This window comes from Stagnihabitans tardus, from assembly GCF_009925085.1.
Classification (GTDB): Bacteria; Pseudomonadota; Alphaproteobacteria; order Rhodobacterales; family Rhodobacteraceae; genus Stagnihabitans; species Stagnihabitans tardus.
In genome coordinates this window covers 1-54,635 of sequence record NZ_JAABNR010000017.1, presented here as the reverse complement: position 1 = coordinate 54,635, position 54,635 = coordinate 1, and the positions used below count along the sequence as shown (strand labels likewise).

Below are 54,635 nucleotides of genomic sequence, written 5' to 3'. Positions count from 1 at the left end.
GCCATCGGTGATCGTCGCGTTTTCCCCGGCGGCGATCTTGCGGAGGAGGCCCATCATCACCTCGGGCTCGATTCGTTTCAGGTCGAAGCGCTGGCAGCGGGACAGGACCGTCACCGGGACCTTGCGGATTTCCGTGGTGGCGAAGATGAACTTCACATGTTCGGGCGGCTCTTCCAGCGTCTTCAGAAGCGCGTTGAAGGCCGCCGTCGAGAGCATATGCACTTCGTCGATGATATAGACTTTATAGCGGGCCGAGGCCGCGCGGTAGCGCACCGAATCGATGATCTCGCGGATATCGCCCACCCCGGTGCGGGAAGCCGCGTCCATCTCCATCACATCGACATGGCGGCCCTCGGAGATCGCCCGGCAGGGCTCGCAGACGAGGCAGGGCTCGGTCGTGGGGCCCCCTTTCCCATCGGCACCGACGCAATTCAGCCCCTTGGCGATGATCCGCGCGGTCGTGGTTTTCCCCGTCCCCCGGATGCCGGTCATGACAAAGGCATGGGCGATGCGCCCCGCCGCGAAGGCGTTCTTCAAGGTCCGCACCATGGCTTCCTGGCCGACCAGGTCGGCAAAGGTCTCGGGCCGGTATTTGCGGGCAAGGACGCGATAGGCGGGGTCGGTCATCATGAGCCTCGGATTCTTTGCCCCAAGGTAGGGCCATGGGGCGGCAAGGTAAACCTGCGATGGGGGTTGAACTGTCATGATCCACGGGCAAGGTGGCGCCATGACACTCGACAACCGCCCCTATGAGAGCCTGAAGGTCGGAGACCAGGCCGAGACACGCCGCCTGGTGACCTTCGATGACCTTTATGTCTTTGCGGCGGCCACGGGCAATCACAACCCGATGAACCTGCCGGATCAGGACCTGGACGGCGACGGGACGCGCGAGAGCCGGGCTCCGGCGATGTTCGTCGCGGCCATGGTGGCGGCGACCCTGGGCAATCACCTGCCGGGGCCGGGGACGGTTTACCGCAGCCAGAGGCTGGAGTTTCGCGGCGTGGCGCAGGTGGGGGATGAGCTGGTCGCCCGGGTCACGGTCACCGGGCTGCGGGAGGGGGTGGTGACGCTCTCCACCCTGGTCTCTTGCCGCGACAAGGTTATCGCGGAGGGCGAGGCCGAGGTTCTGGCGCCGACCCGCGCCATCTCTTTCGACGACAGCGAGTTGCCCGGGCTGGTGGTGCAAAGCCACCGCCAGTTCGACGCGATCCTCGCCCGGGCCAAGGGCCTGGCGCCCCTGCCCACCGCCGTGGTCTGGCCGAGTGACGCGGCCTCACTGTCGGGCGCGCTTGCGGCGATGGCGGAGGGGCTGATCCTGCCCCTGTTCATCGGCCATGACCTTCCCGCCCTGGCCGCGCGTCTTGGCCTGCCCTTGGGCGGGGCGGAGGTGATCGAGGCCGCAACCGACACCGAGGCCGCCGCCCTGGCCGTGGACCTGGTCCACCAGGGCCGGGCGCGGGCGGTGATGAAGGGCCACCTGCACACCGACACGCTCTTGCGCCCCATGCTGGACCGTCAGACCGGGCTGCGCATCGGCCGCCGCTTTACCCATGTCTTCGTCATGGATGTGCCGGGCGTTTCCCATCCGCTTTTGGTCTCGGATGCCGCCATCAACATCGCCCCGGACCTCGAGACCAAGGTCCAGATCACCCAGAACGCCATCGACCTCGCCCGCCGCCTGGGGATCGAGACCCCCCGCGTGGCCATCCTCTCGGCGGTCGAAGAGCCCATGGCCGAGATGCCGTCCTCGACAGATGCGGCGGCGCTGGCCGCGATGGCGGGCACGCGGATCACCGGGGGGCTGGTTCAGGGCCCGCTCGCCATGGACCTGGCCGTCAACCCCAGGGCCGCCCAGGCCAAGGGCGTCAAGGGGCCGGTGGCGGGGCGGGCCGATGTGCTGATCGTGCCGGGGATCGAGGCGGGGAATATCCTGGTGAAACTCCTGACCCACCTCGCCCATGCCGAGGCCGCGGGCCTCGTCCTGGGCGCCCGTGTCCCCGTGATCCTGACCAGCCGGTCCGATGGGTTGAAGGCCCGCCTGACCTCTTGCGCACTTGCGGTCTTGCAGGCGCAGGGCTGACCGCCGCTCAATCCGCCACGGCATGGAACAAGGCCACTCCGTCGCATGGGCAGGCGGCTAAAAGCGCGCTACAAGAGCCAAAGGCGGCCTGAAGGAGGAACGGGTGCGGCTGGCAGTTCTGACCGATATCCATGGCAACCGCGAGGCGCTCGCGGCGGTTCTCGCCGATGTGACGGCGCGGGGCTGCGATGCCATTGCGGTCCTCGGCGACATCGTGGGCTATGGGCCTGACCCGGGCTGGTGCCTTGACCGCATCCGGGAGCTGAATTGCGTGACGATCAAGGGCAACCATGACGCCGCCATCAAGGGCTCGGGCGCCGATATGTCGACCAATGCGCGGCTGGCCATCGACTGGACCCGCGCGCAGCTTGCCCCTGACCAGGCGGATTGGCTGGATGCCCTGCCCCTGACCGCCGAGATCGAGGGTCTGGCCCTGGTCCATGCCAGCGCCGAGGCCCCTGCGGACTGGATCTATGTGACCTCTGAGCCCACCGCCACCGGCTGCCTGCGCGCCTCCCGCGCCCGGCTGACGCTCTGCGGCCATGTCCATGTGCCCCAGCTCTACTCGCTGGACATGCGCGGCATGGTCGCGGGGATGACGGTGAAGATCGGCCAGGCCATGCCGCTGTTGCGCACCCGCCGTTGGCTGGCCGTCGTGGGCGCGGTGGGCCAGCCCCGCGACCGCTGCCCGCAGGCCGCCTGGGCGCTTGTGGACACGACCCGCGACGAGATCACCTTCCGCCGCACCCCCTATGACTGCGGTGCCACCGCGCTGAAGGTCCGGGCGGCGGGCCTGCCCGAGGCGCTTGCCCTGCGGCTTCTGAGCGGAGACTGACATGCTGAAACCCGAAAAGGGCCTGACGGTCGATGGCTTCACCTTGGGCGATCAGCTCCACGAGGGCGGCTTTGCGACGATCTGGGCGGTGACCCATCCGCTGTACCGCTCGGCGCTGATCATGAAGGTGCCCAAGATCCTCGACGGCGATGATGGCCCGACCATCGTGGGCTTCGAGACCGAGCAGATGATCATGCCCCGCCTTTCCGGCCCCCATGTGCCGCGCATCGTGGCGGAGGGCGGTTTCGACACGATGCCCTATATCGTGCAAGAGGCGATCCCCGGCCAAAGCCTGCAAGCCCGCTTCGACAAGGGGCCCTGGGCGCTCTCCGACCTGATCGAGACCGCGGCCCGCGTGGCCGATGCCCTGGCAGCCCTCCATGCCCAGGGCGTGGCGCATCTGGACATCAAGCCCGCCAACCTTCTGATGCGCGAGACCGGAGAGGTCGTGCTGATCGACTTCGGCCTTTCCCGCCACCGCGACCTGCCCGACCTTCTGGAAGAAGAGTTCCGGATTCCGATGGGCACCTATCCCTATATCGCCCCCGAACAGGTCCTTCAGACGCGCGGCGACCCAAGGTCGGATATCTTCGCCCTCGGCGCGCTTTTGTACGAGATGGCGACGGGCAAGGCGCCCTTCGGCATGCCCTCGAAGATGAAGCAGCTGAAAAAGCGGCTCTGGCTCGACCCCGTTCCGCCGCGTTTTCTGCGCCCCGATCTGCCGGAGTGGTTGCAGGAAATCATCCTGCGGGCCTTGGAGGTCGATCCCGAAAAGCGCTACCAGACCGCCGCCCAACTGCGCTTTGACCTGGCCCACCCGGGCCAGGTCGTCTTGACCGCCAGGGGCCGCAAGCTGCGCCCCGATGGTTGGCTGACGATCTGGCGCCGCCGCCGCAAGATGCGCGGCCTGACGCGGCTGGGGGCGACCTGGGCCAAGGCCGATGTGCCGATCCTTCTCGTCGCCGTCGATCTCTCGCCCGAGGGGGAGGCTTTGCATGACCTGCTTTTGACTTGGGTCCGCCGCATGCTGACCCATCAGCCGGAATCCCGCGTGGCCTTGGTCAACGTCATTCGCACCGCGCTTTTGGGCATCGACACGGGCACCGATGCCCAGGGGCAGAATGTCCATGTCAGCCGTCTGGTGGCCTTGAAGCACTGGGCGGCGGGGCTGGAGCTGCCCGAGGCGCAGCTGACCTTCCAGATCCTGGAGAACTCCGACGCCGCACAGGCCATCCTGGACCATGCGGGCCAAGTGGGGGCCGATCACATCCTGATGGGCGCGCGGGGCCATTCGACCACGCGGCGCTATCTGGGTTCGGTCTCGGCCAAGGTGGTCGCGGAGGCCTCTGCCTCGGTCACGGTGATCCGGGCACCCGGTTGACTTTGCGCCTCCTTTGGTCAGGCTGGCCCTGCGGAGGATCACGATGAAGACAGTCGCGCGGAAATGGGCAAGGCTGCCCGAGGTTTACCAGGTCAGGGCCTCGGGCGACGGGGTCTGGGGGTTCTGGACCGGCAAGGGCGATCACGGCGCGGATGTCTTCTGCGCGCCCGTGGCGGGGGGCCATCCCGAGCAGCTGACCTTCGGTGTCGATCACCACGAGATCCGCGATGTCTCGGGTGACGGGATGCAGCTGATCCTTGGCCAAAGCCGCAATGGGTCGGAGCATGACCACCTTCTGCTCCTGGACCGCCGTCTGGGCAACAAGCTGCGGCTTCTGACGCCCAAGCAGGAGAGCCATTTCCTGTATGGCGGGGCGTTTTTCGACGGCGGGGTCGTCTTCCTCGCCGACCATGATTACGCCACGGGGCATGGGGTTTCCGGCGCGATCCTCTGGTGGCAGGACCTCGAGACCGGGGCGCGGCGCGAGCTTGGCCGCCTGCCGAGGCTCGGGGCGGGGCCCGAGGTCTCGCCCGATGGCAAGCGGCTGTTGCTGAACGTCTCGACCAGGGCGGCGGGCTCGGGGCAGGTCTGGCTTTGGGATGGCGCGCTGCGTGAGGTGCTGTGTCTTGGGGAGCGTGAGAACACCCGTGGCACCTGGATCGACGATGACCAAATCGCGGTGGTCAGCGACCACCAGGGCCGCGACCGGGTCGGGGTCCTGTCGCTGGAGGGCGGCCTCGAGTGGCTGGGCGGAGAGCCAGACTTCTGCCCGCATGAGGTCATCGCGGGGCATGGGCGCTGGGCCGTCGTTTCCCATGACCACGGCCAGGTCCGCGCCCATGAGTGGCGCGGCGCCTGGGAGCCCATCGCCAACCCCTCCTCCCGCCGGTCCTTCCTCCCCTGGGCGGCCTTGCCGGATGGCTGGCTGGGAGAGGCATATGATGCCGATGCCCCGCATGAGGTCTGGGCTGCGCAGCCCGAAAAGCCGCGCCGCCTGGACGTATTCAAGGGCCCCGGAACCCCGACCCCCCGTGACTTCCGCTGGAAAGCCCCGGATGGTGCCGAGGTCCAGGGCTGGCTTTACCTGCCCGAGGCGCCAAGGGGCCTGGTCGTCAAGGTCCATGGCGGCCCGACCTGGCATTCCGAGGACTGGTGCCACCCCTGGATCGGCTTCCTGACCGAGATGGGCTGGGCCGTGCTGGACCCGAATTACCGGGGCTCCACCGGCTTTGGGCGCGACTGGCGCGAGGCGATCAAACTCCAGGGTTGGGGCGCCGAAGAGCAAGCCGACATCCGCGCCGGGATCGAGGCGGCCCTGGCGCTTGGCATCCCGCCAAAGGTCGCGGTGGCGGGGGTCTCTTACGGCGGCTTCTCCAGCTTTTACGCCATCACCCGGATGGCCGACCTCGTGGGCGCCGCCATCCCGGTCTGCGGCATGTGGGAGCTGGCTTTGGACTACCAGGCCACCGGCCAGGATCACCTCCGCGACTATTCCATCGAGATGATGGGCGGCACGCCCGAAGAGGTGCCGGAGCGCTATCTGAACGGTTCTCCGGCCTCCTTCGTGGATCAGGTCAAGGGCCAGGTCCTGGTGGTCCAGGGGCTTTGCGACACCAATGTCTCGCCCGAAAACGCCCATGCCGCGCTGCGCGACCTGAGGGCGGCTGGCCACAAGCCGGAAGAGCTGTTCTTCAAGGACGAGGGCCATGGCATCACCCGCCCCGCCAACCTGGAGACCTTCTTCCTGCGCGCCCAGGCCTTCCTGGAGAAATCCCTGTGCTGAAAGGCTTCTTCATCCCCGGCCCGCAGGATGATGGCGACGCGGTCACCGGGACCTATTACGAGGTCGCCAGCGCCGACCCCGAGGCGAGCCAGGTCTGGGGTTACACCGACCGCCTCTCCTATGCCCCCGGCGAGACCCTTGTCCTGCACGCCATGGGCCGTGGCCCCGCGCGGCTGACCATCCTGCGCGACGGGCTGATCCCCGAGGTGGTGGTCGATCAGGACATCGCGGTCACCTTCGCCGAGACCCCGCGCCAATGTTCCGTGACAGGCTGCGACTGGCCCGAGGTCTTTCGGCTGACCCTGCCCGACTGGCGCTCCGGCGTCTATGTCATCCGCCTGACCGTGCCGGGCCACCAGTCCGAGCATATGTTCGTCCTCCGGGGCGTTTCCGACCTGACCATGATCCTGAGCACGGGAACCTGGTGCGCCTATAACGACTGGGGCGGGTCGAACCATTACCAGGGCATCACCGGCCCGCATGGGGTGGAATTCGCGCCCGAGGTCTCGATCCACCGGCCCTGGGCCAAGGGCTTTGTCCAATGGCCCGAGGATGCGCCGCGCATCCCCCATGCCTCGCCCCTGCTGACCCGGCCGCGCTATCCGCATATGGATTATGCAAGGGCCAAGGGCGTGTCGAAGAAATACGCCTCATCCGGCTGGGCGGCCTTTGAACGGCCCTTTGCGCTCTGGTGCGAAGGGCAGGGGATTTCGCTGAGCTATATCACCCAGCACGACCTCCACCGGGGGGTGACGCCGGGCAAACGCGCGGTGATCGTCGGGCATGACGAATACTGGACCTGGGAGATGCGCGACCATCTCGACGCCTGGGTCGATGACGGCGGAGAGCTTGCACGCTTCGCGGGGAACTTCTTCTGGCAGACCAGGCTGTCCGAGGATCTGGCGGTCCAGACCTGCTACAAATACGACGCGCCCCGGTCGGACCCGACCGAGGACCCGTCTCGGCTGACCTCTTACTGGGATCACCCCGGCGTGGGGCGGCCTGCGGTGGCCTCGATGGGGCTGACGGGGTCGATGGGGGTCTATGCCGGCTGGAGCCGCTGCGCCGCCCATGGGTCGGGGGGCTTTGCGATCTACAGGCCCGAGCATTGGAGCCTGAAGGATTCAGGCCTCGGTTATGGCGATGTTCTGGGGGCGGCCTCGAAAATCTTTGCCTATGAGGTCGATGGGGTCGAGATGACGATGACCCAGGGCCTGCCCTTTCCCGCCGATCCGGGGCTCGTGGGGGAGCTCACGATCATCGCCTGGTCTCCGGCCACGACCTTGGCCCATTCGACCGGCCCGCATGACGAGGACAAGTTCATCGGGCGGCTCGATGCCGAGGAGGTGGCGCAGGTGGTTTACGGAGCGGTCACGCCCGAGACCCTGGGCCGGGCGAGCCGGGGCAATGGCTGCATCGCCGAATATCGCCGGGGCAGGGGAGCGGTCTACAACGCCGGGTCCTGCGAGTGGGTGGCGGGCCTCATCGCCCGCGAGGCGCCGGTCGAAAGGGTGACCCGCCGCGTCCTTACGGGCGCTTGGGGCTAAGCCGGTCCAGGGCGAGGACCGCGAGCCCCGCAAGCAGGCCCCAGAAGGCCGCCCCGACGCCCAGAAGCGAAAGCCCCGAGGCCGTCACGGTCAGCGTGATCGTCGCGGCAAAGCGCTGCGGCGGGGCGGCGGCGAAGGCCCCCGTCAGGGCTCCGGTCAGGGGACCCAGAAGTGCCAGGCCCACCAGCAGCGTCAGGATCTCGGCCGGGAGCTGGCGCAGAAGGGCGATGGCCTCGGGCGAGAGGAGGCCCAGAAGCACCCAGGCCAGAGCATAGAGGAGCCCGACCTTCCAGCGCTGGCTGCGGTCGGGGTGGACATCGTCTCCCATGCAGATCGCCGCCGTGATCGCCGCCATCGAGATCGTATGGGCGCCGAAGAGGGCGCCGAGGGCCGAGAGGCCCCCCGTGGTGATCAGGGCGGGGGCGACCTGGGGCTCATAGCCCGCCGCGCGCTGGGTGGCGAAGCCGGGCAGGTTCTGGCTGGCCATGGTCACGAGGTAAAGCGGCAGGCCAAGGCCGATGAGCGCCTGGGTCGAGAAGGCGGGCGGGATGAAGGTCAGTTCGGGCAGGGAGAAGGAAAGGCTCGGCGGCGCGCCCCAGAAGGCGGCAATGAGGCCCATGGCCAGCGCCGCCAGGACGGCGAGGGCCGGGTTCTTCAGCCGCACCAGGGCGAAGGTGGCGATCATGGCGGCGGCGGCGAGGCCAAGCGGCGGGGCGGCGGCGAAGCCCTTGAGGCAAAAGGGCAAAAGCACCCCCGCCAGCATGGCCGAGGCCAGGGCATCGGGGATGCGGGAGATGAGGGCTCCGAGCGGTTTGATGGCTCCAGAGGCCGCGATGAGGGCGCCGGCAAGGAGGAAGGCGCCCACGGCTTCGGCCATGGTCAGGCCCTGGGTGGCCGCGATGAGCGCGGCGCCGGGGGTGGACCAGGCGAGGACCACGGGCACGCGGGCGCGGGTGGAGAGAAAGGCCGAGCCAAGCGCCTTGACCAGGCAGATCGTTGTGACCCAGGAGGCGGTCTGGGCGGGGGAGGCGCCGACGGCGGCGGCTGCGGCGAGGACGAGGGCGATGGTGGAGCCAAAGCCCACGAGGGCCGCGACCAGCGCCGCCGAGATCATGGAAAGCCGCATCGAAGCCCCTCTGTTGCTGGCGCCTAGCTGGACGAAAGCGGGGGGGCAAGTCAACCGGGGGGGCTCTGCCGACTGTGGGGTTGGGCCCTGCCGACTGCAAGGTCGCGATCTGCCTGATGCCTCGCCCCGCCGACTGCCAAGTTGGGCCCCGCCGACTGCACCGCACCGCAGGACCGGACAGGTCGCCCTGCCGACTGAAAGGCCCGGCTCTTCGCCCTGCCGGCCCTCCCGACGAAGGGCAACGCAGGACCCCAGACCGCCACCCTGCCCTTGCAGTCGGCGGAGCGCGGATGGGCTTGAGGCGGCGCCCCCGCAGTCGGCAGAGCCCCCCGGCGACGCAAGGACCGGGCGCGCAAAGCGCGTCTGGTCCTGCGGCGCAACCCCTCTCGCCGCTGCCTACATATCCACCGTCACCGGGAAGTGGTCCGACCCCGCCAGCACCGCCGCCGAGAGCTCGGCCACCCCCGCCACGCCCGGATCGTTGAACGGATGCCAGATCCGCCAGCGTGCGCCCTTGGTGAAGAGGTCATGGCTGACCATGATGTAATCCAGAAGCGCCTCGAAATAGCACTTGTGGACCGGGTTCCAGAACCGCGCCGTGGTGGGGGTCAGCCCGCCCCTCTGGTTGATCGCCAAAAACGCATGCGGATCAAACAGCCGCTGCGGGCGGGGCAGGCGCAGCCCCATGACCAGCTCGACCCCCGAGACGCCGAAGAGCTGTTCATACTTGTCCAAGCCCGGACCATCGTTGAAATCGCCCATCACCATCAGGCTGTCACCCGCCGCGAGATGACCCTCGACCCTGGCCCGGACCCAGGTGCATTCGGCCAGCTGCTTCCTGCGATTGGCGATCGAGATGCGCCGCGCCTCCTCGGCGCTGTCGGCCCCATGCGGCGCCTTGGACTTGGCATGGACCCCGATCAGCCGCAGCTTGCGATGAGCCGTGGTCACGGCAAGCTCCAGCGGAGGCTTGGAAAACCGGATCAGCTCCTCGTTGCCATCCCCATCCGCATCGTGGCGCAGACCCGTGTCGAAGCGCGGCGCCAGGTGCAGCGGCGCCCCATGACTCGTGGCGGGCTCCCCCTGCGGATCATGACGGGCCTCGATCACATCGGGGTCGTAGAGGAAGGCGATCTCTTGCTCGGTGTCCGAGGCGAAGCCCACGACCGCCCGCCGCGCCCGCAACCCGATGCGCCGGGCCAGGGTCTCCAGCGCCCGGACGCAGGAGCGGCGGGCGGATTGGTCGGGCGCCTCGATCAGCATGATCCCATCGGCATCCAGCGCCGTCAGCACGATGCCGATGGCGGCAAGCTGCCCCGCCCGCGAGACGCCATAGCGCGAGGAGGGCTCATCGTCGTCCAGAAGCCCGCCCTGGTCGTCGAAAAGCGCATTCATCCAGGCGACATTCCAGGTGGCCAGTCGGAGGCTCTGCCGCTTCATGCCGCCCGCTTCTGGATGTCTTCCCAGGCGGCGTTGATGGCGCGCAAACGGTCTTCGGCCAGCTTGACCGCCTCGGGCGGGACACCGCGGGCGATCATGCCGTCGGGATGGCTGTCGCGCACCGCCCTTGCCCAGGCGCGGCGGACCTCTTCCAGCGGCGCGCCGGGATCGACGCCCAGCACCGCATAGGGATCGCCCGGCACATGCCGCGCCCGAAGACCCGCAAAGCAGCGCCCATCGAGGCCAAAGATCGTGGCGACCTCGGCCAGGAATTCCTCCTCGCCCTGGTGGAAGGCGCCATCGGCCATCGAGATGTGGAAGAGCCCCTCCATCAGGTCGATCAGCACCTCGCGCTCGCCGGGGAACATGGCGGCGATCTTGCGGGCATAGGCGTCGAAGCCCGCCACATCCTGCCGCGCCAGGTTGAAGACCCGGGCCGCCGCCTCTTCCTCGCCCTTGGGGATCAGGAAGACCCGGCGAAAGGCCGAGACCTCGTCGCGCGTCACCTGGCCATCGGCCTTGGCCATCTTGGCACCCAGAGCGATGACCGCGATGGTGAAGGCGACCGACCTTTCGGGGCGGGTGCGGAAGCGGTCGAAAACCTCGGTCAGGCCCTGGCCCGAGACCAGGGAGGAGAGGGCTTCGACGATGCGCGACCAGATCGACATGGGCGGCAGACTAAGGCTTGGGCGGCGCCAGGGGAAGGGCGCTTTCGACGAGCCTCAGGCAAAGCGCGAGCCCGTTGCGGCAGGCGGCCTCGTCGCCGCGCCGGATATGGTCCAGCCAGAGCCCGTCCAGTGCCGCCATGATCAGGTCGGCCAGTTCTGTCACCCCCTGCGCGCCGGTGGCATGAAGGAGCGTCTCCAGCTCGGCCCGGTAGCGGGCGTAAAGCTCGGCCTCGGTCGCGGCGATGGCGGGATGCGACAGCGCCGCCGACCAGAGGTCGATGCGCATCCGCAGATGGGAGGGCTCCAGCATCTGCGGCGTGAAGCCCGCGTGCAGGAAGGCCTCCAGCCGCTGCATCGGGCTGGCCTTGCCCGCCATCTCGGCGGCTCCGATGGCATGAAGCCGGGCCGAGGCCAAGCGGTAGGCCTGGGCCAGGACCTCGTCCATCGAGGCGAAGTGATAGGTGATATGGCCGAGGGAGAGCCCCGCCTCGGCGGCGATCTTGCGGGCGGTCAGGCTGGCATAGCCGTCGCGTTGCAGGCAGGTCAGGGCGGCCTCGGCGATCTCGGCACGGCGGTCGGGGCGGGCTTTGGCGGGCTTTCGGCTGTCGGAAGCCGCGTCCGGCGGGGGGGTGGATTTGGGCGGCATATGGCTTCCTCTTGGCTTTTCCATTGGCTCAGGCCAGAAGGGCAAGGTCAAGGAGGCGCAATGGGCGAACGGTTTTCTTATCAGGTGACGGCGAAGGATGGTGCGGCGCGGACCGGGGTGATCTCTACCCCCCGGGGCGAGATCCGGACGCCGGCCTTCATGCCCGTGGGCACGGCGGCGACGGTCAAGGCCATGATGCCGGAATCGGTGCGGGCGACCGGGGCCGATATCCTTCTGGGCAACACCTATCACCTGATGCTGCGCCCCACGGCGGAACGGATCGCGGCCCTGGGGGGGCTGCACAAGTTCATGAACTGGGAGCGGCCGATCCTGACCGATTCGGGCGGGTTCCAGGTCATGTCTCTGGCCAGTTTGCGCAAGCTGACCGAAGAGGGCGTGCGGTTCTCCAGCCATATCGACGGGTCCAAGCACATGCTCTCGCCGGAGCGGTCGATGGAGATCCAGAAGCTCTTGGGCTCTGACATCGTCATGTGTTTCGACGAGTGCCCGGCACTTCCGGCCGATGATGCGACGGTGGCGGCCTCGATGCGGATGTCGATGCGCTGGGCGCAGAGGTCGAAGGATGCTTTTGGCGACCGTCCGGGGCACGCGCTTTTCGGGATCATGCAGGGCGGCGTGACCAAGGATCTGCGCGAGGAAAGCGCCACGGCGCTGAAGGCCATCGGCTTTGACGGCTATGCTGTGGGCGGTCTGGCGGTGGGCGAGGGGCAGGAGGCGATGTTCGGCGTCCTGGATTACGCGCCGGGCTTCCTGCCGGAGGACAAGCCGCGCTATCTGATGGGCGTGGGCAAGCCCGATGACATCGTGGGCGCGGTCGAACGCGGGATCGACATGATGGACTGCGTTCTGCCCTCGCGCTCGGGGCGGACGGGACAGGTCTGGACAAGGCGCGGCCCGGTGACGATCAAGAACGCAAGGCACCAGAACGACCCGAGGCCGGTGGACGAGGCCTGCACCTGCCCGGCCTGCCGCAACTACTCCCGCGCCTATCTGCACCATGTCTTCAAGGCCGACGAGATCATCGCCTCGATGCTGATGACCTGGCACAACCTGCATTACTACCAAGAGCTGATGCAGGGTCTGCGTGATGCCATCGCGGAGGGCAGGCTGAGCGCTTTCGTCGCGGAGTTCCATGCGACCCGCGCGATGGGCGATATCGAACCCTTGTAAAGCGGAGGGCCTTCGGCCCAAGCCTTCCTGTCGGCTGCGGCCTTCGCCTTCGCCTCCTTGGGTTTGGCGGGGCGGTGCCACCAGGGGCGGATCGGTTGCATTGGCGGCTTTCCCCTCATCCCGCCTTTACCCTGACGCTTTGGTCGCCTTGCGCCCGACGCGGGTCAGGTTCATGCTGGGCGAAACGTGATGGGCTTGGGGCATTGAAACCCCCGGGCCGATGCCCCAGATTGGACGAACGGGGAAGGTGAAGTGGGTTGCCGCAGTCGGGACCATCGCCTTCCTGCGAGGACAAGGAACCGAAGATGACGAACAAACTCCCGCAAAGCTACCCGGTCTTGCCGCTGCGCGACATCGTGGTTTTCCCCCACATGATCGTGCCGCTGTTCGTCGGTCGCGAGAAATCGGTGCGCGCCCTGGAAGAGGTGATGCAGGACGACAAGCAGATCCTGCTGTCGTCGCAGATGGACCCTTCGGTCGATGATCCGAGTGTCGAGGGCATCTTCCGCGTGGGCGTCGTGGCCAATGTGCTGCAACTTTTGAAACTGCCCGATGGCACGGTCAAAGTGCTGGTCGAGGGCAAGGCGCGCGTCAAGATCACCGAATTCCTGCCCAATTCCTCGTTCTTCGAGGCCCGGGCCGAGGTCCTGGAAGAGACGCCGGGCGACAAGCTGACCTCGGATGCGCTGCTGCGCTCGGTGGCGGACGAGTTCGAGCGCTATGCCAAGATCAAGAAGAACATCCCCGAAGAGGCGCTTTCGGCCGTGGCCGAGACGCATGAGGCGCCGCGCCTTGCCGACCTCGTCGCGGGGCACCTCGGCGCCGATGTCGCCTTGAAGCAGGAGATCCTGGAGACGCTGGATGTGGCCCAGCGGCTGGAAAAGATCTACGGCCATATGCAGGGCGAAATGTCGGTCCTGCAGGTCGAGAAGAAGATCAAGTCCCGGGTCAAGACCCAGATGGAGAAGACCCAGCGCGAATACTACCTGAATGAGCAGATGAAGGCCATTCAGAAGGAGCTGAACGAGGGCGACGAGGGCCAGAACGAGCTGGACGAGCTGGAAGCGCGCATCAAGGCCACCAAGTTCTCGAAAGAGGCGCGGGAGAAGGCCGAGGGCGAGCTGAAGAAGCTGAAGTCCATGTCTCCGATGAGCGCCGAGGCGACCGTCGTGCGCAACTACCTGGATTGGCTTTTGTCGGTTCCGTGGGGCGTGAAGAGCCGCGTCAAGAAGGACCTGATCGAGGCGCAAAAGGTGCTGGATGCCGACCACCATGGCCTTGAGAAGGTCAAGGAGCGGATCGTCGAATACCTGGCGGTGCAGGCCCGGTCGACCAAGCTCAAGGGGCCGATCCTGTGCCTCGTCGGCCCTCCGGGCGTCGGCAAGACCTCGCTGGGGCGGAGCGTGGCCAAGGCCACGGGGCGCGAGTTCATCCGGATTTCGCTGGGTGGCGTGCGGGACGAGTCGGAAATCCGTGGTCACCGCCGGACCTATATCGGCTCGATGCCGGGCAAGATCATCCAGGCGCTGAAAAAGGCCAAGACGACCAACCCGCTGATCCTCTTGGACGAAATCGACAAGATGGGCCAGGATTTCCGGGGCGATCCGGCCAGCGCCATGCTGGAGGTCCTGGATCCGGAACAGAATGGCACCTTCACGGACCATTACATGGAGGTCGAATATGACCTCTCGAACGTGATGTTCCTGACGACCGCCAACAGCTACAACATGCCCGGGCCGCTTCTGGACCGGATGGAGATCATCTCGCTCGCGGGTTACACCGAGGACGAGAAGCGCGAGATCGCCAAGGGCCACTTGCTTCCGAAGCAGGTTGCGGCCAATGGGCTGAAGAAGGGCGAGTTCGAGGTTTCCGATGCCGCGCTGACCCATGTGATCCGCTATTACACGCGGGAAGCCGGCGTGCGGAACCTGGAGCGCGAGATCGCCAAGCTGGCGCGCAAGGCCGTGACCGATATCCTGAAAGGGACGACCAAGCATGTCTCGGTCGATGAGGCCAAGGTCGAGGACTACCTGGGCGTCCAGCGCCACCGCTATGGCCTGGCCGAGAAAGAAGACCAGGTCGGCGTGGTCACCGGGCTGGCCTGGACCAGCGTGGGCGGCGAGATCCTTCAGATCGAGGCGCTGAAGCTGCCGGGCAAGGGCCGCATGAAGACGACGGGGAAACTCGGCGATGTCATGAAGGAATCGATCGACGCGGCCTCGTCTTATGTCCGCAGCGTTTCCCCGGCCCTGGGCGTCAAGCCGCCCAAGTTCGAGGCCATGGACATCCATGTCCACGTCCCCGAGGGGGCTACGCCCAAGGACGGGCCAAGCGCGGGTCTGGCGATGACCACGGCCATCGTCTCGGTCCTGACCGGCATCCCCGTCCGCAAGGATGTGGCGATGACGGGCGAGGTGACCTTGCGCGGCAATGCCCTGCCCATCGGCGGGCTCAAGGAAAAGCTGCTGGCCGCCCTGCGCGCAGGCATCAAGATCGTGCTGATCCCGCAGGAAAACGCCAAGGACCTGGCGGAAATCCCGCAGAATGTGAAGGACGGGCTGGAGATCATCCCCGTCACCCATGTCCGCGAGGTGCTGAAGATCGCGCTGGTCGGCGAGCCCGTGGCCGTCGAATGGGACGAGGCGGCCGAAGAGGCCGCACAGGCGGCACGGACGGCCCGCCTCGACGAGGCGCCCTCGAAAACCGCGCATTGAGGACTGGACGCCCGCCATTTTGGCGGGCGTTTCCTTCTCCGAAATGCCGGGGCGTTAACCTTTTGGCCCGCCCTGCCTAGGCAAGCCGAGAAAATCCGGCTAGCCTGTTTCCAAATCCTCAACAATGGACATCAAGATGGCCGCCAAACCCGCTTCTTCCCGTTCCAAAGCCACGCCCGCTCCCGCAGCGGTGCCCGAGGCTGCGCCCCAGGCCGAGAAGGGGGCAACGCTGAAGATCAAGGGGCTGATCGAGCGCATCGCGGAAAAGTCCTCGGTCAAGCGCAAGGATTTGCGCGACGTCGTCGACGTGACCTTGGCGGAACTGGGGGCAGCGCTGGCCAAGGGCGAGTCGGTCAACCTGCCGGGCCTTGGCAACCTGCGCGTGGCGCGCAAGGCCGATAATGGCATGATCATCCTGAAGCTGCGCCAGCCCGACCCCAATGCGGTGAAAGAAAAGCCCTCCAAGGGCGAGGATGCGGGCAAAGAGGCTCTTGCGGAGGCCGGGGAAGCTGGCTAAAAGCCGCGCCATCGGGTCGCTAGCTCAGCGGTAGAGCACTACCTTCACACGGTAGGGGTCATAGGTTCGATCCCTATGCGACCCACCATCATACGAAAGGCGCGTCCCACGGGGCGCGTCTTTTGCTTTGGGGCCAGGAGGTCCCGGGTCAAGCCCGGGACGGCGCATCGCCGGGGGCAGGCGGCTTTTTCGATTTGCAGGCGGCGCCCCGGGGCGGTAAACCCGCATCGGGGGTGGTTAGCTCAGTTGGTAGAGCGTCTCGCTTACACCGAGAATGTCGGCGGTTCGAACCCGTCACCACCCACCAATGCTGGACCTTTGCGCCGCTTCCCGCCATGCTGGACCGCAGGGAGGACCTGACATGGCACGGATTTTCGGCAGCAATACCCCCGATACCCTTTATGGCGGCCTGCTCGGCGACCGGATGCGCGGCTGGGATGCCGCCAATCCCCCGGGCGATACGGGGCCCGACACCGACCATGACGAGCTCTGGGGCGGGCTGGGCGATGACACGCTGTGGGGCGGGGCGGGGGATGACTATCTCTCGGGCGCCGAAGGCAACGACCGCATCTTCGGCGGCTCGGGCAACGACCGCTTGCAAAGCGAGGCCGGGCGCGATGCGCTTTACGGCGGCGACGGCGACGACCTCTTGATCCGCTATGACGTCGCGGGGCCGGGCACGCTGGAGGGCGGCGCGGGCACCGACTGGCTGATGGTCAACTATGCGCTGACCTCGGTGGCGATCACCTTCGACCTGGGGGCGGGGCTTGCTTTCCTGCCCGACGGCTCGCGGATCTCCGGCTTCGAGCGCATGGTGTTTCGCGGCTCGACGGCGGGCGACAGCCTGACCGGGGGCGCGCTGGTCGACTTCCTCGGCGGGATGGAGGGCGATGACACGCTTTCGGGCGGCGATGGCTTCGACGAGATCTATGGCGGCACGGGCAATGACGTGATCCTGGGCGGGGCGGGCGCAGGCTACCTGGTGGGCGAAGAGGGCGACGACCGGCTCGAGGGGGGCGCCGAGGCGGATACCGTCTTTGGCGGCACCGGGCGTGACACGCTTCTCGGCGGCGATGGCGATGACGACCTCGTGGGGCAAGAGGAGGCCGACCTCCTGGAAGGCGGCATGGGTCACGACCGGCTTTGGGGCGGCGAGGGCGATGACTCCTTGCGCGGCGACGGCGGGCGGGACCTGATGTCGGGGGGCGACGGCGCCGACACCCTGCGCGGCGGTGGCCATCGCGACGTGCTGGCAGGCGGGGCGGGGGCGGACTTGCTGATCGGCGGTTTCGGCTTCGATGTCTTCGACTTCATGGAGACCCCCGATGGCAGCGTGGACCATGTCGCCGACTTTGCCTTCGGCGAGACGGTGCGGCTGTCGGGCGCGGCCTTCGGCCTGGCGCCGGGCGGCAGTTTCGGCTTCGAGACGGGCAGCGTGGCGACGCTGGCCGATACGCGGGTGCTGTTCGATCCGGCCACCGCGCTTCTGGCCTTCGATGCCGATGGCGCGGGCGGGGCTGCGGCCATCGTCTTCGCCAGCTTCGCCGCAGGGACCAACCTGACGGCGGCCAATCTCTTCATCCTTTGACAGGAGTTGTGCGCTCATCGCCAAGGGCGGAGGGGCCCGCGTCGTGCTATATGGGGGGAAAGGAGAGCTGACATGAGCTGGAACCCCCTTCTGGACCACACGATCCCCCTGGGCGATGCCGTCGACGCCATCGAGACCGTGATCGTGCCCCGCGCCCGCGACCTGGGCGGCTTCGAGGTGCGCCGCGCGCTGCCCTCGGCGCAAAGGCAGATGGTCGGGCCCTTCATCTTCTTCGACCAGATGGGCCCGGCCGAGTTCCTGACCGGGCAGGGCATCGACGTGCGGCCCCATCCGCATATCGGGCTCGCCACCGTGACCTACCTTTACAAGGGGCGCATCCATCACCGCGACTCCCTGGGCACCGATTGCTGGATCGCGCCCGGCGATGTGAACCTGATGACGGCGGGCATCGGCATCACCCATTCCGAACGTCAGGACCAGGAGTTGCGCGCCGCGCCGCATGGGCTCTTCGGCCTGCAAACCTGGCTCGCGCTGCCCCTGGACCGCGAGGATGATCCGGCGGCCTTCTCGCATACCGTGGCGGGCGCCTTGCCGCTCTTGCAGGGCGAGGGGAAAGAGGTGCGGCTGATCCTGGGCAGCGCCTGGGGCGAGACTTCGCCCGTGGTGACGGCCTCGGAGACGCTTTACGCCGATATCACGCTGGAGGCCGGGGCGGCGATTCCCTTGCCGGACGACAGCGAGGACCGCGGGCTTTACGTGTTGCAGGGCGAGGTCACCGTGGCGGGCCAGGTCTTCGAGCCCGGCCGCATGCTGGTCTTCCGCCCCGGCGACCGGATTTCGGCGCGTGCGGGGGCGACGGGCGCCCGTCTGATGCTGTTGGGCGGCGCCACGATGGAGGGGCCGCGTCACATCTGGTGGAACTTCGTGGCCTCGTCGAAAGACCGGATCGAGGCGGCCAAGGAGGCCTGGCGCGCGGGTGACTGGATGCATGGCCGCTTCAGCCTGCCGCCGGGGGATGACCATGAGCATATCCCCGCGCCCGAACGCTGAGGCTTGACAGTCGGTCGGCGGCTTGACCACGGTGGGTCAGGCCCGGAAACGCTTTGCGGGCACTGCCGATGATCCCGAAAGGAATGGCTTTGGCCCTTTTCACCCATTTCAATGTCAACTCCGACACCGACAGCGCCACGATGGCGCTGGATCTGACCAGCCTGACCCCCAGCCAATTCGTCTTCCGCGATGCCTTCGGGGCCGCAATCACGTTCTTTGGCACGGGGCTGACCTATGGCCCGACCGGCCCGACCGGCGGCCTTGTCAGGGGCTTCGAGGAAAAGACCATCGCAGGCGACACCGCCTTTTCGGGCAGCGGTTTCAAGCTGAACGCCGCAGCCCTTGCCGAGGCCATGGCCCTGGTTGCGGTGGACGACGGCAGGGCGATCTTTGCGATGCTGACCCGGGGCAATGACACCGTGCGCGGCAGCGCCAACGAGGATTACCTGGTCGGCGGCCAGGGCGCGGACCGGCTGTTCGGCGCGGGCGGGTCGGATTACCTCGAATCGGGGGCGGGCAATGACACGATGACGGGCGGAGCGGGCTCGGACTGGTTCTTCTTCAAGACGCGCGGCGATGGGGTGAACGTGATCACCGATTTCATCGACACGAACCGGATCAACGACGATTTCCTGCATATCAGCCGCGCGGCCTATCGTGACATGACGACGGCAGAGGATGCCAATGGCGTGCTCCTGGTCTTTTCGGCCAGCTCTTCGGTCTATGTCGCGGGCTGGACCCTGGCGGAGATCGGCCGAGACGACTTTATCCTGATCTGAGCCCCGGGCGTCTGGACGCGGTTGGAAATTTCTCGGGGGCGTGGCGATGCGGGGTTGACGCCCCCCGCTGCCTTTCGTAAGACGCGCCCTACGTTCTGACGGACCGCTTGCGGTGGTAGCTCAGTTGGTTAGAGTACCGGCCTGTCACGCCGGGGGTCGCGGGTTCGAGCCCCGTCCACCGCGCCAGTCGGTCCGAATGAACGTGATGAAGTGCGGTGGTAGCTCAGTTGGTTAGAGTACCGGCCTGTCACGCCGGGGGTCGCGGGTTCGAGCCCCGTCCACCGCGCCACTTCAAAAGGCCCCTGTCGCAAGACGGGGGCCTTTGACGTTTTGGGGGACGTCGGGCGGGGTTCACCCCGCCGCCCCGCCTTACAGCGCCGTGCGATAGCGGATATGCCCGTCGTATTCGGACAGCTGGTCATAAAGCGCGCGGGCCTGGGTGTTGGTCGCCTCGGTGTGCCAATAGATGCGGTGCCAGCCCTTGGCGCGGCCGATGGCCTTCAGGTCCTCGATCAGCGCCCGGCCGAGGCCCTTGCCCCTCGCCTCGGGGGCGACGAAGAGGTCCTCCAGGTAGCAATCCTCGCCCATGACCCAGGTCGAGGGGTGGTGCAGGTGGATGGCAAATCCCAGCACCCGGTCCCCCTCGCAAGCCAGCCGCACCGCCACGGGGCTCTCCGGGTCCATCAGCCGGGTCCAGGTGAAGGCCACCTGGGACTCGGGCAGGGGGTGGTCGTAAAAGGCCAGGTAGCCCGCCCAAAGCCCGCGCCAGGCGGCCTCGTCGGCCGGGGTTGCGTCGCGGATCATGCCAGCTTCTCCAGCACCCGCGCCCAGGAGCGGATGCCCTTGTGGAAGCTTTCCAGGTCGTATTTCTCGTTGGGCGAGTGGATCTGGTCGTCGTCCTTGGCAAAGCCCATCAGGATGGCATCAAGCCCGAGGTAGGTCTTGAAATAGCCCGCCACCGGGATCGAGCCGCCCGCACCGACAAAAACCGCCGGCTGCGCCCATTCCTCGGTCAGGGCCTGGCGGGCGGCGGCAAAGGCCGGGTGGTCGATTTCCATGACCGAGGCCGGGCCCGCGCCGTGCTCCTTCCATTCGACAGAGCAATCCTCGGGCAGCTGCGCCGTCACCCAGGCGCGGAAGGCGTCGCGCAGCTTCAGCGGGTCTTGGGTCCCCACCAGCCGGAACGAGACCTTGGCATGGGCCTCGCCCGGCAGCACCGTCTTGAACCCGTCGCCGGTATAGCCGCCCCAGATGCCGTTGACCTCGGCGGTCGGCCGCGCCCAGAGCTTCTCCAGGGGCGTGCGGTCGACCTCTCCCGCCGGGACCGAAAGCCCCACATCGCCGAGGAAGCGCGCATGGTCGAAGGCCAGGCCCTGCCATTGCGCCCGCAGGTCGTCGGAAAGCTCGGTGACGCCGTCGTAGAAGCCCGGAACCTGGATGCGGCCCGTCTCGTCGCGCAGGCCCGCGAGGATGCGGGAGAGCACATGGATCGGGTTCTGCGCCAGCCCGCCATACATGCCCGAATGCAGGTCGCGACTGGCGGCGCGGATGGTGAATTCCTCGCCCAGGAGCCCCCGCAGCATGGTGGTGATCGCAGGCGTCCGCCCCTCGTAAAGCCCCGTGTCGCAGATCAGGGCGACATCGGCCTTCAGCTCGGCGGCGTTCGCTTTCAGGAAGGGGATCAGGGAAGGAGACCCCGATTCCTCCTCGCCCTCGAAGAAGATCGTGAGCTTGCCCGGCAAGGACCCATGGACCGCCTTCCAGGCCCGGCAGGCCTCGACGAAGGTCATCAGCTGGCCCTTGTCATCCGAGGTGCCGCGACCGCGCAGGACTTTCCCCTTGGGGGTGTCTTCGACCACCGGGTCAAAGGGGTCGCGGGTCCACAGCGACAGCGGATCGACCGGCTGCACGTCGTAATGGCCATAGAACAGAAGATGCGTGCCCGACCCGGTGCCACCATGGGCCACGACCATCGGATGGCCCGGCGTCGCCCGGGCCGAGGCGTCAAACCCCAGCCCCGCGAGGTCCGCCACCAGCCAATCGGCGGCCTTGGCGCAGGCCTCCTTGTAGGCCGGGTCTGTCGAGATGGAGGGGATGCGCAACAGCTCTTGCAGCCTTTCGACCGCCTGCGGCAAATCGGCGTCGATACGGGCCAGAACGGCGTCCAGGGTCATAATTCTCTCCTTCTCGTGATAGCCAAGACAGGTTAGGTCGGACCAAGGGCCCTGTCCATGGCCGGGCCGCCACGTTAGAACGATTCGAACCTGTCGGAGGATCTGATGCGCCTGTCTGTTCTTGCCCTTTCCCTTCTGGCTCTTGCCGTTCCCGCCGCTGCCCAGGAGGTCGAGACGACCAAGATCGGCAAGTCGGTGGTCAAGTTCCACGTCTTGCCCTCGCTGGACGAGACCGAGCTCAAGACCCTGCGCCTGGTGGCCACGAACAAGCAGGCGCTGGCGATCTTCCTGCCCGACGGCGGCAAGACCTTTTCGGCCATGGCGATCTCGCCCTCCGAAGGCTTCATGCGCGACGGGGCTCCGGTGAAATCGGCGACCGCGGTCGGCGGCTTTCCCGATGCGGCGACGGCGGCGGCCGGGGTGGTCGAACTTTGCGACAAGGCGCGCAAGAAGGGCTCGAAGCCCTGCGTCGTGGTGCTGGAGATTGCCCCCAGGTAACGCCGGGGGCTGGGGCGAAATGACCAATGGGCGGCGGGCCGGATTTGATGCAGGTCAAGGCCGCCCCAAGGCAGATGTCGCATGAAGAGGCGCGACAGGAGAACCAAATGAACTATGATGCCGCGCTGGACCTTGCCCTGAACCGTCTGCATGACGAGGGGCGCTACCGCACCTTCATCGACATCGAGCGCCAGCAGGGCCGCTTCCCGCAGGCCACCTGGCACCGCCCCGATGGCACGCAGAAGGAGATCACCGTCTGGTGTGGCAATGACTACCTGGGCATGGGGCAGAACCCGGTGGTCCTGGCTGCCATGCACGAGGCCCTGGAGGTTTCGGGCGCGGGTTCGGGTGGCACGCGGAATATCTCCGGCACCACGGTCTATCACAAAAGGCTGGAGGCGGAACTCGCCGACCTGCACCAGAAAGAGGCGGCCCTGGTCTTTACCAGCGCCTATGTCGCCAATGATGCGACGCTTTCGACGCTGCGGGCGATCTTCCCGGGGCTGATCATCTATTCCGACGCGCTGAACCACAATTCGATGATCGAGGGGATCCGCCGCGGCGGTGGCGAGAAGCGGATCTTCCGCCACAACGACGTGGCCCATCTGCGCGAATTGCTTGCCGCCGACGATCCGGCCGCGCCCAAGCTCGTGGCCTTTGAATCGATCTATTCGATGGACGGCGACTTTGGCCCCATCAAGGAGATCGTCGATGCGGCTGAGGACTTCGGCGCCCTGACCTATATCGACGAGGTCCATGCGGTGGGCATGTATGGCCCGCGTGGGGCAGGGGTGGCCGAGCGTGATGGCCAGATGGCCCGGATCGACATCATCAACGCGACCTTGGCCAAGGCCTACGGCGTCTTCGGCGGCTATATCGCGGCAAGCGCCAAGATGGTCGATGCCGTGCGCTCCTATGCGCCGGGCTTCATCTTCACGACCTCTCTGCCGCCCACGGTGGCGGCGGGGGCTGCGGCCTCGGTCCGCCATCTGAAGACCGCTCAAGCCCTGCGCGATGCCCAGCAGACCAATGCCCGCATCCTGAAGATGCGGCTCAAGGCCCTGGGCCTGCCGATCATCGACCACGGCAGCCACATCGTCCCCGTCCATGTCGGCAACCCGGTGCATTGCAAGATGCTGTCCGACATGCTCCTCGAAGACCACGGCATCTATGTCCAGCCGATCAACTACCCCACCGTCGCCAAGGGGACGGAGCGGCTGCGCTTCACCCCCTCGCCCGTGCATGACGCGGGCCAGATAGACCGCCTGGTCAAGGCGATGGATCGGCTTTGGGGCCACTGTGCGCTTAACCGTGCGCAAGCTTCCGCCTGATGTCACATCAGATCACGCTTCGGTGTGCGGAAAGGCTTGCCCTGTGTCAGGCTTTGCGGAATACGAATGTTGACGAGTCGTGAAAGGGCGACTCGTTGGGGTCAGGCAGGATAAGGACAAGCGCATGATCGGGCGGCTATTCCGCGCACCGACGCCGGAGGAGGAGGGGCCCAAGGGCTTCGACGACTACGAGCTGCGTTTGGGTGACCTGATGCGGGGCGAACGCGCCACGCTGGGCAAGTCCCTGCTGGACGTTCAACGCGAATTGAAGATCAAGGCGAGCTATATCGCCGCGATCGAAAACGCCGATGTCTCGGCCTTTGAAACCCCCGGTTTCGTGGCGGGCTATGTGCGGTCCTACGCGCGCTACCTGGGCATGGACCCGGATGAGGCCTTTGCGCGTTTCTGCCGCGAGGCGAATTTCGAAGTGGCCCATGGCATGTCGGCCGCGGCCTCCGGTCCCGCGACCAAGCCGGTCCGCGCCGTGTCAGAGCCGCGCGATCCCTTCGTCCAGGCGACCTTCGTGCCGCGTTCCGAAAGCCTCTTCGCCCGGGTCGAGCCCGGCGCCGTGGGCTCTTTCGCCGTGCTGATCGCACTGATCGGCGCCCTGGGCTACGGCGGCTGGTCGGTCCTGCAAGAGGTCCAGCGCGTGCAACTGGCCCCGGTGAACGAGGCACCCTCGGTCGTGGCCGATATCGACCCGCTGGGCAATGTGAAAGTGGCGCCCGAACAGGTGGCCTCGGCCGACCTGCCCGCCCGAGCCGAGGCTTTGGAGGTTCCGGTCATGGTGCCGCGCGATGGCCCCATCGCCGCAATCACGCCGGAAGTCGCCGTCGACGCCAATGCCGTCGAGCAGGCCGTGGCCGAAGCGACCACCGATGACCCCCAGGTCGTGGCCGATGCCGCTCCCCTGGTCGAGATTTTGGCCATCCGCTCTTCCTGGGTGCGGGTTTCGGGTGCTGATGGCACGGTGCTGTTCGAAAAGATCCTTGATGCGGGCGAGGCCTATACTGTCCCCGCGCTGGCCCAGGCCCCGGTCCTGCGGGCGGGCAATTCGGGCTCGGTCTATTTCAAGCTGAACGGCAAGATCTATGGCCCGGCCTCGCCCGGTGCCTCGGTGGTCAAGAACCTGTCGCTGGATGTCGCGGCGCTTGAGCAGGCCTTCCAGCCTGCTGACTTGAACGCTGATGCAGACCTGGCCGAATATGTCGCCCAGGCCACCCAGCTTGCCGTGCCGGTCGAGGCCGAGCCGCAGAACTGAGATTGCCTGTCTGGGCCCGGCGTCCTATCTAGGGACGGCAACCCGGAGGCTTTCATGTCGCACAATCCCATCCGTCCCTGGCGCAATATCGAACGGCGGGTGAGCCGTCAGATCAGGGTGGGCAAGGTGCTGGTGGGCGGCGACGCGCCGATCTCGGTGCAGACCATGACCAACACGATCACCTCGGACGTGAAAGCGACGCTGGAGCAGGTGCAGCGGGCTGCGGTGGCGGGGGCGGATATCGTGCGGATTTCCACGCCGGACGAGGAGAGCACGGCGGCGCTCCGCCATATCGTGGCGGAAAGCCCGGTGCCGATCGTGGCGGACATCCATTTCCACTACAAGCGCGCCATCGAGGCGGCGGAGGCGGGTGCGGCTTGTCTGCGGATCAACCCCGGCAATATCGGCGACGCCAAGCGCGTGGCCGAGGTGGTGCGGGCCGCCAAGGACCATGGCTGTTCCATCCGCATCGGGGTCAATGCGGGCTCCCTGGAAAAGCACTTGCTTGAGAAATATGGCGAGCCTTGCCCGGATGCCATGGTGGAATCCGGCATGGATCATATCAAGCTCTTGCAGGACCACGATTTCCACGAGTTCAAGATCAGCGTGAAGGCCTCGGATGTCTTCATGGCGGCGGCGGCCTATCAGCAACTTGCGGGCGTCACCGATGCGCCGATCCACCTTGGGATCACGGAAGCCGGGGGGCTGACCTCCGGCACCGTGAAATCGGCGATTGGCCTTGGGAACCTCCTCTGGGCCGGGATCGGCGATACGATCCGCGTCAGCCTTTCCGCCGATCCGGTCGAAGAGGTCAAGGTCGGCTTCGAGATCTTGAAGTCCCTCGGCCTGCGCCACCGCGGCGTCACGATCATCTCCTGCCCCTCTTGCGCGCGGCAGGGCTTCGACGTGATCAAGACCGTGTCTGCCTTGGAAGACCGCCTGGCGCATATCACCACGAGCCTTTCCCTCTCGATCATCGGTTGCGTGGTCAATGGCCCGGGAGAGGCCCTGATGACCGACATCGGCTTCACCGGAGGGGGCGCGGGCAAGGGCATGGTCTATCTTGCGGGCAAGCAGGACCATACGATGGGCAATGACAAGATGATCGACCACATCGTCGAACTGGTCGAGGCCAAGGCGGCCGAGATCGAAAAGGCTGCCAAGGGCTGAGCCGAAGGCGTCGTTCCGCCGCGTAGCCCGGGGTATACCCCGGGTTTACCCGCGAACGGCCGCCACGATCTCTTTCATGCCCTCTTCCGGCACATAGCCGCGCAGCATCTCGTCGCCGATCACGAAGGTCGGCGTGCCGGTGATGTTCAGCTGTTGCGCCAGGGCGTGGTTGTCGGCGATGACCTGCGCCACTTCCGGCGTGTCCATCTTGGCCAGGATCGGCCCGGGCTCCAGCGAGAGGCTCTCGGCCAGCCGCCCCAGGGTCTCGGCATCGGGCGAGCCCCGCAGCGCGATCAGCGCGTCATGGGCCTTCTCATAGGCCGCATCGCCATGCAGCATCCGCACCGCGATGGCAAACTGGCTCGAGGCCAGGCTGTCCGGTCCCAGGATCGGGAATTCCTTGACGACGAAGCGGATATTGCCGTCGCCCTCCACCAGGTTCGCCACTTCCTCATAGGCCTTGCGGCAATAGGTGCAGCGGTAGTCCATGAACTCCACCACCGTCACATCGCCCTGAGGGTTCCCGCCCACCCAATCGGCCTTGGAGGCCAGGATCGCGTCCTTATAGGTCGCCAGCGCCTGGGCATCGGCCTGGGCCGCAGCCTCGGCCTGGCGGCTTTGCAGCACATCCATCGCCTCGACCAGGACCTCGGGGTTCTCCAGGAGATAGGCCTTCACCTCGGCCCGGAAGGCCGCGCGCTCCTCCGCCGTCATCTCTTGGGCCAGGACCGGGGTGGCGGCCAGCATCAGGGCAAAGGCGTAGCGCAGCATGGGAACCTCTGGACAGACAGTCCGTGTCATGATCAATCGGGCCAAACCATGGGGCAGCGGCATGCAGAGATCAAGACGTGGTGAGGTCGATCCCTTCATCGTGATGGATGTCGTGGAGGCCGCGCGCCAGGCCGAAGAGGCCGGGCGCCACATCATCCATATGGAGGTGGGCCAGCCCGGCACAGGCGCACCCCGGGGCGCGACCGAGGCCGTGGCGGCCTCGCTGCGCGACCCATTGGGCTATACGGTCGCCCTGGGGCTCCCGGCGCTGCGCCAGGGCATCGCGGGGCTTTACCGCCGCTGGTATGGCGTCGAGCTGGACCCCGCGCGGGTCATCGTCACCTCGGGCTCTTCGGGCGCCTTCCTTCTCTCCTTCACCGCGCTTTTCGATGCCGGGGACCGGGTGGGGATGGGCCTGCCGGGCTATCCCTCCTACCGGCAAATCCTGAAGGCGCTGAGCCTGGAACCCATCGGCATCCAGACCCGCGCCGAGAACCGGTTCCAGCCCGTCCCGGCCGATCTGCCGGAGCTTCAGGGCCTGATCGTCGCCTCTCCGGGCAATCCTTCGGGCACCATGCTGGACCGCGACGCCCTGGCGGCCCTGATCGCGGCGCAACCTCAGGGCTTCGTCTCGGACGAGATCTACCACGGGCTGCACTACGGGCCCCGCGCCGTCTCAGCCTTGGAGATCAGCGACGAGGTCCATGTGATCAACTCGTTTTCCAAGTATTTCTCGATGACCGGCTGGCGGATCGGCTGGATGGTCGTCCCCGAGGACCATATCCGCCCGATCGAGCGCCTGGCGCAGAACCTGTTTATCTGCGCCCCCCATGTGGCCCAGGTGGCGGCCCTGGCGGCCCTGGACTGCATCGACGAGCTCGAGGCCAACCGCGCGACCTATGCGGCCAACCGCGCCCTGATGCTGGAAGGCCTGCCGAAAGCGGGCTTCACCCGGATCGCGCCCCCGGACGGCGCCTTTTACATCTACGCCGATGTCAGCGAGTTGACCCAGGACTCCCGAGCGCTCGCCGCCGAGATCCTGGCGGAGGCGGGGGTGGCCGTCACCCCCGGCCTTGATTTCGACCCGGTCCGCGGCCACCAGACCCTGCGCTTTTCCTATGCCCGCGCGACGGCGGATATCGAAGAAGGATTGCGGCGGCTCCAGGCCTTCATGGCGTCGCGGCTGCCCGCTCTTTGACGGTCGAGATATAGATCGCGCAGGCGATCAGGATCCCCACGCCCGCAAAGGTCCAGCCATCGGGAAAGTCGCCGAAGAAGAGCAGCCCGAAGATTGTCGAGGTCACCATCTCGGTATAGGCGAGGGGCGCCAGGAGCGAGGCCTCGGCATGGTCATAGGCCTTGACGATCATCCAATGGCCGAGGTTGGCGATGACGGCCAGCGCGAGGAACAGCCCCCATTGGCTCGCCGTCGGCGCGACCCAGACGAAGCCCACCAGGGCGCTGGCGATCAGCCCGCCGATGGCATTGGTCTGAAAGGTCGTGACGATGGCCGGCGCCTGGCCCGAGATCTTGCGGGTCATCAGAAGGTAAAGCGCCAGCGCCGTCCCCGAGCCAAGCGCCAAAAGGCTGCCGGGGTTGAAGGCGCCCATCCCCGGGCGGATGATGATCAGCGTGCCGACAAAGCCCACCCCCACGGCGATCCAGCGCCGCAGGCTGACCCTCTCGCCCAGGACGAAGGGCGAGAGCGCGGTCAGGACCAGGGGCTGGACGAAGAAGATCGCGAGCGCATCGGCGATGGGCAGGAACTTCAGCGCCGAGAAAAACAGGAAGGTCGCGGCCATCAGCAGGCAGGCGCGGGCGGTGTGCAGCCAGGGCCGTTCGGGCACCAGGCCTCCGCGCCGGGCGGCGGCGGGCAGGGTGACGAGCGCGCCAAGGGCGAGGCGCGCCCAGACGATCTGCAGAACGGGGATGCCGTTCTGGCCCAGGTATTTCGCGATGACATCGATCATCGGCAAGACGCCCATGGCGCCCAGCATGAAGAATATGCCGATCAAGGTCTTGGCGTGCATGGGCCCTCCGGTCCGGGCAGCTTGGCGCAAGCGCCGGGGCGCCGCAAGGCCGCGACCCGGTCCAGTTGCCAGGCGGCTCTAGCGCCAGTTGCCGCTTGACGCCGCGCCCCCATGGCGCCATCCTGAGCGAATGGCACAAAAACGCTGGCAACATCTTCGCCCTGGCCCTGTCTCAGCCCCGCTGCAATAGGCGGGGCGCGGCAATCCTTCGACTGCGCGCCCTATTTTCCGCGATTTCGACAGGTATGCCATGCTCCTTTCCGCCAAATCCCTCGGCCTCACCATCGGCCAACTGCTGTTTTCCGACCTCTCCTTCACGCTGAACCCCGGGGATATCCTCGGCCTGATCGCGGCCAATGGGCGGGGGAAATCCTCGCTTTTGCGCTGCCTTGCGGGCCAGGCCGAGCCCACCGCCGGGGAGATCACCCGCGCCCGGGGGGCGACCATCGCCCTGGCCGAACAGGACCCCTCTGACCTTGGGGCGACGTTCCGCGACACGGTCTTGCAGGGCCTTGCCGACCCGGAGGGCGAGTTCTGGCGGGCCGATATCCTGCTCGATGAGCTGGAGGTCCCCCAAGGCTTCCGCGACCTCCCCCTGGGCCAGCTCTCGGGCGGCTGGCAGCGCACGGCGCTTCTGGCGCGGGCGGCGGTCAGTGAGCCCTCGGTTCTTCTCTTGGACGAGCCCACCAACCACCTCGACCTCTCGCGCATCGCCTTGTTGCAGCGCTGGCTGAAGGGGCGGACGGTCATCGTGGCCAGCCATGACCGCGCTTTCCTCGATGCGGTCACGACCCGCAGCCTGTTCCTGCGCGCGAGTGAAAGCCGCCTTTTCGCGCTGCCCTATACGCCCGCCCGCTTGGCCCTGGCCGAGGCCGATGCCGCCCGCGACCGCCAGCATTCCAACGACCTGGCGAAGGCGGATCAGCTCCGCCGCCAGGCCGCGAAGCTGAAGAACATCGGCATCAACTCGGGAAGCGACCTTCTCGTCGTCAAGACCAAGCAGCTGAAAGAGCGCGCCGAGAAGATCGAGGCCGAGGCGCGGCCCGCCCATCGCGAGGGCTCGGCCGGGGCGATCAAGCTGAACCCGACGGGCAGCCATGCCAAGGCGCTGGTCAGCCTGATGGATGCCGAAATCCGGGGCGAAAAGCCGCTTTACCGCACCGGGACGCTGTGGATCGAGCCGGGCGACCGCGTGGTGATCCTTGGCGCCAATGGCACGGGGAAGTCTCGGCTGGTGGCGCGGGTCCTGGCGGCGATCCAGGCGCCGGACCCGTCCATCAAGGTCACGCCCTCTTTGGTGCTGGGCCATTCCGGCCAGGGGCTGGAGCAATTGCCGCCGAAATCCACGCCCTTTGACCTGGTGATGGCCCATCGCACCGGGGATGGCCCGGCCCGCAGTCTTCTGGCCGAGGCCGGTATCCGCACCGATATGCAGACCAAGCCGCTCGGCCTGTTGTCAGGCGGCCAAAGGGCGCGGCTCGCCATGCTGCTTCTGCGCCTGACCGCGCCCAACTTCTACCTTCTGGACGAGCCCACCAACCATCTGGACATCGAGGGCCAGGAGGCCCTGGAGGCCGAGCTTCTGAAACCCCAGGCCGCTTGTCTTCTGGTCAGCCACGACCGCGCCTTTGTGCGCGTCGTGGGCAATCGGTTCTGGGAAATCCGGGGCAAGAAGCTGGTCGAGGTCGACGGCCCCGAGGCGTTTTTCGCCGCGCAGACGGGTTAGTCCTGCCAGCGGGCGAGGGCGTCTTCGTCCTCGTCCTTGGCCTGGACCCATTGCCCGCCGTCTTCCTTCTTCCAGAAGGGCGCGCGGGATTTCAGGTAGTCCATCAGGAACTCCGCGCCCTGGAAGGCCAGGGCGCGGTGGCGGGCGGCGGTGGCGACCATCATGATGGGCTCGCCGACCGCGAGCGGCCCGTAGCGGTGGATCACCAGGGCATCCGAAAGGCCAAAGCGCGCCGTGGCCTCGTCGATGATGGCGGCGATGGCGGCCTCGGTCATGCCGGGGTAATGCTCGATCTCCATCACCGAAAGGCCATTGTCGCCGCGCACCACCCCGGTGAAGGAGACAACCGCGCCTGCCCCCGTGGCCGCCGCCGTAAAGGCGTTCAACTCGGCCCCGGCGTCGAAGGGCTCGGACTGGACCCGCAGCATCTCAGCCCCCGGTCATGGGGGGGAAGAAGGCGACCTCGCGCGCTCCGGCCAGGGGGGCGTCGAAAGAGGTCAGCTTTTGGTCCACCGCCACCCGCAGGCTTTTCAGATCGGCAAAGGCCAGGGCATGGGCCTCGTCCCGGGCGGAGAGCTCGGCCACCAGGTCGGCCACCGTCGCGGCATCGGTCGTGACCTTTTCCCGCGGCAGGCCGATCCTTTCGCGCACCCAGGCGAAGTAAAGGACGGTCAGCATGTCAGTCCCTCAGATGCGGCAGGGACTTGGCGAAATAGTCCCAGCCGGTGACGGCCGTCAAAGCCGCAGCGACCCAGATCAGCATCAACCCCGCCCAGGTCGCATAAGAGGAGCAATCCCGCGTGCCGCAGAAGGGGATCGGCGTGACCAGACCCTTGGAGACCAGGTCGGCATATTGCTCCACCGTCTTGCCTTGCAGCCGCACGGCCTCGATATGCTCCAGCCCGGTGCCGAGGAAGAGGATGGCGATGGCCACCATCTGCGCCGTGGTCTTCCACTTGGCCAGCTTGGTGACCTTCAAAAGCCCCGCCTTGGCGCCGAGGTATTCGCGCAGGCCCCCCACGAAGACCTCGCGGAAGAGGATGACCGTGGCGGGCAGGATCAAGTAGGGGTTCAACCCCGAATTCATTCCCGTGAACCCCGTCAGCACCATCAAGGCGATGACGACCATGGCCTTGTCGGCGATGGGGTCGAGCATGGTGCCGAACTTCGATTCCTGCTTCCAGAGCCGCGCCAGATAGCCGTCGAAATAATCCGTGATGGCGGCCGAGACGAAGAGCGTCAGGGCGAACCAGTCGGCCCAGGGGCGGTTGAAATAGAGGAACATCACCGGCACGGCCGGCGCGGCCAGGAGGCGCAGCGTGGTCAGCGTGTTGGGGATCGTCCACTTCATGGTGAATGACTAGCGCAAAGCCCGGGCAGGGGAAAGGGGCGCCAGGGGGCAGCCAGGGGAACTGTGCGGCAGAGGGCACAGGGGGGCCGCTGGGGCGGAGACGGGAACGGGCGCCGGGGGCATCGAGCCCCCGGCGCCCGTTGCTGCCGCGGGTCAGTATTTCTCGGGGACGTAAAGCTCGCGCGGGAGGGTGGCGCGTTCGTAATCGGGGTTGAAGACCCGTTCGGGCAGGGTGATCTCGTCGTGCGGGACCGGATGGCAGGGGTTCAGCGACAGGAAATGCGCGATGCAGTTCAGCCGCGCCTTCTTCTTGTCATTGCCCTCGACGATATACCACGGCGCCTCGGGGATGTTCGTGCGGGCGAACATGTCTTCCTTGGCCTTGGTGTAATCCTCCCACCTGACCCGGCTTTGCAGGTCCATGGGCGAGAGCTTCCACTGTTTGAACGGGTCATGGATGCGCATCATGAAGCGCATCTGCTGTTCCTCGTCGGTGATCGAGAACCAGTATTTGATGACCTTGATGCCCGAGCGCACCAGCATCCGTTCGAACTCCGGGACGGAGCGGAAGAATTCTTCCACCTGGTCCTCGCTGGCGAAACCCATCACCCGCTCCACCCCTGCGCGGTTGTACCACGACCGGTCGAAGAGCACGATTTCGCCCGCGGCGGGGAGGTGGGGGATATAGCGCTGGAAATACCACTGGGTCTTTTCGCGGTCCGAGGGCGCGGGCAGGGCCACGGTCCGCACCACGCGGGGGTTCAGCCTTTGGGTGATGCGCTTGATCACGCCACCTTTGCCGGCGCTGTCACGGCCCTCGAAGAGGACGACGATCCGCTCGCCGGAATGGACGACCCAGTCCTGAAGCTTGATCAGTTCGGCCTGAAGATGGATCAGCGCTTGCAGATAGGTCCGGCTGTCCAGCGCATCGGGGTGGCGCTCGCGGTAGAGCCGGGCGACCTCGCGCGAGATCGTGGCGTCTTCCAGCTCCAGCTCCAGGTCCTCGTCGAGGATCTCGGCCAGTTCCTCGGCCATCCAGTCGTTCGCCTCGGTCATCGCGCCCTCCGTTTGCCTTCGGGTAGGGGGCGCGTGTAACGGCTGGGTGACAGTTCTGTTACGGGTTGAAGAAGTTGTAGATCGTCTCGGCCATCGTGGCCGAAATCCCGTCGACCGCCATCAGGTCGGGAATGGCCGCACCGCGCACCGCCTTGGCCGAGCCGAAATGTGCGAGCAGCGCGCGCTTGCGCGTCGCCCCGACGCCGGGGATATCGTCCAGGGGCGTGATCGAGACCTTGGCCGCGCGCTTGGCGCGATGCGCGCCATTGGCCCAGCGGTGGGCCTCGTCGCGCAGGCGCTGGATGAAATACAGGACCGGGTCGTTCCTCGGCAGGGCCATGGGCGGCAGGCCGGGGCGGTGGAATTCTTCCTTCCCCGCATCGCGGTCGATGCCCTTGGCCACGCCGACAAAGGCCACGTCATCCACGCCCATCTCGGCCAGGGCCTCGGCCACCGCCGAGACCTGGCCCGCACCGCCGTCGATCAAGAGGAGGTCGGGCCAGGCATCGGTCTTGCGCTCGGGGTCCTCTTTGAGGAGGCGTTCGAAGCGGCGGGTCAGGACCTCGTGCATCATGCCGAAGTCATCGGAGTTCTTGCCCGCGTCAGACTTGATGTTGAACTTGCGATACTGGCTTTTCAGGAAGCCCTCGGGCCCCGCCACGATCATGCCGCCCACGGCATCGGCGCCCTGGATATGGGCGTTGTCATAGACCTCGATCCGCTTCGGCGGCGCGTCGAGGTCGAAGGCCTCGGCCAGGCCCTGGAGAAGCTTGTTTTGGGTCGAGCTTTCCGACATCCGCCGCGCCAGGCTTTCCTTGGCGTTGCGCGCGGCGTTCTCCACCAGCTCGGCCTTTTCGCCACGCTGGGGGATCGCCACCTCCACCTTCCGCCCCGCGCGTTCCGAGAGCAAGGCGCCGACCAGGTCGGGGTTCTCGACCGGGTGGGACAAGAGGATCAGCGGCGGCGGCTCCTTGTCGTCGTAGAACTGGGCGAGAAAGGCCTCCATGATCTCGGGCTCTTCGGCGCCCGCGCCGGTCTTCGGGTAAAAGTCGCGGTTGCCCCAGCTTTGGTTCGCGCGGATGAAGAAGACCTGCACGCAGGCCTGGCCATGTTCCAGGTGCAGGGCCACGACATCGGCCTCGGTCACGCCATGCGGGTTGATCGCCTGGGCGGACTGGATATGGGTCAGCGACCGGATGCGGTCGCGCAGCGCTGCGGCGCGTTCGAATTCCATGGCCTCGGAGGCGGCGGCCATCTGGGCGGCCAGGTCGGCCTGCACGGAGGTCGTCTTGCCCTGCAGGAAGCGCTCGGCATCGGCGACCAGGGCCGCATAGCCCGCCTCGTCGATGCGGCCGACGCAAGGGCCGGAACAGCGCTTGATCTGGTATTGCAGGCAGGGCCGCGTCCGCCCCGCGAACATGCTGTCGCTGCAATTGCGCAAAAGGAAGACCTTTTGCAGTTGGTTCAGCGTCCGCGTCACGGCGCCCGCGCTGGCAAAGGGGCCGAAGTAGCTGCCCTTCTCGGTCTTCTTGCCCCGGTGCTTCTTGATCTGGGGGAAGGCGTGTTCCTTGCCGATCAGGATATTCGGGAACGACTTGTCGTCGCGCAGAAGCACGTTGTAGCGCGGCTTGAGCTGCTTGATCAGGTTCTGCTCCAGAAGCAGCGCCTCGGTCTCGGTCTTGACCGTCAGGAACATCATCGAAGCGGTCTCGGAGATCATCCGGCTGATGCGCGCGTTATGGGCATTGCCGCGCGCGTAGTTCGACACCCTCGCCTTCAGGTTGCGCGCCTTGCCGACATAGAGAACCTCGCCGGTTGCGTTCAGCATCCGGTAGACACCCGGAGAGGAATCGAGCGTTTTCAGGTAGTCTTGGATGACCTCCTGGCCGGTCCTGGTCTCTGTCATCTCCGGCCTCCGATTCTGCCGCTTTGCTGCAATGATACAGGGCCGGAGGCAAGGGGGAAGGCGTCCACAGCTTCTGTGGATAACTCTGCGGAGAAGATTTCAGGAGTGCGGATTTTGCCTTGGATTCTTGGGCCCTGAACGATTTGCCTAAAATTTAGGCACAATGTTAAGCAATTGATTTCATTCAAGAGAATCTTCTGATGGCAGCAAGGCCCTGATAAACCTAAATATTTCGTGAAGGATTTTTGACGGTGGTTGCGAAAGTGGACAAGTCGTCGCAGGGTCATTCCAGACCCAGCACATCCGGGGTCTGCCAGGCCAGATGCTGGCCTCCGTCGGTGGCGATCATCTGGCCCGTGACTCCGGGGGAATCGAGGAAAAATCCAAGCGCCGCCGTGATATCCGAAGGGTTGGAGCCGCGCCCCAGAACAGTGGCCGCGCGCTGCCTTGCGAAGTGGCTGTCGGACTGCCGCGCGCCCTGCAACGTGGGCCCGGGGCCAATGGCATTGACCCGCACATCCGGGGCCAGCCCCATGGCCGCCGTCCGCGTCAGGGTCCAGAGCCCCGCCTTGGCGATGGTATAGGACATGAACTCGGGCGTCAGCTTCCAGACGCGCTGGTCGATCAGGTTGACGATCAGCGCCTGCGAGAGCGGCTCTCCGGCCGCATCGGTCGTGGCCTTGGGGGCCTGGGCCGCGAAGCTTTGCGTCAGGACGAAGGGCGCGCGGAGGTTGCTTTCCAGCGCCCGGTCCCAGGACCGGCGCGAGGCGGTCTTGACGTTGTCGTATTCAAAGATCGAGGCGTTGTTGACCAAGAGGTTCAGCGGCCCGCCCAGGCCCTCGGCGGCGCGGGCGACCAGGGGGACGACCTGGGATTCGTCCAGGAGATCGGCGCGCAGGGCCAGGGATTGCCGCCCCAGGGCGCGGATCTCAGCCACCAGGGCCTCGGCCTCGGGGGCGGAGGCGGAATAATGCACCGCGACGTCAAAGCCTCGCCGGGCGAGGTAAAGGGAAATCTCGCGGCCAACCCGTTTGGCCGCTCCGGTCACCAAGGCACGCATCTTCAGCCCTTCCCGCAGACACAGGGGGCGGTGCCCAGGACGGGCCGCCCGCAATGCCCGCATTTGGCGCGGGTTTCGGCTTTGTCCACCCGGGGCGGCGCGATGGGGCCGCGCAGGAAACGGGTGACGGCCGAGGCGGCCATCGAGATGATCAGCATGACCATGAGAAAGATGATGACGATCTTGAACATCTCAGCCCCCCAGGCCCGCGCGCATCAGGCGCTCTTCGATGGTCTGCAGCATATCCTCGGCCAGGTTGAGGCCAAAGCGGGAAAGCAGGCCCTTCTTCGGGCCGAAGACCTGGTAGCGCACCTTCTCGCCGTAAAGCGCCTTCATCTTGGGCACAAGGTGGCCAATGCCATCGGCCAGGCCAAGGTCGACCGCCTGTTGCCCGACCCAGACATCGGCATTGAAGAGGTCATGGTCGGCCAGCCGCGCCCCGCGCCGCGCCTTCACATGGGCGATGAAGGCCGCGTGGATCGGTGCCTGGATCGCCCTCAGGCGCTCGATATCTTCGGGGCGCTGCGGCAGGAAAGGGTCGGCGAGGCTCTTGGACTTGCCCGCCGTCACGACGCGGCGTTCGATCCCCTGGCGGGCCATGAGTTCGGGGAAGCCGAAGGAGGCGAAGATCACGCCGATTGAGCCCAGGATCGAGCTGTCATCGACCCAGATGTCATCCCCCGCGCAGGCCAGCCAATAGCCGCCCGAGGCCGCCATGTCCTCGACAAAGGCATGGACGGGGATCCTGTGTTGGTCGGCCAGGCGCCGGATCCGGGCGGCGATCAGTGAGGATTGCACGGGCGAGCCGCCCGGCGAGTTGACCAGGAGGGCCACGGCTTTCGGCTTTTTCGCGAAGGCGCGCTCGATCAAGGGGGCGGTCGCGGCGTCGGAAAGGCCGCGTCCGGAGGTGATGGCGCCGTTCAGGCGGATCACGGCGACAGTGGGCTTGCGCGGGAAGATGGGAAATCTCATGCGGCGAAGCTATGGTGTGGGGGGCTCTGGGGCAAGGTGAGGCATGATCGACCGACTTGAAATGTTCGTGGCTTTGGCGGCGGAGCGGCATTTTGGCCGGGCGGCGGAGGTCTGCGGCGTGACGCAGCCCTCGCTTTCGGCGGGGATCCGGGGGCTGGAGGATCAGCTTGGCGTCCAGCTCGTCTATCGCGGCAGCCGGTTTCAGGGTCTGACGCCCGAGGGGCAGCGGGTGCTGGACTGGGCGCGGCGGATCCTGGGCGATGTGCGGGCGATGCGCGACGAGATGCGGTCGGTCCACAAGGGGCTGAGCGGGGTCGTGCGGCTGGGGGTGATCCCCACCGCCCTGCCCATGGTGGCGGCGCTGACCGGGCCCTTCGTCGCGGCCCATCCGAATGTCCGGGTGACGGTCCTGTCGCGCACCTCGGCCGAGATCCTGTCGGGCATCGAGACGCTGGAGCTGGATGCCGGGGTGACCTACCTCGACAACGAACCCCTGGGCCGGGTGTCGCAGGTCGCCTTGTATGTCGAGTATTACCGGTTCCTCTGCGCGCCGGGGAGCGCGCTATCGGGCCGGGCGCAGGTGACCTGGGCCGAGGTGGCGGGCGAGCCGCTTTGTCTTCTGACCGGCGACATGCAGAACCGGCGGATCGTGAACGCGCTTCTGGCCGAGGCCGGGGTGAAGGCCGCGCCGGGGGTCGAGAGCAATTCCTCGATCGCGCTGATTGCCCATGTGCTCTCGGGGCGCTGGGCGAGCGTCGTGCCCAAGGGGCTGGCCGAGATGTTCCGGGGGGCCGGGCTGGTCTCGGTGCCCATCGTGAACCCGGAGGCCGAGCATGTGGTCGGGCTGATCGCGCCGAAGCGGGAGCCGCAGACGCCGGTGCTGATGGCGCTGATGGAAGAGGCGGGGCGGTTGTCCCGCAGGTGAGCTGCGGGCTGGCGCCCTTGCCCCTGCCGGGAGGAAGCCGGGGGGGCTCATGCCACTTGTTTCTCGAACCAGTGGCGAAACAAATGGCATACCCCCCCGGACCCCCCTGCTTCAAGGGGCCCTTGGGCCCCTTGAAAATCCCCATGGAGTTTGGGAGGGGGATGAATTGATAGGATTTGGCTATCGATTGACGGAGGTTTGATATTGATTGACGGGGTGACTGGGGGCATCAAGGCAGGAATAGCCAGCGAAAGGTCCCGGGATGCTTGATTCCGCCAGCATGATTGCCCGTGTCGAGGAGATCCTCGATGCTCACAAGGGGATGGAGGGGGCGCTCCTGCCAATCCTCCACGCGGTTCAGGCCGAGTTTGGCCATGTCCCCGAGGCGGCCTTGCCGGTCATCGCCGAGGCCCTGGTCATCACCAAGGCCGAGGCGGCCGGGGTGATGAGCTTTTACCACGACTTCCGCGAGAAGCCTGCGGGGCGGCATGTGCTGAAGCTGTGCCGGGCGGAGTCTTGCAAATCGGTCGGCGCGGATGCCTTGGCCGATCATGCGCGGGGCAAGCTGGGGCTCGACTGGCATGAGACCTCGAAGGATGGCGCGGTGACGCTGGAGCCGATCTTCTGCCTTGGGCTCTGCGCCTGCGGGCCGGCGGCCTTGGTCGATGGGAAACTGGTGGGGCGGCTGGATGCGGCCAAGCTGGATGCGATCATCGGGGGGCTGAAATGACTTTGAAGATTTATCTCCCGCTGGATTCGGCTGCCGTGGCTTTGGGCGCGGATGAGGTGGCGGCGGCTGTGTTGGCGGAAGCCAAGGCCCGTGGCGTGGCGGTGGAGCTTATCCGCAATGGCTCGCGCGGGATGGTCTGGCTGGAGCCCCTGGCCGAGGTCGTGACGCAAGCCGGTCGCATGGCCTTCGGGCCGATGGAGCCCTCCGATGTCGCGGGGCTCTTCGGTGACCTGGCCAAGCATCCCAAGGCCCTGGGCCTGACCGAGGAGCTGCCCTGGATGAAGGGTCAGACCCGGTTGACCTTTGCGCGCGTCGGCGTGGTCGATCCGCTCTCGCTGGCGGATTACGTGGCGCATGGGGGCCTTGAGGGGCTGAAGCGTGCCGTGACCATGACGGCGCCGGAGATGGTGGCCGAGGTCACGAATTCGGGCCTGCGCGGGCGCGGTGGTGCGGGCTTCCCGACGGGGATCAAGTGGAAGACGGTCTCCGAGGCCAAGGGAGACCGGAAATACATCGTCTGCAATGCCGATGAGGGCGATAGCGCGACCTTTGCCGACCGGATGCTGATGGAGGGCGACCCCCTGACCCTGATCGAGGGCATGGCGATTGCGGGCCTGGCCTGTGGCGCCGAGAAGGGCTTCGTCTATATTCGCAGCGAATATCCGGTGGCGATTGCGGTGATGCAGGCCGCGCTGGATGTGGCGCGGGCGGGGGGCATCCTGGGCGATGTCCTGGGCTCGGGCCGGCATTTCGACATGGAGGTTCGTGTCGGTGCGGGCGCCTATGTCTGCGGCGAGGAGACCTCGCTGTTGAACTCCTTGGAGGGCAAGCGCGGCATCGTGCGCGCCAAGCCCCCGCTTCCGGCGCTTGAGGGCTTCATGGGCAAGCCCACCGTGGTCAACAACGTGATCTCGCTGGCCTCGGTGCCGGTGATTTTCGCGAAGGGGGCGGAGTTCTACAAGGGCTTTGGCCTCGGCCGGTCGCGCGGCACGATCCCCCTGCAGATCGCGGGGAATGTGAAGTTCGGCGGGCTTTACGAGGTGGCCTTCGGGCTTTCGCTGGGCGATATCGTGGACAAGATCGGCGGCGGCACCTTGACCGGCCGCCCGGTCAAGGCGGTGCAGGTGGGCGGGCCTTTGGGCGCTTACTTCCCGCGCAGCCTCTTCGACACGCCCTTCGGCTATGAGGAATTCGCAGGCAAAGAGGGTCTGATCGGCCATGCCGGCCTGACCGTCTTCGACGACAGCGCCGATATGCTGGGCATGGCGCGTTTCGCCATGGAGTTCTGCGCCATCGAGTCTTGCGGCAAATGCACCCCCTGCCGGATCGGCGCAGTGCGGGGCGTCGAGACCGTGGACCGCATCGCGCGGGGCGATGCCGAGGCGAAACCCTTGCTGATCGACCTCTGCCAGACGATGAAATCGGGCTCGCTCTGCGCCTTGGGTGGCTTCACGCCTTACCCGGTCATGTCGGCTTTGACCCATTTCCCCGATGATTTCGCAGCCAAAGAGGCGGCGGAATGACGGAAAAGGTAAAGGGCCCGGCCAGTTACTTCCCCTCGATCGAGGCGAAATACGGCCAGCCCATGGACCACTGGTTCGCGGTGATCGCGCCCATGCTGGACCAGCCCCATATGCAGATCGTGGGGCATCTGAAAGAGACGCACGGCCTTGGACATGGCCATGCCAATGCGATCGTGGCCCATCAGCTGGCCCAGAAGAAAGGCGCGTGACATGAAGGACTTCATCCTCCCCGACCGCGATTTCGGCACCCCTGCCGCCAAGTCGAAGACCATGGTCAGCCTGGTGATCGACGGCTTCGAGGTCACCGTGCCCGAAGGCACCTCGATCATGCGCGCGGCCGCTGAAATCGGCATCCAGGTGCCGAAGCTTTGCGCGACCGACTCCATCGACGCTTTCGGGTCGTGCCGGCTGTGCCTGGTGGAAATCGAGGGCCGCAACGGCACGCCCGCCTCTTGCACCACGCCGGTGGCGCCGGGGCTGAAGGTCACCACGCAGAACGCCAAGCTGGCGAAGCTGCGCAAGGGGGTGATGGAGCTTTACATCTCTGACCACCCGCTGGATTGCCTGACCTGCTCGGCCAATGGCGATTGCGAGTTGCAGGATATGGCGGGCGCGGTCGGCCTGCGCGATGTGCGCTATGAGGCTGTGGAAAACCACTTCCAGCCCCGGCAGAACGGCGAGGCGAACCCGCTTTATATCCCCAAGGACAATTCCAACCCCTATTTCAGCTACGACCCTGCCAAGTGCATCGTCTGCTCGCGCTGCGTCCGGGCCTGTGAGGAAGTGCAGGGGACTTTTGCCCTGACGATCTCGGGCCGCGGCTTCGACAGCCGCGTTTCGGCGGGGCTCAAGTCCGACACTTTCCTGACCTCGGATTGCGTGTCCTGCGGCGCCTGCGTGCAGGCCTGCCCGACCGGGACCTTGCAAGAGAAGTCGGTGATCGAACTGGGCACCCCGCAGCGCGAGGTCATCACGACCTGCGCCTATTGCGGCGTGGGCTGCCAGTTCAAGGCCGAGATGCGCGGCGATGAGCTGGTGCGGATGACGCCCTACAAGCATGGCAAGGCCAACCGGGGGCATAGCTGCGTCAAGGGGCGGTTTGCTTACGGCTATGCCTCGCACAGCGACCGGATCCTCTCGCCGATGATCCGGGACAGCATCAATGACCCCTGGAAAGAGGTCTCCTGGGCCGAAGCCATGGAATTCGCCGCCAACCGGATGAAGGGGATCATCGACACGCATGGCCGCCATTCGGTGGGCGTGATCACCTCCTCGCGCTGCACGAACGAGGAAACCTACCTGGTGCAGAAGCTGACCCGGGCGGTCTTCCGCAACAACAACACCGACACTTGCGCGCGGGTCTGCCACTCGCCCACGGGTTACGGGCTGGGCCAGACCTTCGGGACCAGCGCGGGCACGCAGGACTTCGACTCGGTCGAGCATGCCGATGTCATCATGGTCATCGGCGCCAATCCGCATTCCGGCCACCCGGTCTTTGCCTCGCGCATGAAGAAGCGGCTGCGCAAGGGGGCCAAGCTGATCGTCATCGACCCGCGCCGGACCGAGACGGTGCAGGGCGCGCACTACAAGGCCGCCCATCACCTGGCCCTGACGCCGGGGACGAACGTGGCCGTGGTCTCCGCCCTGGCGCATGTCATCGTCACCGAGGGCCTCTTCGATGAGGACTTCATCCGCAACCGCTGCGATTGGGACGAATTCCAGGCCTATGCCGAGTTCATCAGCCAGCCGCAGTTCTCCCCGGAAGCCGTGCAGCTTCTGACCGGCGTCAAGGCCGAGGAAGTCCGCGGCGCCGCTCGCCTTTACGCAAAGGGCGGCAATGGAGCGATCTACTACGGGCTGGGGGTCACCGAACACTCCCAGGGTTCGACCACCGTCATCGGCATCGCCAACCTGGCCATGCTGACCGGCAATGTCGGCCGTCCCGGCGTCGGCGTGAACCCGCTGCGGGGGCAGAACAACGTCCAGGGCTCTTGCGACATGGGGTCTTTCCCGCATGAGCTTCCGGGCTATCGTCACGTCAAGGGCGAGGCGGTGCGCGACATCTACCGCGAGGTCTGGGGCGTCGAGATCGACAACGAGCCGGGCCTGCGCATCCCCAACATGCTGGATGCCGCCGTCGAGGGCACCTTCAAGGGGCTTTACTGCCAGGGCGAGGATATCCTGCAATCCGACCCCGACACCAAGCATGTGGCTGCGGGTCTGGCGGCCATGGACTGCGTCATCGTCCATGACCTCTTCCTGAACGAGACCGCCAATTACGCCCATGTCTTCTTCCCGGGCTCGACCTTCCTGGAGAAGGACGGCACCTTCACCAATGCCGAGCGTCGCATCAACCGCGTCCGCAAGGTCATGGCGCCGCGTCAGGGTTACGCCGATTGGGAAGTGACCCAGATGTTCGCCAATGCCATGGGCGCGGAATGGGGCTATACCCATCCCGCGCAAATCATGGAGGAAATCGCGCTGACGACGCCCTCCTTCGCGGGCGTGACCTATGAAAAGCTCGAGACCATGGGCTCGATCCAATGGCCCTGCAACGAGAAGTCGCCGGAAGGCACGCCGCTCATGCATGTCGACGGCTTCGTCCGCGGCAAGGGGCGCTTCATCAACACGGAATATGTGGCGACCGATGAGCGCACCGGGCCGCGCTTCCCGCTCTTGTTGACCACGGGGCGGATCCTGTCGCAGTATAACGTGGGGGCTCAGACCCGCAGGACGGCCAATGTGGTCTGGCATGACCAGGACATCCTGGAAATCCACCCCCATGACGCCGAACAGCGCGGCATCAAGGAGGGCGATTGGGTCAAGCTGGCCTCGCGCTCCGGCGAGACCGCGCTGCGCGCCACGATCACCGACCGGGTCAATCCGGGCGTGGTCTATACGACCTTCCACCACCCCGACACCCAGGCCAATGTCGTCACCACCGACTTCTCGGACTGGGCGACCAACTGCCCGGAATACAAGGTGACCGCCGTTCAGGTCGCCTTGTCCAACGGCCCGACCGAGTGGCAGGAAGAGTACAACGCCCAGGCCGCCAAGTCGCGGCGGATCGCGGCGGAATGAAGGGCCACCGCCCCCAAAGCCGCCTGGCCTTCGGGTCAGGCGGCCAGACCCCGGGCGCGCGCGAGCTGCCCGAGGAAGTGGCGGTGGCGATTTCCTTCAATGGCTCGACCCAGGCGGTGATGATGGCCACTCCGGCCGATCTGAAGGACTTCGCCCGTGGCTTTGCCCATACCGAGGGCCTGGCTGACCTGGACGAAATCACCAAGATCACCCCGGTTCAGACCGACAAGGGCATCGACCTGCAAATCTGGGTCAAGAAGGCCGCCGAGGCCCGGCTGGCCGCCCGTCGCCGTTACATGGCCGGGCCCGTGGGCTGCGGGCTGTGCGGCATCGACAGCCTGGATGAGGCGCTGCGCGACCTCACCCCGGTCACGACCGATCTTGCCATGTCCCCCTCCGAGGTCATGGCGGCGGTGGCCGCCCTTCCGCAGTTCCAGAAGCTGCACGACACGACCCGCGCGGTGCATGCGGCGGGCCTGTGGTCCTATGGCGAGATGCTCACCGTGCGCGAGGACGTGGGCCGCCACAACGCGCTGGACAAGCTGGCGGGGGCCTGGCTCTGGGACAACCGCACCATCCCGGGTGCCCTGCAATCGCCGCCGAGGTATGGCGCCGTCGTCCTGACCTCGCGCGTTTCGATCGACATGGTACAAAAGGTCGCGGCCTTTGGTCAGCCCATGATCATCGCCGTCTCGGCCCCCACGGCGCAGGCGGTGGAACTGGCCGAAAAGCTGAACATCACCCTCATCGCCCTCGCCCGGCCCGACCGGTTCGAGGTCTTCACCCATTCCCACCGCATCCGCCCCGAGGTCGCCCATGTCGCATGACACCGAAACCCTGAGCCCCCATGCCAAGCTGGTCACCATGGCCAACCAGATTGCCAAATTCATGGAATCCAAGCCGCATAAAGAGGGGCTGGAGGGGCTTTCCAATCACATAAACGACTTTTGGGAGCCCCGGATGCGCCGCCATCTGTTCGAGCTCCTCGATGCCGGTGGCCAGGGCCTCCGTCCCCTGGTGATCGAGGCTGCAAGCCTGATCCGCCGTCCCGCCGCCTGACGCAAGAAAGTTGACCGCCGTCCGCGCCTTTCCCAAATTCGGCCCCAATCCTGTGGCATGGGGACGGAACGCGCGGGAAAGGCGAAAAGCTGCATGGCGACAAGAACGATCAGGATCGGCGGCGCTGCCTTGCGCGGACCCATGCGGGTTCTGTCCGTCGCCCTCTGCGCGGTCTTTCTCCTGGTGCTTTGGCGCTTTTGGGACCTGCCCCCGGTCTATGAGGCCGCTTCGGTCGTGCAAATCCGGCCGGGCGGCGATTCCATCCCGCTGATCGAAAGCCGCCTGCTCACCCGCGACATGCTGGAGACGACCGCGGCCCGCCATGGCGTGGGCTCTGTCGTGGTTCTGTCGCAGGCGATTGCGCTGCATCCCCTGACCTCGCGGGCGGGCGAGTCGATGGGGCTGCCCTTGCGCGACATCGGGTTGATCATCTCGGTGCGCCTGGGCGATGCGAGCCAGGCGGTGCGGGTGGCCAATGACGTGGCGCTTCAGGTCATGGACCTGGCGGAGGCCGGGCAGATCGATGCGGGGGCCGAAAGGCTGAGCCTCATGCGGTCGGAGGAATATCGGTTGTGGCAAGAGGTCTCGGCGCTGCGGTCGGTGCCTGATCTGGACGCAGCGGGCGCAAGGCAGTTGGTGCTGCTCGAGGCCGAGCACGCCGAGATCGTCCAAAGCCTGGCCCAGCAAGAGGTGCGGGCCCGGGTCGAGGGGCGCCTGAAGGCGCCGCCCTATGCGATCCTGGCCCGGGCGCATGAGGCGCAGACCATCGTCCCCCCCCTGCGCGAGGCGCTGACGGCCCTGGCCGCCGCGGCCCTGGCCCTGGCGCTTTTGTCGGCCTTGATCGGGCGCGAGATCAGGGTGCCGTCTCCGTCAGCACCGTCCGCAGATAGCGCCCGTAGTCGTTCTTCTTGAACATCTCGGCCCGCTTTTCCATCGCCGCGCGGTCGATCCATCCGGCACGGAAGCTGATCTCGTCGGGGCTTCCCACCTGCTGGCCCTGGCGTTCGGTCAGGGTGCGCACGAAGTTGCCCGCGTCGATGAGGCTCGCATGGGTGCCGGTGTCCAGCCAGGCGAAACCCCGCCCCATGCGCTGAACCGAAAGCGTGCCCTCTTTCAGGTAAGTGTCCAGGAGATCGACGATTTCCAGCTCTCCACGCGGGGAGGGCTTGATCGCCTTGGCCCGGCGCGGGGCGTCTCCGTCAAGGAAATAGAGCCCCGTGACGGCGAAGTTCGAGGGCGGGACCTCGGGCTTTTCGATGATCTGTTGCACGCGACCCTCGGCGTCGAAAGCCACGACGCCATAGCGTTCCGGATCGGCCACGCGATAGCCAAAGACCGTGCCGCCCTTGTCCTGGGCCATGGCCTCGGACAGCATCTCGGGCAGGCCGTGGCCGAAGAAGATATTGTCGCCCAGGACCATGGCCGAGGGCGCGCCGTCCAGGAAATCCTCGGCCAGCAAGTAGGCCTGCGCCAGCCCGTCGGGCGAGGGCTGGATGATATAGGTCAGCTTCAGCCCCCATTGCGACCCATCTCCCAGAAGCCGGATGAAGGCCGGTTGATCCTCGGGCGTCGAGATCAGGGCGATCTCGCGGATGCCCGCCAGCATCAGGACCGAGAGGGGGTAATAGACCATCGGCTTGTCATAGATCGGCAGGAGCTGCTTCGAGACGCCCATGGTGATCGGCCAAAGCCGCGTGCCCGAGCCTCCGGCGAGGATGATGCCTTTGCGGGTCATGTCAGGTCCTTGATGATCTGGGTCAGATGGGCGCGCCAGTCGGGGCGCGGGATGCCGAAAGCGGCGGTGAAGGCGCTGCAATCGAGGCGGGAGTTGGAGGGCCGCCGGGCGGGCGTCGGATAGGCCGAGCTGGGGATGTCGTTGATCTGGCAGGGAAGTCCGGCCTGGGCCATGATCTCGCGGGCGAAATCGGCCCAGGAGGTATCGGGGCTGCCTGCGAAGTGGTGGACGCCGCCCTTGGCGCCTTGGGCCATGGCGCGTGCGGCGGTCAGCAGCGCCTCGGCGATGGCGGCGGCCGGGGTGGGGCCGCCGACCTGGTCGGCCACGACGTTGAGGCTTTCGCGCTCGCGCCCCAGCCGCAGCATGGTCTTGACGAAATTCGCGCCATGGGCCGAGACGACCCAGGAGGTGCGCAGGATCAGGGCATTGGCCCCGCTTTCCAGCACCGCCTGCTCTCCGGCCAGCTTGCTGCGGCCATAGGCGTTCAGGGGGGCGACCGGGTCGGTGGTCTGGAAGGGCTCGGTCCCCTGGCCGTCGAAGACGTAATCGGTCGAGATGTGGAGGAAGGGCAGGCCCTGGGCGGCACAGGCCCGAGCCATGGCCCCCGGGGAGGCGCCATTGATGACGGTGGCGGTGTCTTCCTCGGTCTCGGCCTTGTCCACGGCGGTCCAGGCGGCGGCGTTGATCACCGCGTCACAGTCGCGGATCGCAGCGGCGCAGGCCTGCGGGTCGGAGAGGTCGGCCTCGGCCCGCGACAGGAAGCGCGCTTCCGGCGCCAGCCGTTGCAATTCCCGCGCCACTTGGCCGGTTTGGCCGAAGACCAGAAGCCTCATGCTTTCGTCCCCAGCCGCTGGCCCACGCCCTGGCGGGCGAGCAGGGGCCGCCACCACGCCTCGTTGTCCAGATACCAGCGGACGGTCTTGCGCAGGCCCTGTTCCAGCGTGACCGAGGGCCGCCAGCCGAGTTCCTCACGGATGCGCTTGGGGTCGATGGCATAGCGGGCGTCATGGCCGGGACGGTCGGTCACGAAGGTGATCAGCCGGTCATGGGGGGCACCGGCTGGGTGCATCTCGTCCATCAGCGCGCAGATCGTGCGAACGAGGTCGATATTCCGCGCCTCATTCTCGCCGCCGATGTTGTAGCTGCGGCCAAGCTGCCCGCGCTGCACCACGGTCAAAAGCGCATCGGCATGGTCCTCGACGTAAAGCCAGTCGCGGACGTTCAGACCGGCGCCGTAAACCGGGATCGGACGCCCATGCAGCGCGTTCAGGATCACCACGGGGACCAGCTTTTCGGGGAAGTGGAAGGGGCCGTAGTTGTTGGAACAATTGGTCAGCACCACCGGGAGCCCATAGGTCTCGTGCCAGGCGCGGACCAGGTGGTCACTCGCTGCCTTGGAGGCCGAATAGGGGCTGCGGGGGTCATAGGGCGTCTCTTCGGTGAACTGGCCTTCCTCGCCCAGGGAGCCAAAGACCTCATCCGTCGAGATGTGGTGGAACCGGAACCCCTCGGGCTTGCCCGCGCGCTGCCAATAGCCCCGCGCGGCCTCGAGGAGGTTGAAGGTGCCGTTGATGTTCGTAAGGATGAAATCCCCCGGCCCGTCGATCGACCGATCGACATGGGATTCCGCCGCCAGGTGCATCACCGCATCGGGGCGATGGGTGGCAAAGATCTCGTCCAGCCGGGCGCGATCCCGGATGTCGGCCTGTTCGAAAGAGTAAAGGTTCGAGCTCGAAACCCCCGCCACATTCTCAAGATTTGCCGCATAAGTGAGGCTGTCGAGGTTCACGACCTCATGGCCAAGGGCTATCGCACGCCGCACGACGGCGCTTCCGATGAAGCCCGCGCCTCCGGTGACCAGCAGTTTCATTTCGGCTCCCAGGTGAAGGGGCTGACCCAATCGGCCAACAGGGGCGCGACCTGGTCCTTGGCGGACAACACGGGGGCAGTCACCCCCCAGTCGATGCCGATGGCAGGGTCATCCCAGCGGATGCCGCCGTCGCAATCGGGCGCATAGGTGTCGGTGCATTTGTATTGCACCTCGGTGTCGGGGGCGCGGGTCACGAAGCCATGCAGGAAGCCCTTGGGGACCAGAAGCTGCTTGCCGTTCTCGGGCGTCAGGTCGATGCCGAACCACTTGCCGTAAGTGGGCGAGCCCTTCCGCACATCGACCGCCACGTCGAAGATCGCGCCCCGCGTGCAGCGCACGAGCTTGTCCTGGGCATGGGGCGGGCGCTGGAAATGCAGGCCCCGCAGCGTGCCCACGGCGGCCGAGAAGGAGTGGTTGTCCTGCACCCAATCCACGGGCAGCCCCGCCTCGGCCAGGCGCCGCGCGGACCAGGTTTCCGAGAACCAGCCCCTTGCATCGCCAAAGCGTGCGGGGGTCAGGATGACGCAATCGGGAAGGGGGGTCGTTTCAATTTGCATGGCGGCATTTGGCCCAAGTGGCCGGTTCTTGCCAAGCGCAATTTGACGCTTCCCCCTTGGCCTTTGGGGCTTTGGCGGCCATATAGGAGGCAAATCTTCATACCCCGAGGGCAAGATGTTCGGAATGGCAGAAACTCCTGCGGCGGCGGAGCTGATCAAGGACGGCTCCGAAGCCACTTTCATGAAGGACGTGATCGAGGCGAGCCGCGAGGTTCCGGTGATCGTCGACTTCTGGGCGACCTGGTGCGGGCCCTGCAAGCAGCTGACCCCGGCCTTGGAGGCCGCGGTGACGGCGGCCAAGGGCAAGGTGAAGCTGGTCAAGATCGACGTGGACAAGAACCAGATGATTGCGGGCCAGCTGCGCATCCAGTCGATCCCCACGATCTATGCCTTCTGGCAGGGCCAGCCGATCGACGGCTTCCAAGGCGCGCTGCCGGGGTCGGAAATCAAGAAGTTCATCGAGGGCCTGATCGCCACGGCGGGCCCCGACAAGGGCCTGACCGAGGCCCTGGAGATGGCCGAGCAAATGCTGACCGAGGGCGCTGCCGCCGATGCGGCGGAGACCTTCGCGGCCATCCTGGCGGAGGAGCCCGAGAATGCGGTCGCCTATGCCGGGCTGATCCGGGCCTATCTCGCCGTGGGCGATCTCGACAAGGCCGAGGGTTTTGCGGCGGCGGCGCCGGCCAAGATCGCGGGCGCGCCCGAGATTGCTGCGGCCAAGGCGCAGATCGAGCTTGCCCGCCAGGCCGCCAATGCCGGGCCGGAGCAGGAACTGCGCGCGGCGGTCGAACGCGACCCGGAAAACCGCCAGGCCCGGTTCGACCTCGCCACGGCGCTCCATGCCAGCGGCGATGTGCAGGGCGCGGTCGATGTGCTTCTGGACCTCTTCAAGCTCGACCGCGAGTGGAACGAGGGCGCGGCCAAGGCGCAGCTGATCACCATCTTCGGCGCTTTGAAGCCGCAGGACCCGATTGCCCTGGCCGGGCGGCGGCGACTTTCGTCCATGATCTTCGCCTGACTTGTAATCTCCCTCTGGGGCGCCAGATCATGTTGATGACCGACCTGCCAGAGACCATCGCGCTGTTTCCCCTGCCCGGGGCGATCCTGTTCCCCCGGGCGCGGCTTCCGCTGCATATCTTCGAGCCGCGCTACCTGACCATGCTGGCCGATGCGCTGAAAAGCGACCACCGGATGATCGGCATGATCCAGCCCCGGGGCGATCAGCTGCACCAGGTGGGCTGCGCGGGGCGGGTGACCTCTTTCTCCGAGACCGAGGATGGGCGCTATATGATCACCCTGACCGGAGTCTCGCGCTTTCGGGTCGTGGAGGAGGTGGCGGGGTTCCAGCCCTATCGCCGGGCGCGGATCGACTGGCAGACCTATCCCGCCGAGCGCCGGGCCGAGACCGATCCGGGGATGGACCGCGACAAGCTCTTGGCCGACCTGTCGCGCTATTTCAAGCAGCGGCAGCTGGGGGTCGATTGGGGCGCCTTGAAGACGGCCGAGGACGAGCTGATGATCAACGCGCTCTCGATGCTTTGCCCCTTTGGCCCCGAAGAGAAACAGGCCCTCCTGGAGGCGCCCGACCTGGTCGCCCGCCGCAAGGTCCTGCAGACGCTGATCAGCTTTGCCGTCCAGTCGGGCGGCGAGGACGAGGTTCTGCAATGACCGAAGTGCAGTTCGACCGCCGCATGCTGGAGGCCCTGGTCTGCCCGCAGACCCAGACGACGCTGCGCTATGATGCGGAACGGCAAGAGCTGATCTCGACGGCGGCGGGGCTGGCCTTTCCGATTCGCGACGGGATACCGATCATGCTCCTGGGTGCCGCGCGCGAGCTGAACGGCGGCGGGGGCTGATGCCCAAAGGCTTCGGGCGCCATCAAAATAAGGTCATCCGGGGCCGCCTGGCCCTGCGGGGCTTGACAGGTGGGTCAGACTCCGGTTGGTGCGAAAATCGCAACAATTCACAGACCGGAACGGTGTCGTGACTCAATTCTTCCAAATGGCCGCTTCGAAGCTGGCCGCCTTCGCTGTGCTGGCCACGCTTGCGGCCTGTGGTGGAACCCCCAAGGTCGAAGAGCCTCCGCCCGCCGTGCCGGGCTACGAGGCCGTGGTCGATGGTGGCTTCGAGATCCCGGCGGTCGATCCGGCGTTGTTGAAGGATGGCTACCAGCGGACCCAAGTGGTCTATACCGGCGATGAAGAGCCCGGGACGGTCGTGGTCGATCCCTTTGCCCGCAAGCTTTATCTGGTCGGCGAATATGGCATGGCCACGCGCTATGGCATCGCGGTCGGGCGGCAGGGCCTGTCCTTCCGGGGCACGGGCAAGATCGGCCGCAAGGAGGAATGGCCCTCCTGGACGCCGACGGCCAACATGGTGCGGACGCGGCCGGACCTGTACCTGGAATATGCGGGCGGGCGTTCGGGCGGGCTGGACAATCCCCTGGGCGCGCGGGCCATGTATCTTTACCGTGGCGGGCGCGACACGATGTTCCGCATCCATGGCACGATGGACCCGCCCTCGATCGGCCATGCGACCTCGGCGGGCTGCATCCGGCTTTTCAACCAGGACGCCATCGACCTGTTCAACCAGATCGAGGTGGGCGCCCAGGTGAAGGTGCGGACCTTGGAGGAAAGCATCGCGGCCGAGGGGCCTTATATGGACAATGCCTTTGGCCGCGCGGTGCCTGATACGTCCGAGAACCAGGCGCAGAAGCTGAAGGACGAGGAAGCCATCGCCAAGAAGGCCGCCGAGGATCCGGAATTCGCGGCGCGGCTCGCGGCGGCGCAAGAGGCCGAGCGCCGGGCCATGCTGCAAGCGGCGGCTGCTGGCGGCTGAGGGCGGCCAGGGTTTGGAAATTTGGGGGCGTCCTTGCGGGGGCGCCCTTTCGCTTTGGCGGCAGGCCCAGGGGGGGCTCGGACCCTGGACTTGGCGAGGGGCCCGGCACGGGATGCTTTACCGGAACGGGGGGGCCTCGCCTGCGGCTCGGCCCGCGCGGCGGCCGTGGCCGGAGAGGGCGCTGCCCTCTCCGGACCTCTCCCGGGATATTTTGGGACCAATGAAACCAAGCCCGGGGGAGGGTGCTCGGGGGGAGGCGGTGCCTGGGCCTAGCATCGGCCCCTCTTGGTCTCAGGCCAGGATGACGTAGTCCTTCAGCGTGGGCTCGACGCAGCGCCAGGTGCCTTTGAAACCGGGGCGGATGATGTGGCTTTCTCCGGCGGCGAGGCGGGTGGCGTGGCCCTGTTCATCGACCAGGAAGGAGAGGCCTTCGAGGATGCGGATATATTCCCATTCCTGGTAATCGACGCGCCATTCGCCCGGGGTCGTGTGCCAAAGGCCCGCGTAAAGCATGCCCTTGTCGGCGCCATGCGGGGTCTGGCCTTCCGCCGCGCCCATGGGCCGCTCTTCCAGGCTCCAGGTCGTGTGGATGGGGTCTCCGGCCACCACTTTCTCGGGGTCGGGACGGGAAATCTCGGGCGTGACGCCCTGGCGGGTCATTGCGATCAGGTGCTGCATCGCGCCATTTCGCCGGGGAATTGTCCTCCGGTCAAGCCCGGTTTGCGCTGCGTTGCGGCGCAAGAATCTTGCGCGTGCGGACAAATCATGCCCATATCCCGGGCGAGGAGCCACAACGGAGCCCGAAAGATGAGCGCCACCCCGACGACGGGCCTTCGCCCGGTCCTGCCGCCCGATATCGCAGCGCTCAAGGGGCAAAGGCCGATTGTCGTCCTGACCGCCTATACGACGCCCATGGCGCGGCTGGTCGATGCCTCTTGCGACGTGGCCCTGGTGGGCGATTCGCTGGGCATGGTGCTGCATGGGCTGCCCTCGACCCATGGCGTGACCCTGGAGATGATGATCCTGCATGGCAAATCCGTGATGCGGGGGCTTGGCCGCGCCATGGCGGTGATCGACATGCCCTTTGGCAGCTATGAGGAAAGCCCCGAGCAGGCCTTCCGCAATGCGGCGCGGATCGTGGCGGAGACGGGGGCTCCGGCGGTGAAGATCGAGGGCGGGGTGCATATGGCGCCGACGATTGCCTTCCTGGTCGCGCGCGGCATCCCGGTCATGGCCCATATCGGGCTGACGCCGCAGGCGGTGAACACGCTCGGCGGCTACAAGGTCGTGGGGCGCGATGCCGAGGCCGAGAAGGTCATGGCCGATGCCCTGGCGGTCGAGGCGGCGGGGGCTTTCTCGGTGGTGCTGGAGAAGGTGCCGGTGGGGTTGGCGGGGCGGGTGACCGAGGCCCTGAAGATCCCGACCATCGGCATTGGCGCGGGGGTGGACTGCGACGGGCAGGTCCTGGTGACCGACGACATGCTGGGGCTTTTTACCGATTTCCGGCCCAAGTTCGTGAAGCGCTATGCCGAGCTTGGGCAGGGCGCGTCGGAGGCCATCGCCGCCTATGCCGAGGATGTTCGCGCACGGCGTTTCCCCGGGCCGGAACACGGCTTCGCGGACGCGGTCAAGAAATGATCCTGCGGCGGGTCGAGGAGCTGCGCGCCCTGGTGCGCGGCTGGAAGCGTGAGGGCGCGGTCGTGGGGCTGGTGCCGACCATGGGGGCGCTCCACGAGGGGCATCTGTCGCTGGTGCAGGCGGCCAAGGCGGGGGCGGACCGGGTCATCGTCACGATCTTCGTCAATCCGCGGCAGTTCAACAATGCTGCGGACCTCGCGAAATATCCCCGAACTGAGGAGGCCGATGCGGCCCTCCTGGCGCCTTTGGGCGTCGATGCGGTCTTTGTGCCGGAACCCGATGAGGTCTATCCGCCCGGCTATGCCTCCGAGGTGACGGTGGGGGGCGTGGCCCTGCCCCTGGAGGGCGCGCTGCGGCCTGGGCATTTTGCGGGCGTGGCGACCGTGGTGACGAAGCTTTTCGGCATGACGCTGGCCGACCGGGCCTGGTTCGGCGAGAAGGACTGGCAGCAGCTGCAGGTCATCCGCCGCATGGTCACCGACCTGAACCTGCCCGTGGATGTGCAGGGCGTGCCGACGCTGCGCGATCCCGATGGGCTCGCCATGTCCTCGCGCAATGCGCGGCTCTCGGCCGCGGCCCGGGCCAAGGCGCCTGCGCTGCATCTGTGGATGACGCGCATGGCGGCCGGCGCAACCGTGGCCCAGGCCGAGGCGGGGCTTCTGGCCGCAGGTTTCGAGCGCGTCGAATACCTGGAGTTTCACGATGCCGAGACCCTGGGGCCGCCGATCCCGGGCCACCCGCAAAGGCTTTTGGCGGCGGCCTGGCTCGAGGGCGTGCGGCTGATCGACAACATCGCCGCTTGAACCGGAAGGGCGGCGCGATTACCTCAAGGTCAGGAGGTCGCCATGCTGCGCGCTATTCTGCTTTGGGCCCTTGTCCTGCCCTTCGTCCACTGGATCGTGGCCACCTGGCTGCGGTCGCTGCGTCGCGAGGCGCTGGAGCGCGATTTCGACGATGGCGGCGAGGCGGGCACGCGGGAAGACTTCATCGCGCGGGGCATGGCACAGTATCAGCGATCGCTCTGGGCGCGGATCGCGGTGCTGGTCTATATCATTCCCATTCTGGCCGTGGTGGCGATCGCCTGGGCCGTCAACTCGAATTGAGGCCGCAATGAGCAAGCTGAAGTGGATATTCCGGGGCGTCCTGGCCCTGATCGTGGCGCTGCTCTTGTGGTATACCCTGCCGCAGCATGACGTGGTGCGCATCACCGAGGTCTATAACAGGATCACCACGGTCTCCTGGGCGAACAGCGCCTTCTATGCCTCGCCCGACAGCGGGACGGCGGAGGCGACCAATGGCCGCGACATCCGCTTCATCTCGGCCGCCTTTTCGGATGGCGCGCCGATGGTTTACCGCAACGAGGACACCGGCTGGATCTGGCCGCCCTATTTCAAATATGACAGCTCGAACCTGCAGGCGGTGGCTTCCAGCCTGAAGGGCGAGAAATGGGTGATGGTGACGCATTACGGCTGGCGGATCCCGATCCTGTCGATCTTCCCCAATGCGATTGCGATCCGCGAGGTCTCGGGGCCGGATTACACCTATTTCCCCTGGCTGAACCTGGTGATCATTGCGCTTCTCCTGGGCCTGGCCTTCTGGATCCGCGCCATGTGGTTGCAGTTCCGGGAGCGGATGGTGGACCCCGCCGTGGCCGAGGTGCAAGAGGCGGGCGACCGCACCAAGGGCTGGTTCCGCCGCCTCTTCCGTCGCTGAGCGGAGGCCTGCGGCCAAGCCTGTCTGTCGGCTCCGGCATGCGCCTGCGCCTCCGCGTCGGGGGGGCGCTGCCCCCCGGCCTCTTGGGTTCGGGGAACCCAAGAGGCTCCCCCCGGGATATTTGAGCCAGTGTGAAAGGGGCAGGGGGCTTGCGGTCAAGCCTTGGCGATAAAAGGAAGGGGCGCCTTGGCCGAGGCGCCCCTTCCCATTCATTGGTCCGCAAATATCCCGGTGGGGCGTCTCCGCCGCCTGCACCCCATTGATTTCGCGGGTTTCTGAAGGTCTGCCGCTCTGCGATCTGATTGCTGGGATCGACGGGAGGTTTTCGGATGGCGGATGGTGGGGACGGGTTTG

The 54,635-nt window shown here is 66.6% G+C and carries 55 protein-coding genes and 4 tRNA genes (1 of these 59 running past the window's edge); 37 read left to right on the top strand and 22 right to left on the bottom strand.

Going from position 1 to position 54,635, the window contains the following annotated elements; all coding sequences use genetic code 11:
- Positions 1 to 630, bottom strand: the beginning of a protein-coding gene (locus GV832_RS16095; RefSeq protein ID WP_435531769.1) for a DNA polymerase III subunit gamma/tau. Its footprint begins 1,104 nt before the window's first position; the window shows 630 of its 1,734 coding nt (coding positions 1–630); the start codon lies at positions 628 to 630; the stop codon falls past the left edge of the window.
- Between the two features lie 97 nt (positions 631 to 727).
- On the opposite strand from GV832_RS16095, the gene GV832_RS16090 reads away from it, so the two are divergent.
- From GV832_RS16090 to GV832_RS16070, 5 genes are all read left to right on the top strand, one after another.
- Entirely contained in the window at positions 728 to 2,080 is a 1,353-nt protein-coding gene (locus tag GV832_RS16090; RefSeq protein WP_168775900.1) for a bifunctional enoyl-CoA hydratase/phosphate acetyltransferase, read from the top strand.
- A gap of 103 nt (positions 2,081 to 2,183) precedes the next feature.
- Complete coding sequence (locus GV832_RS16085; RefSeq protein ID WP_168775899.1) at positions 2,184 to 2,915, top strand: metallophosphoesterase family protein; 732 nt, start codon at positions 2,184 to 2,186, stop codon at positions 2,913 to 2,915.
- A 1-nt stretch (position 2,916) separates the two neighbouring features.
- Positions 2,917 to 4,296: a serine/threonine protein kinase gene (locus GV832_RS16080; protein ID WP_168775898.1), complete on the top strand. Its 1,380-nt coding sequence runs from the start codon at positions 2,917 to 2,919 to the stop codon at positions 4,294 to 4,296.
- A 43-nt stretch (positions 4,297 to 4,339) separates the two neighbouring features.
- Complete coding sequence (locus tag GV832_RS16075; protein ID WP_168775897.1) at positions 4,340 to 6,079, top strand: S9 family peptidase; 1,740 nt, start codon at positions 4,340 to 4,342, stop codon at positions 6,077 to 6,079.
- A complete protein-coding gene (locus tag GV832_RS16070; RefSeq protein WP_168775896.1) occupies positions 6,073 to 7,626 on the top strand; it encodes a N,N-dimethylformamidase beta subunit family domain-containing protein in 1,554 nt (517 codons plus the stop codon). Before GV832_RS16075 ends, GV832_RS16070 begins: the two co-directional genes overlap by 7 nt.
- On the opposite strand, the gene GV832_RS16065 is transcribed toward GV832_RS16070, so the two are convergent.
- The 4 genes from GV832_RS16065 to GV832_RS16050 form a co-directional block, all read right to left on the bottom strand.
- Positions 7,607 to 8,752 (bottom strand): benzoate/H(+) symporter BenE family transporter, encoded by a 1,146-nt coding sequence (locus GV832_RS16065; protein ID WP_168775895.1) that lies wholly within the window; start codon positions 8,750 to 8,752, stop codon positions 7,607 to 7,609. The two genes, GV832_RS16070 and GV832_RS16065, sit on opposite strands and share 20 nt — an antisense overlap.
- Before the next feature lie 396 nt (positions 8,753 to 9,148).
- Positions 9,149 to 10,192 carry an endonuclease/exonuclease/phosphatase family protein gene (locus tag GV832_RS16060; protein ID WP_168775894.1) on the bottom strand — a complete coding sequence of 348 codons (1,044 nt, stop codon included), beginning with the start codon at positions 10,190 to 10,192 and terminating at the stop codon, positions 9,149 to 9,151.
- On the bottom strand, positions 10,189 to 10,860 hold the full coding sequence (locus tag GV832_RS16055) for a molecular chaperone DjiA (protein ID WP_168775893.1): 672 nt from the start codon (positions 10,858 to 10,860) through the stop codon (positions 10,189 to 10,191). The genes GV832_RS16060 and GV832_RS16055 overlap by 4 nt, the downstream gene beginning before the upstream one ends.
- A 10-nt stretch (positions 10,861 to 10,870) precedes the next feature.
- Positions 10,871 to 11,506: a TetR/AcrR family transcriptional regulator gene (locus GV832_RS16050; protein ID WP_168775892.1), complete on the bottom strand. Its 636-nt coding sequence runs from the start codon at positions 11,504 to 11,506 to the stop codon at positions 10,871 to 10,873.
- A gap of 60 nt (positions 11,507 to 11,566) precedes the next feature.
- Between GV832_RS16050 and tgt the strand changes: the two genes are divergently transcribed.
- The 10 genes from tgt (at position 11,567) to GV832_RS16000 (ending at position 19,595) form a co-directional block, all read left to right on the top strand.
- Positions 11,567 to 12,697: a tRNA guanosine(34) transglycosylase Tgt gene (tgt, locus tag GV832_RS16045; protein ID WP_168775891.1), complete on the top strand. Its 1,131-nt coding sequence runs from the start codon at positions 11,567 to 11,569 to the stop codon at positions 12,695 to 12,697.
- 305 nt (positions 12,698 to 13,002) lie between these two features.
- Complete coding sequence (gene lon / locus GV832_RS16040; RefSeq protein ID WP_168775890.1) at positions 13,003 to 15,411, top strand: endopeptidase La; 2,409 nt, start codon at positions 13,003 to 13,005, stop codon at positions 15,409 to 15,411.
- Positions 15,412 to 15,535: 124 nt separating this feature from the next.
- On the top strand, positions 15,536 to 15,928 hold the full coding sequence (locus tag GV832_RS16035; RefSeq protein ID WP_168775889.1) for an HU family DNA-binding protein: 393 nt from the start codon (positions 15,536 to 15,538) through the stop codon (positions 15,926 to 15,928).
- A gap of 13 nt (positions 15,929 to 15,941) precedes the next feature.
- Positions 15,942 to 16,016: transfer RNA gene (locus GV832_RS16030), tRNA-Val, on the top strand.
- Positions 16,017 to 16,159: 143 nt separating this feature from the next.
- Positions 16,160 to 16,235, top strand: a tRNA-Val gene (locus tag GV832_RS16025).
- Between the two features lie 54 nt (positions 16,236 to 16,289).
- Entirely contained in the window at positions 16,290 to 17,516 is a 1,227-nt protein-coding gene (locus GV832_RS16020; RefSeq protein WP_168775888.1) for a calcium-binding protein, read from the top strand.
- A 72-nt stretch (positions 17,517 to 17,588) separates the two neighbouring features.
- A complete protein-coding gene (locus GV832_RS16015; RefSeq protein WP_168775887.1) occupies positions 17,589 to 18,527 on the top strand; it encodes a pirin family protein in 939 nt (312 codons plus the stop codon).
- Positions 18,528 to 18,595: 68 nt separating this feature from the next.
- Positions 18,596 to 19,306 (top strand): calcium-binding protein, encoded by a 711-nt coding sequence (locus tag GV832_RS16010; protein WP_168775886.1) that lies wholly within the window; start codon positions 18,596 to 18,598, stop codon positions 19,304 to 19,306.
- A 109-nt stretch (positions 19,307 to 19,415) separates the two neighbouring features.
- Positions 19,416 to 19,492, top strand: a tRNA-Asp gene (locus tag GV832_RS16005).
- Positions 19,493 to 19,518: 26 nt separating this feature from the next.
- Positions 19,519 to 19,595, top strand: a tRNA-Asp gene (locus tag GV832_RS16000).
- Between the two features lie 80 nt (positions 19,596 to 19,675).
- Here the strand turns inward: GV832_RS16000 and GV832_RS15995 are convergent.
- Together GV832_RS15995 and GV832_RS15990 are read right to left on the bottom strand one after the other, a co-directional pair.
- Positions 19,676 to 20,110, bottom strand: coding sequence for a GNAT family N-acetyltransferase (locus GV832_RS15995; RefSeq protein WP_168775885.1), 435 nt, complete (start codon positions 20,108 to 20,110; stop codon positions 19,676 to 19,678).
- Positions 20,107 to 21,480, bottom strand: coding sequence for a M20/M25/M40 family metallo-hydrolase (locus GV832_RS15990; protein ID WP_168775884.1), 1,374 nt, complete (start codon positions 21,478 to 21,480; stop codon positions 20,107 to 20,109). Before GV832_RS15990 ends, GV832_RS15995 begins: the two co-directional genes overlap by 4 nt.
- Before the next feature lie 105 nt (positions 21,481 to 21,585).
- Here GV832_RS15990 and GV832_RS15985 point away from each other — a divergent pair, with 105 nt between their 5' ends.
- The 4 genes from GV832_RS15985 (at position 21,586) to ispG (ending at position 25,740) form a co-directional block, all read left to right on the top strand.
- Entirely contained in the window at positions 21,586 to 21,978 is a 393-nt protein-coding gene (locus GV832_RS15985; RefSeq protein WP_168775883.1) for a hypothetical protein, read from the top strand.
- Positions 21,979 to 22,085: 107 nt separating this feature from the next.
- Positions 22,086 to 23,309, top strand: a complete 1,224-nt coding sequence (hemA, locus tag GV832_RS15980; protein WP_168775882.1) for a 5-aminolevulinate synthase — start codon at positions 22,086 to 22,088, stop codon at positions 23,307 to 23,309.
- Positions 23,310 to 23,433: 124 nt separating this feature from the next.
- On the top strand, positions 23,434 to 24,570 hold the full coding sequence (locus tag GV832_RS15975) for a helix-turn-helix domain-containing protein (protein ID WP_168775881.1): 1,137 nt from the start codon (positions 23,434 to 23,436) through the stop codon (positions 24,568 to 24,570).
- A gap of 54 nt (positions 24,571 to 24,624) precedes the next feature.
- Complete coding sequence (gene ispG, locus GV832_RS15970; protein WP_168775880.1) at positions 24,625 to 25,740, top strand: flavodoxin-dependent (E)-4-hydroxy-3-methylbut-2-enyl-diphosphate synthase; 1,116 nt, start codon at positions 24,625 to 24,627, stop codon at positions 25,738 to 25,740.
- 45 nt (positions 25,741 to 25,785) lie between these two features.
- On the opposite strand, the gene GV832_RS15965 is transcribed toward ispG, so the two are convergent.
- Positions 25,786 to 26,541 carry a DsbA family protein gene (locus tag GV832_RS15965; protein ID WP_227754473.1) on the bottom strand — a complete coding sequence of 252 codons (756 nt, stop codon included), beginning with the start codon at positions 26,539 to 26,541 and terminating at the stop codon, positions 25,786 to 25,788.
- A 31-nt stretch (positions 26,542 to 26,572) separates the two neighbouring features.
- On the opposite strand from GV832_RS15965, the gene GV832_RS15960 reads away from it, so the two are divergent.
- Complete coding sequence (locus tag GV832_RS15960) at positions 26,573 to 27,709, top strand: pyridoxal phosphate-dependent aminotransferase (RefSeq protein ID WP_168775879.1); 1,137 nt, start codon at positions 26,573 to 26,575, stop codon at positions 27,707 to 27,709.
- Here GV832_RS15960 and GV832_RS15955 read toward each other — a convergent pair.
- Positions 27,681 to 28,541 (bottom strand): DMT family transporter, encoded by an 861-nt coding sequence (locus GV832_RS15955; RefSeq protein ID WP_168775878.1) that lies wholly within the window; start codon positions 28,539 to 28,541, stop codon positions 27,681 to 27,683. The genes GV832_RS15960 and GV832_RS15955 overlap by 29 nt on opposite strands.
- A 250-nt stretch (positions 28,542 to 28,791) precedes the next feature.
- Between GV832_RS15955 and GV832_RS15950 the strand changes: the two genes are divergently transcribed.
- A complete protein-coding gene (locus tag GV832_RS15950) occupies positions 28,792 to 30,267 on the top strand; it encodes an ABC-F family ATP-binding cassette domain-containing protein (RefSeq protein ID WP_168775877.1) in 1,476 nt (491 codons plus the stop codon).
- Here GV832_RS15950 and GV832_RS15945 read toward each other — a convergent pair.
- The 8 genes from GV832_RS15945 to GV832_RS15910 all read right to left on the bottom strand — a co-directional run bounded on the left by GV832_RS15945 (position 30,264) and on the right by GV832_RS15910 (position 36,612).
- On the bottom strand, positions 30,264 to 30,695 hold the full coding sequence (locus GV832_RS15945) for a molybdenum cofactor biosynthesis protein MoaE (protein ID WP_168775876.1): 432 nt from the start codon (positions 30,693 to 30,695) through the stop codon (positions 30,264 to 30,266). The genes GV832_RS15950 and GV832_RS15945 overlap by 4 nt on opposite strands.
- A gap of 1 nt (position 30,696) precedes the next feature.
- A complete protein-coding gene (gene moaD, locus GV832_RS15940) occupies positions 30,697 to 30,945 on the bottom strand; it encodes a molybdopterin converting factor subunit 1 (protein ID WP_227754472.1) in 249 nt (82 codons plus the stop codon).
- A 1-nt stretch (position 30,946) separates the two neighbouring features.
- Entirely contained in the window at positions 30,947 to 31,618 is a 672-nt protein-coding gene (gene pgsA / locus GV832_RS15935; RefSeq protein ID WP_168775875.1) for a CDP-diacylglycerol--glycerol-3-phosphate 3-phosphatidyltransferase, read from the bottom strand.
- A 153-nt stretch (positions 31,619 to 31,771) separates the two neighbouring features.
- A complete protein-coding gene (gene ppk2, locus GV832_RS15930; RefSeq protein ID WP_168775874.1) occupies positions 31,772 to 32,674 on the bottom strand; it encodes a polyphosphate kinase 2 in 903 nt (300 codons plus the stop codon).
- Between the two features lie 58 nt (positions 32,675 to 32,732).
- The gene (uvrC, locus tag GV832_RS15925) at positions 32,733 to 34,580 is read right to left on the bottom strand and encodes an excinuclease ABC subunit UvrC (RefSeq protein ID WP_168775873.1); all 1,848 of its coding nucleotides are present in this window, start codon (positions 34,578 to 34,580) and stop codon (positions 32,733 to 32,735) included.
- Positions 34,581 to 34,863: 283 nt separating this feature from the next.
- On the bottom strand, positions 34,864 to 35,640 hold the full coding sequence (locus tag GV832_RS15920; protein WP_168775872.1) for an SDR family oxidoreductase: 777 nt from the start codon (positions 35,638 to 35,640) through the stop codon (positions 34,864 to 34,866).
- Positions 35,641 to 35,642: 2 nt separating this feature from the next.
- Positions 35,643 to 35,831 carry a hypothetical protein gene (locus GV832_RS15915; protein WP_168775871.1) on the bottom strand — a complete coding sequence of 63 codons (189 nt, stop codon included), beginning with the start codon at positions 35,829 to 35,831 and terminating at the stop codon, positions 35,643 to 35,645.
- Position 35,832: 1 nt separating this feature from the next.
- A complete protein-coding gene (locus GV832_RS15910; protein WP_168775870.1) occupies positions 35,833 to 36,612 on the bottom strand; it encodes a S49 family peptidase in 780 nt (259 codons plus the stop codon).
- 43 nt (positions 36,613 to 36,655) lie between these two features.
- Between GV832_RS15910 and GV832_RS15905 the strand changes: the two genes are divergently transcribed.
- The 8 genes from GV832_RS15905 to GV832_RS15870 all read left to right on the top strand — a co-directional run bounded on the left by GV832_RS15905 (position 36,656) and on the right by GV832_RS15870 (position 44,842).
- The gene (locus GV832_RS15905) at positions 36,656 to 37,537 is read left to right on the top strand and encodes a LysR family transcriptional regulator (protein WP_168775869.1); all 882 of its coding nucleotides are present in this window, start codon (positions 36,656 to 36,658) and stop codon (positions 37,535 to 37,537) included.
- 262 nt (positions 37,538 to 37,799) lie between these two features.
- Entirely contained in the window at positions 37,800 to 38,267 is a 468-nt protein-coding gene (locus GV832_RS15900) for a formate dehydrogenase subunit gamma (RefSeq protein ID WP_168775868.1), read from the top strand.
- A gap of 2 nt (positions 38,268 to 38,269) precedes the next feature.
- Positions 38,270 to 39,790 carry a formate dehydrogenase beta subunit gene (locus GV832_RS15895; protein ID WP_227754476.1) on the top strand — a complete coding sequence of 507 codons (1,521 nt, stop codon included), beginning with the start codon at positions 38,270 to 38,272 and terminating at the stop codon, positions 39,788 to 39,790.
- Positions 39,787 to 39,999: a DUF4287 domain-containing protein gene (locus GV832_RS15890; protein ID WP_168775866.1), complete on the top strand. Its 213-nt coding sequence runs from the start codon at positions 39,787 to 39,789 to the stop codon at positions 39,997 to 39,999. The genes GV832_RS15895 and GV832_RS15890 overlap by 4 nt, the downstream gene beginning before the upstream one ends.
- A 1-nt stretch (position 40,000) precedes the next feature.
- Positions 40,001 to 42,871: a formate dehydrogenase subunit alpha gene (fdhF, locus tag GV832_RS15885; RefSeq protein WP_168775865.1), complete on the top strand. Its 2,871-nt coding sequence runs from the start codon at positions 40,001 to 40,003 to the stop codon at positions 42,869 to 42,871.
- Positions 42,868 to 43,698, top strand: coding sequence for a formate dehydrogenase accessory sulfurtransferase FdhD (gene fdhD, locus GV832_RS15880; RefSeq protein WP_168775864.1), 831 nt, complete (start codon positions 42,868 to 42,870; stop codon positions 43,696 to 43,698). Before fdhF ends, fdhD begins: the two co-directional genes overlap by 4 nt.
- A 10-nt stretch (positions 43,699 to 43,708) precedes the next feature.
- Positions 43,709 to 43,930 (top strand): formate dehydrogenase subunit delta, encoded by a 222-nt coding sequence (locus GV832_RS15875; RefSeq protein ID WP_227754475.1) that lies wholly within the window; start codon positions 43,709 to 43,711, stop codon positions 43,928 to 43,930.
- A gap of 141 nt (positions 43,931 to 44,071) precedes the next feature.
- Positions 44,072 to 44,842, top strand: a complete 771-nt coding sequence (locus tag GV832_RS15870) for a hypothetical protein (protein WP_168775862.1) — start codon at positions 44,072 to 44,074, stop codon at positions 44,840 to 44,842.
- Here the strand turns inward: GV832_RS15870 and rfbA are convergent.
- From rfbA to rfbC, 4 genes are read right to left on the bottom strand one after another with little or no spacing between them, the layout of a single operon-like run.
- Complete coding sequence (gene rfbA / locus GV832_RS15865) at positions 44,784 to 45,665, bottom strand: glucose-1-phosphate thymidylyltransferase RfbA (protein WP_168775861.1); 882 nt, start codon at positions 45,663 to 45,665, stop codon at positions 44,784 to 44,786. The two genes, GV832_RS15870 and rfbA, sit on opposite strands and share 59 nt — an antisense overlap.
- The gene (rfbD, locus tag GV832_RS15860; RefSeq protein ID WP_168775860.1) at positions 45,662 to 46,498 is read right to left on the bottom strand and encodes a dTDP-4-dehydrorhamnose reductase; all 837 of its coding nucleotides are present in this window, start codon (positions 46,496 to 46,498) and stop codon (positions 45,662 to 45,664) included. The genes rfbA and rfbD overlap by 4 nt, the downstream gene beginning before the upstream one ends.
- A complete protein-coding gene (gene rfbB / locus GV832_RS15855) occupies positions 46,495 to 47,535 on the bottom strand; it encodes a dTDP-glucose 4,6-dehydratase (RefSeq protein ID WP_168775859.1) in 1,041 nt (346 codons plus the stop codon). Before rfbB ends, rfbD begins: the two co-directional genes overlap by 4 nt.
- Entirely contained in the window at positions 47,532 to 48,092 is a 561-nt protein-coding gene (gene rfbC, locus GV832_RS15850; RefSeq protein ID WP_168775858.1) for a dTDP-4-dehydrorhamnose 3,5-epimerase, read from the bottom strand. The genes rfbB and rfbC overlap by 4 nt, the downstream gene beginning before the upstream one ends.
- Before the next feature lie 115 nt (positions 48,093 to 48,207).
- Between rfbC and GV832_RS15845 the strand changes: the two genes are divergently transcribed.
- The 4 genes from GV832_RS15845 to GV832_RS15830 all read left to right on the top strand — a co-directional run bounded on the left by GV832_RS15845 (position 48,208) and on the right by GV832_RS15830 (position 50,930).
- A complete protein-coding gene (locus tag GV832_RS15845; protein WP_168775857.1) occupies positions 48,208 to 49,110 on the top strand; it encodes a thioredoxin family protein in 903 nt (300 codons plus the stop codon).
- Between the two features lie 26 nt (positions 49,111 to 49,136).
- On the top strand, positions 49,137 to 49,760 hold the full coding sequence (locus tag GV832_RS15840; RefSeq protein ID WP_168775920.1) for an LON peptidase substrate-binding domain-containing protein: 624 nt from the start codon (positions 49,137 to 49,139) through the stop codon (positions 49,758 to 49,760).
- Positions 49,757 to 49,948 carry a Trm112 family protein gene (locus GV832_RS15835; RefSeq protein WP_168775856.1) on the top strand — a complete coding sequence of 64 codons (192 nt, stop codon included), beginning with the start codon at positions 49,757 to 49,759 and terminating at the stop codon, positions 49,946 to 49,948. Before GV832_RS15840 ends, GV832_RS15835 begins: the two co-directional genes overlap by 4 nt.
- 145 nt (positions 49,949 to 50,093) lie before the next feature.
- Complete coding sequence (locus tag GV832_RS15830; RefSeq protein WP_168775855.1) at positions 50,094 to 50,930, top strand: L,D-transpeptidase; 837 nt, start codon at positions 50,094 to 50,096, stop codon at positions 50,928 to 50,930.
- Between the two features lie 291 nt (positions 50,931 to 51,221).
- On the opposite strand, the gene GV832_RS15825 is transcribed toward GV832_RS15830, so the two are convergent.
- Positions 51,222 to 51,608 (bottom strand): cupin domain-containing protein, encoded by a 387-nt coding sequence (locus GV832_RS15825; RefSeq protein WP_168775854.1) that lies wholly within the window; start codon positions 51,606 to 51,608, stop codon positions 51,222 to 51,224.
- A 129-nt stretch (positions 51,609 to 51,737) separates the two neighbouring features.
- Between GV832_RS15825 and panB the strand changes: the two genes are divergently transcribed.
- Genes panB through GV832_RS15805 form a run of 4 tightly spaced genes read left to right on the top strand, consistent with a single transcriptional unit; the run spans position 51,738 to position 54,281 of the window.
- Positions 51,738 to 52,568, top strand: coding sequence for a 3-methyl-2-oxobutanoate hydroxymethyltransferase (gene panB / locus GV832_RS15820; protein ID WP_168775853.1), 831 nt, complete (start codon positions 51,738 to 51,740; stop codon positions 52,566 to 52,568).
- Entirely contained in the window at positions 52,565 to 53,371 is an 807-nt protein-coding gene (gene panC, locus GV832_RS15815) for a pantoate--beta-alanine ligase (RefSeq protein WP_168775852.1), read from the top strand. The genes panB and panC overlap by 4 nt, the downstream gene beginning before the upstream one ends.
- A gap of 42 nt (positions 53,372 to 53,413) precedes the next feature.
- The gene (locus GV832_RS15810) at positions 53,414 to 53,671 is read left to right on the top strand and encodes a hypothetical protein (RefSeq protein WP_168775851.1); all 258 of its coding nucleotides are present in this window, start codon (positions 53,414 to 53,416) and stop codon (positions 53,669 to 53,671) included.
- A 7-nt stretch (positions 53,672 to 53,678) separates the two neighbouring features.
- Positions 53,679 to 54,281 (top strand): DUF1523 family protein, encoded by a 603-nt coding sequence (locus GV832_RS15805; protein WP_168775850.1) that lies wholly within the window; start codon positions 53,679 to 53,681, stop codon positions 54,279 to 54,281.
- The last annotated feature ends 354 nt before the right edge of the window (positions 54,282 to 54,635 follow it).

Bases quoted from the DNA above. Each gene is read 5' to 3' on its own strand.
- GV832_RS16020 (WP_168775888.1), top strand. From the start codon at position 16,290: ATGGCACGGATTTTCGGCAGCAATACCCCCGATACCCTTTATGGCGGC.
- GV832_RS15990 (WP_168775884.1), bottom strand. From the start codon at position 21,480: ATGACCCTGGACGCCGTTCTGGCCCGTATCGACGCCGATTTGCCGCAG.
- GV832_RS15845 (WP_168775857.1), top strand. From the start codon at position 48,208: ATGTTCGGAATGGCAGAAACTCCTGCGGCGGCGGAGCTGATCAAGGAC.
- rfbB (WP_168775859.1), bottom strand. From the start codon at position 47,535: ATGAAACTGCTGGTCACCGGAGGCGCGGGCTTCATCGGAAGCGCCGTC.
- GV832_RS16055 (WP_168775893.1), bottom strand. From the start codon at position 10,860: ATGTCGATCTGGTCGCGCATCGTCGAAGCCCTCTCCTCCCTGGTCTCG.
- GV832_RS15950 (WP_168775877.1), top strand. From the start codon at position 28,792: ATGCTCCTTTCCGCCAAATCCCTCGGCCTCACCATCGGCCAACTGCTG.
- GV832_RS15920 (WP_168775872.1), bottom strand. From the start codon at position 35,640: ATGCGTGCCTTGGTGACCGGAGCGGCCAAACGGGTTGGCCGCGAGATT.
- GV832_RS15910 (WP_168775870.1), bottom strand. From the start codon at position 36,612: ATGAGATTTCCCATCTTCCCGCGCAAGCCCACTGTCGCCGTGATCCGC.
- GV832_RS15995 (WP_168775885.1), bottom strand. From the start codon at position 20,110: ATGATCCGCGACGCAACCCCGGCCGACGAGGCCGCCTGGCGCGGGCTT.
- lon (WP_168775890.1), top strand. From the start codon at position 13,003: ATGACGAACAAACTCCCGCAAAGCTACCCGGTCTTGCCGCTGCGCGAC.
- GV832_RS16065 (WP_168775895.1), bottom strand. From the start codon at position 8,752: ATGCGGCTTTCCATGATCTCGGCGGCGCTGGTCGCGGCCCTCGTGGGC.
- tgt (WP_168775891.1), top strand. From the start codon at position 11,567: ATGGGCGAACGGTTTTCTTATCAGGTGACGGCGAAGGATGGTGCGGCG.
- rfbC (WP_168775858.1), bottom strand. From the start codon at position 48,092: ATGCAAATTGAAACGACCCCCCTTCCCGATTGCGTCATCCTGACCCCC.
- GV832_RS15945 (WP_168775876.1), bottom strand. From the start codon at position 30,695: ATGCTGCGGGTCCAGTCCGAGCCCTTCGACGCCGGGGCCGAGTTGAAC.
- GV832_RS15955 (WP_168775878.1), bottom strand. From the start codon at position 28,541: ATGCACGCCAAGACCTTGATCGGCATATTCTTCATGCTGGGCGCCATG.
- GV832_RS16035 (WP_168775889.1), top strand. From the start codon at position 15,536: ATGGACATCAAGATGGCCGCCAAACCCGCTTCTTCCCGTTCCAAAGCC.
- GV832_RS15825 (WP_168775854.1), bottom strand. From the start codon at position 51,608: ATGCAGCACCTGATCGCAATGACCCGCCAGGGCGTCACGCCCGAGATT.
- ppk2 (WP_168775874.1), bottom strand. From the start codon at position 32,674: ATGACCGAGGCGAACGACTGGATGGCCGAGGAACTGGCCGAGATCCTC.
- ispG (WP_168775880.1), top strand. From the start codon at position 24,625: ATGTCGCACAATCCCATCCGTCCCTGGCGCAATATCGAACGGCGGGTG.
- GV832_RS15900 (WP_168775868.1), top strand. From the start codon at position 37,800: ATGCTTGATTCCGCCAGCATGATTGCCCGTGTCGAGGAGATCCTCGAT.
- fdhF (WP_168775865.1), top strand. From the start codon at position 40,001: ATGAAGGACTTCATCCTCCCCGACCGCGATTTCGGCACCCCTGCCGCC.
- fdhD (WP_168775864.1), top strand. From the start codon at position 42,868: ATGAAGGGCCACCGCCCCCAAAGCCGCCTGGCCTTCGGGTCAGGCGGC.
- GV832_RS15960 (WP_168775879.1), top strand. From the start codon at position 26,573: ATGCAGAGATCAAGACGTGGTGAGGTCGATCCCTTCATCGTGATGGAT.
- GV832_RS15835 (WP_168775856.1), top strand. From the start codon at position 49,757: ATGACCGAAGTGCAGTTCGACCGCCGCATGCTGGAGGCCCTGGTCTGC.
- GV832_RS15830 (WP_168775855.1), top strand. From the start codon at position 50,094: ATGGCCGCTTCGAAGCTGGCCGCCTTCGCTGTGCTGGCCACGCTTGCG.
- moaD (WP_227754472.1), bottom strand. From the start codon at position 30,945: ATGCTGACCGTCCTTTACTTCGCCTGGGTGCGCGAAAGGATCGGCCTG.
- GV832_RS16010 (WP_168775886.1), top strand. From the start codon at position 18,596: ATGATCCCGAAAGGAATGGCTTTGGCCCTTTTCACCCATTTCAATGTC.
- GV832_RS15975 (WP_168775881.1), top strand. From the start codon at position 23,434: ATGATCGGGCGGCTATTCCGCGCACCGACGCCGGAGGAGGAGGGGCCC.
- panB (WP_168775853.1), top strand. From the start codon at position 51,738: ATGAGCGCCACCCCGACGACGGGCCTTCGCCCGGTCCTGCCGCCCGAT.
- GV832_RS16015 (WP_168775887.1), top strand. From the start codon at position 17,589: ATGAGCTGGAACCCCCTTCTGGACCACACGATCCCCCTGGGCGATGCC.
- panC (WP_168775852.1), top strand. From the start codon at position 52,565: ATGATCCTGCGGCGGGTCGAGGAGCTGCGCGCCCTGGTGCGCGGCTGG.
- GV832_RS15915 (WP_168775871.1), bottom strand. From the start codon at position 35,831: ATGTTCAAGATCGTCATCATCTTTCTCATGGTCATGCTGATCATCTCG.
- GV832_RS16080 (WP_168775898.1), top strand. From the start codon at position 2,917: ATGCTGAAACCCGAAAAGGGCCTGACGGTCGATGGCTTCACCTTGGGC.
- GV832_RS16050 (WP_168775892.1), bottom strand. From the start codon at position 11,506: ATGCCGCCCAAATCCACCCCCCCGCCGGACGCGGCTTCCGACAGCCGA.
- GV832_RS15810 (WP_168775851.1), top strand. From the start codon at position 53,414: ATGCTGCGCGCTATTCTGCTTTGGGCCCTTGTCCTGCCCTTCGTCCAC.
- GV832_RS15870 (WP_168775862.1), top strand. From the start codon at position 44,072: ATGCGGGTTCTGTCCGTCGCCCTCTGCGCGGTCTTTCTCCTGGTGCTT.
- hemA (WP_168775882.1), top strand. From the start codon at position 22,086: ATGAACTATGATGCCGCGCTGGACCTTGCCCTGAACCGTCTGCATGAC.
- GV832_RS15805 (WP_168775850.1), top strand. From the start codon at position 53,679: ATGAGCAAGCTGAAGTGGATATTCCGGGGCGTCCTGGCCCTGATCGTG.
- rfbD (WP_168775860.1), bottom strand. From the start codon at position 46,498: ATGAGGCTTCTGGTCTTCGGCCAAACCGGCCAAGTGGCGCGGGAATTG.
- GV832_RS15985 (WP_168775883.1), top strand. From the start codon at position 21,586: ATGCGCCTGTCTGTTCTTGCCCTTTCCCTTCTGGCTCTTGCCGTTCCC.
- rfbA (WP_168775861.1), bottom strand. From the start codon at position 45,665: ATGACCCGCAAAGGCATCATCCTCGCCGGAGGCTCGGGCACGCGGCTT.
- GV832_RS15965 (WP_227754473.1), bottom strand. From the start codon at position 26,541: ATGACACGGACTGTCTGTCCAGAGGTTCCCATGCTGCGCTACGCCTTT.
- GV832_RS16075 (WP_168775897.1), top strand. From the start codon at position 4,340: ATGAAGACAGTCGCGCGGAAATGGGCAAGGCTGCCCGAGGTTTACCAG.
- GV832_RS16060 (WP_168775894.1), bottom strand. From the start codon at position 10,192: ATGAAGCGGCAGAGCCTCCGACTGGCCACCTGGAATGTCGCCTGGATG.
- uvrC (WP_168775873.1), bottom strand. From the start codon at position 34,580: ATGACAGAGACCAGGACCGGCCAGGAGGTCATCCAAGACTACCTGAAA.
- pgsA (WP_168775875.1), bottom strand. From the start codon at position 31,618: ATGAAGTGGACGATCCCCAACACGCTGACCACGCTGCGCCTCCTGGCC.
- GV832_RS15905 (WP_168775869.1), top strand. From the start codon at position 36,656: ATGATCGACCGACTTGAAATGTTCGTGGCTTTGGCGGCGGAGCGGCAT.
- GV832_RS16090 (WP_168775900.1), top strand. From the start codon at position 728: ATGACACTCGACAACCGCCCCTATGAGAGCCTGAAGGTCGGAGACCAG.
- GV832_RS15890 (WP_168775866.1), top strand. From the start codon at position 39,787: ATGACGGAAAAGGTAAAGGGCCCGGCCAGTTACTTCCCCTCGATCGAG.